The following is a 57,521-nucleotide window of genomic DNA, read 5'->3' as shown; positions in this document are numbered from 1 at the left end:
GCCTCCAGGGAGTGCGCAGCCTCCAGGGATGGCACCGCGTCCATCGGGCCCGCCAGCTGAGGCTGGACGTGTGGCCGGAGCGCCGGGCATGGGAGCTCGGCCCGCGGGCCCCCCGATGCCGCTCGAGGGTGTGCCGTCCGCCATGGCACCTCGTCCAGGTGGGCCTCCGGTGTCTCGGCCTGACAGCAGCCCTCTGAACGCTGGGCTGGGCGCATCCCCCCGCCCAGCGGGTGCCTCGATTCCGTCCCCGGACGCCCATGCATCCGGCCCTGGTTCCGCGCCGCGTGCAGGCGGTCCCCCGATGGCGTCGGCCGATGCCCCGGCGAGCGCTGCCGCACCTGGACTGTCATCGCGTCCTGCCGTGTCCGCGCTGCCTCTGACCGACGCCGCATCGGGGAACGCCCCTCGCCCGGCGAGTCCTCCGATGCCGCTGGCCGAGGCCACGCCCGCTACGCCACCGCGTCCAGGTGTGACAGCGCCGCCTCCGGGGGCGGGCGCACAGGTGCCGAGTGGCGTGCCTCGCGCTGTCGCGGGAACGCCGCCAGGAATGGCGCCTCGGCCGATGGGGCCACCGGAGGCGGGGCGTGCCCTGCCCATGCAGGGCACTCCCGTCGGCGCGAAGCCATCCACCACCTTGGTGCCTGGGCAACTGACGCCGCAAGGCATGCCAGCACCGCAGGGCGCTGGTGTGTTCGCGGGAGACGCAGGAGTGCGTCCCCCCACGGGTTCGCTTCCTCCGGGCGCGCTGCGTCCGGTCGCTCAGCCTGTCTCGGGGCAGGTTCCGCAGCAGCCGCCTCGGGCCATTCCATCTGCGCATGACCCCTCCAGCACGGCGGCACTGCCACCGCTTGAGTCCGGCCCACGCCCCCACGGGACGAGCACACAGCCCCCCAGCGCGTTTCCTCCTGGGGCGCTGACCACTGAGACGGATACAGGAGGCGCACCGCTCGCCCTCCCAACGCACGCCGCTCACGAGGCGGTCATTCCAACGCCTCCGCTGTTCGTGGCGGGCGCCGAGCTGTTGTCGGCCGATGTCATCGAGAGCGAACCGGTGGACCTGCTCGCGCTGGAGCCAATCGAGGACATCGAAGCCCTCGATTCCGATGTCCTCGACATCGACCTGGACAGCGCGCCGGAGGTCCTCGCGGATCCGCAGGACTCCGCGCACGAACCCGTCGCTGTGGCTGGCAAGGCGCGAGCGATTGAACTCGCGCTGCCTCTCGTCGATGGTCACGACGCGCAGTCGCTCGAAGGCGCATCGGCATCCGAAGAGCGCTCCACATGGGCCTCGGCGTTCGATGTTCTGCCGGAGTCTCCATCGCCAGAGTTGCCCGTCGAGTTGTCTGCGACGCTCGCCCCACTAGTTCTGGCTCTGCCGGCGGATGAGCCCGCGGACCTCGTCGGCTCGGAGCCCATTGAGTTCATCGACACGCTGGCAAGCGACTCCGTTGACGCGGATTCGGTCCCGGAGGCCTTCACCGAGCTGTCGTGGGGAGATGCCACTGATTCGGAGCTGAAGGGTATCGACGGTGCCCAGTCCGACGTGTCGAACTTGGAGCTGCCTGCGGACGTGACGGGTGCTGAAGCCGTCCGTGTCGATGAGCCACGGTCTTTTGCAGACGAGACCGGTGAACTGGCACAGCCGTCAACGCTCCCTGTCTCCGAACTCTCGGCGAGCACGGCACAGACGCCGCGAGCGCAGGAGGTCGCCGCGCAGGCTCTCGATGCATCGGTGCCGTCGCAGGAGAAGCCACAGCCCATTTCGGAACGCGACATCGCCAACGAAGCGAATGCCGCAACGCCGGGTGAATCGCTGCTGGCGGATTCAGCGGGTGCCTTCGAGTGGGTCGCTGAATCAGGCATTACGCCTGAGCCCTTCGGATCAACGGAGGACGCCAAGGCCAGCAGCCTTGCCTTCACGGCGGAGTCTGCCCTGCGCTCCGATTCCGGCGCGCCGCTCTCCGAGGAACAGTGGGCATCCGTCCCGCTTCCTGCCATTGCCGTCGAGCCCGACTCGAAACGGAGCAACGCGGTCGACGCTGCTTCGGCCGACGTGTCTCATCTCGTCGATGTCATCGAACCGCCAACTCCGGCTGAACTCTCCGAACTCGTTGGGGAGGGCGCACCGGCTGGAGCGCAATCGCAGGGCGAAGGGGTCGAGCATGTCGACGCCATCGCGCGCTCAGCGGGCAATTCTCACGGCGACGTACCAGGCCGGACGGAGTCCACCAGCCCCGAGCCTGCTGGCGTAGCGGCCATCAGCGCGGTGCCAGGAGTCGAAACGACGCTCGGAGCCACGACCGCCGAGGCTGTGGCCGTTTCGATTGCGCCTCAGGCAGCGCCTCCTGCGCCCCGCGCGGTAGCAGAGTCCACCGCGGAGCGAGACAACGCCGCAGGCAAGACCCAGGTCGAGGCTGTTGCTCACACGTCGGTGGGCGAGAGCACGGGCGTCAAGCACCGGGATGCCTCGACCGATGCACCGGGCCTCATGCCCACGGGCGAAGAGGAACCTGCAACCGCCGCGTCGCCCATCGGAGGAGGTGCACCAGAGCTCGAGCCCTCAGCGCAGCAGGGCTCCACTCCATCTCCCGGTGTCGTGGGGGCAGGAGACGCAAAGGCCACGGGGCACGCTGGAGACACGGCCGCGTCCATCGAGTTGTTCGAAGTGGAGCGCGTGTCTGGCGAGCAGACGGGGGTTGCGACCGCACCCCTCGGACAGCATGACGAAGATCCCGTTGCGCCAGGACCGGATGGAAACGCTGCATCGCCCAGCGGGTTGATCGAAGTCGTGGGACAGGGGGACGACAATGCATCGCCCTCCGAGTCCACACCGTCTGTGAGTGCGCAGGATGTCCAGGGCCTGGCGCACGTGGCGCCTGTCCGGCCAGAGGAGCCCTCGTCCGCAGGGACTTCCGCACAGGGCGCTGAACTCAGTCCCGCCACAGCGGCGACGGAGTCCGAGCCTCCCCACGACGCGCACGCCATGGAGTCCGCGCCCGGAGCGCCGTCGACACCGCACGCGCATCCGAAGTCGGCTCAAGAGACTGGCACCGCAAGTCCAACCGAGCCCCAGTCCCACCCTGCACGCGAGCACATCTCCACGCTCCCGGAAGAGTCGTTCGCGTCGGCGCCCATCGTGGCCATTCAAGACGAGGCCGCCGAGGGACCATCCGCTCACGCGTGGGGCCTGGAGTCCGCTCCGGCCGAGCCCGCTCCCGTCCCCGAGCGGCGCGTTCGCGTGCCCATCGAACTCGATGATCTCGGTCCGGCCTCGGATGAGCCGATGCAGCTCGCCTCGACCTGGGAGTTCGTCGGTTGGCAAGGGCAGGGGGCCGCGGCGCAGGAGCCATCGGAGCCCTCATGGAACGGGCGCGCGGTGGAGCTGGATGCGCCCGCCTCGGTCGCGCACGAGAGTGACGACGTGGCCCTGGCCTCGGCCTGGGACTTCATGCAGCCGTGGCAGCCGCCCGCTGATGGCAACGACGCCGCCATGGCGCTGCTCGCCGCCGCGAGTGCATCGCTGGAGACTCCGACGGAGGGGCCCGCCGTCAGCGCGGACCAACTGCTCTCGGTCCTGGACCGAGTGGGCACGCAGGCACTGGTGGGCAAGCTGCTCCTGGCCTACAGCGCGGGGCGTTTCCGCCGCGCCTTCCTGTTGGGAGAGAGCTTCGGCCTCGCGCGAGTCGGCCGCGCGTGGGGCGCTGGCAGTGAGAGCCCTCAGGTCGCTGCCCTGTCCGTCGACCTGGAGTCGCCGTCCCTGTTCGCCTCGGCGCTGTCGAGCGGGGCTCCTCGCGTGTTCAGCACGCCGGATTGCCCTCAGGACGAGACCATCTTCACGGCGCTGTGCGAGCCCGCGTCGCACCTGCTGGTCGCGCCCCTGCGCGTGCGCGGTCGTCCCGTCGCGTTCTTCGTGGCCGAGCACGGCCCTGCGCCCGTGGCTCCGGAGATGCTCGCGGAGGTCACCCGGGTCGCGGAGAAGGTCACCGCGACGTATGGGCGGCTCCAGCAGCACGAGCGGGCGGGCTGAGCCGCTGAAATGAACAGGGCCCCGGTGGAACACGCCACCGGAGCCCCATCCCTTCTCACCGAGCCGCGAGGACTCAGCTGCACCCGCTCGTGGTGCCGCAGTTCGCGCACTTGTAGCAGGCACCGCTGCGCACCATGATGGCGCCGCACGTGTGGCACGGAGGCGCGTCCGCCTGATTCCGCCACGTGCTGCGCGAGTGCTGCGCGGGGACCTGGACCGCAGCGGGCTCTGCGTGCGCGACCGGCACCGCCGAACCCTGCACGAGCACGGGCAGGACCTCGATCTCGTCCTGGCTCTGCTCCGCGGGCATGAACTTCAGCGCGAGCCACCGGAAGATGTAGTCGGTGATGGACTTCGCGATGGGGATGTCGCGGTTGCCCGTGAAGCCGCTCGGCTCGAAGCGCGTGTGGATGAACTTGTCCACGAGCACGCGCAGCGGAACGCCGTACTGGAGCGCCAGCGACACGCTGGTGGCGAAGCTGTCCATCAGCCCGCTCACCACCGAGCCCTCCTTGGCCATCACGACGAACAGCTCGCCGGCCGTGCCGTCCTCGTACATGCCGACCGTGAGGTAGCCCTCATGGCCGCCGATGGAGAACTTGTGCGTGATGGACTGGCGCTCGTCCGGCAGGCGACGCCGCTGCGCATGGGGTTCGGGCGTGACGGCGGGAGCCACCTCGGGGGCCGCCGGCTGCGGCGCCGCGGCCTGGGTCGAGGTGTTGAGCGGCTGGGTCCGCTTGCAGCCATCGCGATACACCGCGATGGCCTTGAGGCCGCGCTTCCACGCCTCCAGGTACGCCTTCTCGATGTCCTCCACCGTGGCGTCAGTGGGCATGTTCACCGTCTTCGAGATGGCGCCGGAGAGGAACGGCTGGCACGCCTCCATCATCTGGATGTGCCCCATCCACGCGATGCTGCGCTGGCCCTTGGCGGGCTTGAACGCGCAGTCGAACACCGGCAGGTGCTCGCTCTTGAGGAAGGGCGCGCCCTCGATGGTGTCCTGACGGTCGAGGTACGCGACGATGTCGTGCGCCTGCGTCTGCGAATAGCCGAGCTTCTCCAGCGCGAACGGCACCGTCTGGTTGACGATCTTCAGCATCCCGCCGCCCACGAGCTTCTTGTACTTGATGAGCGCGATGTCCGGCTCGATGCCGGTGGTGTCGCAGTCCATCATGAAGCCGATGGTCCCCGTGGGCGCGAGCACCGTCACCTGGCTGTTGCGGAAGCCGTTCTCGGTGCCGAGCGACATCGCCTCGTCCCACGCGTGACGCTGGGCCTCGAACAGCTCCGCGCCCACGCCCTCGGGCTGCACGGCGTAGGCGGCCTTGCGGTGCTTGCGGATGACCCCCAGCATGGGCTCGGCGTTCTTGGCGTAGCCGGCGAACGAGCCCTGCTTGCCCGCGATGCGCGCGCTCATCGCATAGGCCTCGCCACACATGAGCGAGGTGATGGCCGCCGCGTAGTTCCGGCCCGCGGTGGAGTCGTACGGCAGGCCGCTGGCCATCAGCAGCGCGCCCAGGTTGGCGTAGCCCAGCCCGAGGGGGCGGTAGTCGTGGCTGTTCCGCTCGATGCGGTCCGTGGGGTAGCGGCTGAAGCCGACGATGATCTCCTGAGCCAGCAGCACCACGTCCACCGCGTGCTTGAAGGCGGCGACATCGAAGCCACCGTCCAGCGTGCGGAAGTGCATCAGGTTGAGCGACGCCAGGTTGCAAGCCGAGTCATCCAGGAACATGTACTCGGAGCAGGGGTTGGACGCGTGGATGCGCGCCGTGCCCGCGCACGTGTGCCAGGCGTTCACCGTGGTGTCGAACTGGAGACCCGGGTCGCCGCACAGGTGCGCGGCCTCGGAGATCTCCCGGAACAGGTCGCGGGCCCGGTGGGTCTCCAGCGCGCGCCCATCGCGCACCGCGCGTGTCGTCCACGGCGCATCGTTGACCACGGCCTTCATGAAGTCGTCGGTGACGCGCACCGAGTTGTTCGAGTTCTGGAAGAACACCGACGCGTACGCCTCGCCGTTGAACGACGGGTCGTAGCCCGCCTCGATGAGCGCCCAGGCCTTCTTCTCCTCGGTCGCCTTGCAGCGGATGAACTCGAGGATGTCGGGGTGGTCCGCGTTGAGGATGACCATCTTCGCCGCGCGCCGCGTCTTTCCGCCGCTCTTGATGACACCGGCGAACGCGTCGAAACCCTTCATGAACGACACGGGGCCGGACGCGGTGCCACCCCCCGCGAGCAGCTCCTTGCTGCCGCGCAGCGAGGAGAGGTTGCTGCCCGTGCCGCTGCCGTACTTGAAGAGCATGCCCTCGGTCCGCGCCAGCCCGAGGATGGAGTCCATGGAGTCCTCCACGCTGTTGATGAAGCACGCGGAGCACTGCGGCTTCTCCTCCACGCCCACGTTGAACCAGACGGGCGAGTTGAACGCCGCCTTCTGGCGCAAGAGCAGGTGGGTCAGCTCGGCATGGAACGCGTCGCGGTCCGCGTCGCTCGCGAAGTAGCCGCCGTCCACGCCCCAGCGCGTGAGGGTGTCCACCACGCGCGCCACCAACTTGCGCACGCTCGACTCCCGCTCGGGAGTGCCCGGCGTCCCGCGGAAGTACTTCGACGCCACCACGTTCGTCGCCAGCATCGACCAGGGACGCGGAACCTCGAGGTCCCTCTGCTCGAAGACGACCTTGCCGTCCTCGCCGGTGATGCTCGCGCTGCGGTACTCCCACGCCAGCTCATCGGCCGGATCCACGCCGGGCGTCGTGAAGAACCGCTCCACGGTGAGCCCCGTCGCGCCCCCCTCCGCCTTGGCCCTCGTCCTACGCCGCTCCGACCCATTCACCGCGGGGTTCGCGCTCAGCTCCGTCTCCATGTCGCCGGCCTCCAGTGTCCACTCAGAGTGCTGATGCAAAATTTTGCAAAACGCTAATGTCGCGAGATTCCGAGGGTTGTCTCGGTGGTCCGCGAAAGGTTTCGGGGGGCCCGCGTGACGCGCGCGTCACGCGCCCGCGCCGATTGACTGGAGGGGTGCTCGCTCCAGTGAGAGGGGGCCACTCCGGGACCGCCCACGTGGCTTCGTCCGAGGTCCCCGACACCGCCGTCCAGCCCCATTCTTCCACAATATATAGTGCTGGGCATTTGCCTACCCACTGTTTGGAGGGGTGTTTGGACCGGCAAGGAACCGTGCCGGGGCGGCTGGCCGTGAGGCGTGCGGACGGGCAGGGGCGCCGATCTAGAGCGTGCCGGCCGCCGTGGCAATAGCCCCGTTCACCGTCGTGTTGACACGGTGGCGTTGCATGTAACGTCACGCTCGCGCAACTGGTCGTGATCACTCGCGGACGTTTGCTGGATGTCTGGGTGGGCCCAGAAAAGACGAAGGCGGAGCGCTGAAACGTGCCGGGTGGCACGCCAGCGCCCCGCCTGGGGGACCGCGTTGGGGGTGGAGACTTAGCGGCGCTTGCCGAACAGCCGGACCATCGCGAGGAACAGATTCACGAAGTCCAGGTAGAGAATCAGCGCACCGACGATGCTGAGGGTCGCGGCGCTGCTGAAGCCGCTGCTCGCGTGATACTGGCGCAGCTTCTGGTTGTCGTACGCCGTGAGGCCCGCGAAGACGAGGACCGTGGCGCAGGCGGTGACGAAGCCGAGCCCGTCACTGCTCAGGAACAGGTTGACCACGCCCGCGAGCACGATGCCGACGAGCCCGATGAACAGGAAGCTCTTCCACGCATCGAGGTCCTTCTTGGTGAAGGTGCCGTAGAGCGCCATCGCCGCGAAGACACCTCCGGCCAGGAAGAACGCCTGCCCGATGGAGCCCATGGTGTAGACGAGGAAGATGACGGACAGCGTCGTCCCCGTGAGCGCCGAATAGAGGACGAACAGGGCGCCCGCCACCGGGCCGGACAGCCGAGGCGCCAGCCCCGAGAGCGCCAGCACCAGCCCCAACTGCGCGATGATCAGCCCGAAGCGCCATTGCAGGACCGTGGAGAGCCACGCCTGGTTCGCCACCGTCGCGAACGCGGTGGCACCCGTGATCATCAAGCCCACGAACATCCACGCGTACACGCGGGTCATGAACGTGCGCTGCGACTGCTGCATCAACAGCTCGTTCGCCGTCGGTGACTCAGCGGTCTGCCAGCCAGAAGTTTCCCAGGCCATGTGTGTTCTCTCTCCTTCCGTACTCGAGACGCTTTAAAGCGCCTTCCACGCGGTCAAAAGCTTCGAAGCGACTTCCGTGGTGATGAGGGGAAGAACACCGCCACCGCCCACGATGTTGACGATTTCGGACATCGAGCCTCGGCAGACGCCTCCCCAGGCCGGCTGCTTGCCCAGCCCCACCGAGGCATAGGCCGAGTAGTCCACGAAGAACGATGTGGGCAGCACGCTGTTCTCGCCGCACAGGAGGTGATCCTCGGGCGTGGTGTCCACGATCTCCTGCACCACATACCCACCGCCCGCCGGATCCGTGGCGGCGCGCTCGCACAGCTCCGCCCACGTCAGCGAGGCCCCATACGCGGCCTTCACGCGCTCCTCGTAGGGCACCGTTCCCACCGAGCGCCCCAGGAACACGGCCTTGCCGCCATAGTCCCACGAGCGCTTCAGGACGAAGCGGCCGGGGTCCGCGATGACCGCGGCCACCACATCCGAGACGCGCGAGCCATCCGGCGCGGTGCCCGGCGCATGGCGGAAGGGCCGGGTCCAGGGCACGGACGAAGCAATCGCCTCCAGCTCCTCGGGCGTGAGCTTCGCGCGCTCAGCGAGCGCGGGCTCCGTCAGCGCCTGGGAGAGCAGGGCGAACGTCGTCTTGACCTCGACCTGTGAGGCGGGGGGATTCAAGAAGACCGCCTTCTTGCCCGGCACCACGCCCAGGAAGTCCTCGACCCAGGGCGACGGCGTCTCTTCCAACCGACGAACGAAGAGGTGGCGGTACACCAGGTCGTAGCGCTTGCCCTTCACGACGAACGCGTCGTCTCCAGACACCTCGTCCGGATGCACCACGTCCGCGTCGGCGCCGTACTCCCGGAAGCGCTCGCACAGCCACCGCAGCTCGGACACCTGCGCGTCGTTGCGCCGGCAGAGGAGGGCGACCGTCTCGGGCATCTTCCCCGCGCGCTCCGCCGCGTAGCCATCCAGCAGCGCCCGGTACAGCGCCAGGGGGTTGCTGCCGTTGAGCGCAAGCAACGCGCCCAGCCCCTTCTCAGGGTAGCGGAAATGCCGGCCCACGACCTCGATGAAGGTGCGGGCCGCGATGTCCGAGTAGCCCTGCATGGCCGGGATGGTGGCGTTGACCTCCAGCGCCCACGGGCGGCCGCCCGAGACGAAGTAGTCCACGCGGGTGGTGGCCAGGCGGGTGGCCTGCCTCCAGGTGCGCTCCGCGAGCGAGCGCTCCAAGGGCGACAGCGCGCCCAGCAACAGCTCGGCATCCGGCCCGTCGAGCACGGCCCGGGTCATCTTGACCGTGGCCGAGGCGAGGTGCGCCGAGAGTCCCGCGCGTCGACGGATCTCCGCCGCGTCGAGGATCACCGGCGTGGCGGTGACGGGGATGGGCCGGGTGCTGCCATCCGGCTTCGTCACCGCGAGCCCGCGCTGATAGGCCACGCGCGCCAGCTCGGGCCCGAAGTGCTGCGCCTGTCTCCGAAGTACGTCCAGTAGCTCTTGCACGGCGCGGACCCTACGTCCAAGGGGCAGGGGTGGTCCACCCACCAACGCACGGGCAGGGCCTCTCTTCCCGGTAGGGCAGTGGCTCCTGCCATCCGACACGTGCCCGCCCGCGAAGGGAGCGGGCGGGGGCAGGCGCCAGGTCGGGCCCGTGCGATGGCTCGCCATCGACCGGAGGCCTCATGTCTGGGGTGGGCTCGGGGCCCGAGCTTGCGCGCAAGCGTAGACTGGCTTACAAACGCAACTCATTTTCACTTGAAACCGAGTTGACGTGAGCATGCTCCGCCGCCCCCCCCATCCGAGACACCGTGCCTCGCGCCCAGCGCTGCTGGCGCTGGTGCTCATGTGTGCGGTGGCCTACGCGGGGAGCGTGCTGCACTTCGCGCTCGTCCAGCACGTCACGTGCTGGGAGCACGGCGAGGTGATCCACCTGGACGAGGTGGCACGTGACGGACGCCAGAAGGCGATGGAGTCGGCCTTCGATGACGTCCGCATCGCGCAGTCGAATCGGGCGATGCCCGTGAGGCACGGCGCGGAGGCGCACTGCCACCACGCCTTCTGCCGCCGGGAGGCACCTGCTCCGGCGTCGAGCCTCATGCAGTCGCCGGTGTTGTCCTCCCGAGCCAGCCCCGCGCTCGCCGTGTTCCGCTTCCACGCGGAGCCCGTGGAGCGGTTGCGGCTCGCCCCCAAATCCTCACCGCCTCGCGTCTGAGTCCACGTCCGGAGCGCGCGTTCGTGCGCGAGGGCACTCGTGTGCCCCGTCGCCAACGCGCGTCCTGCAGATGCGACCGCTGGGTTCGTGCACGCGAAGAGCGTGACCCGGCCCTGAAGCGTCGCGTCGTCGGATGAGTTGCTGAGCGGACCGTGCTCGGCAGGTGCCGACCTCGCGTGGGCTCTCTTCCGTCTCACCGCAGTCCTGCACGCGCGCTGTGACTCGTCTCTCTGGGGACGCGCCGCGGCGACGTGTGCGCCCCTTCACGTCGCATCCACACTGGAGTCACACCATGAAGAAGTCCCTGTCCGCAGTCCTGCTGTCCGCCGCGTTGCTCTCCGCGTGTGGCGATGATTCTTCCAAGCCTTCCTCTGTGGTGGATGAGGAGGGGTGTGAGCACTTGCAGAAAGGACCCGGCGTCAGCCTCTCCGCCGTGCGCGAGGGCACGGGGCCCGCGGTGAGCAATGACCACAAGCGCTACGACATCGCATTGCAGGAGGTGGCGGGCGGCAAGGGCGGCGCGGTCTCTTTCGCGGTGACCGCGGCCGAGGACTACGTCCTCTTCACGAACGTCGATGTGCCCGTGACGGTGACGACCTCGGGCGGACAGGTGGTCGAGGCAGAAGCGCACGCGACAAGCTCCGAATCATGCACGGATATCCGGGGCCGCCACGTGGTCCCGCTCGGCGTGGGCACGCACACGTTGACCTTCGGTCCGACGACGGTTGGTCAAGTGTCGCTCGTCATCGAGGAGTCGGGCGAGCATGAGCACGCGCACTGAGCCATGGCCACGACCTCGCGCATCCCCCTCGATGACCTGCGCCGTGACGGGGCACGACAAGTCCATGGCATCCCGGGCCGGGCTGGCCGCCGACACACGGTGGTCGTGGAGTTGCTGAGTCCGCGAGGCGATGGCGTGCCGCGCGGACGAACCGCACGTGGAACGTTCGCGCGGCTGCTCACGCGTACGCTGAGCGCGCTGCGCGCCGACCCACGAGGCCCCAGTCGCCGCGCCATGAGGTGAAGCAACGGACGCGGCGGAGCGCGGTCCGCGCGGCGTGCGGCAGGGGCGACCCGACCTGCTGCACGTCGCACGGACGCGGACAGGCACCTTCCGGAGCCAATCTGCGCGTGCGCACGGCGCGGACAGGCCCTGGGCGACGGATGGGCCTGGTGCGATCCGAGGACGACGCGTCCGTGCCAGTCCCTGAACGAGCTCCGCTGTCCTGCCGATGACGGAGAAGAGGGGGCTCCCGCGCGGCGCTTGACGTGCGCGAGGCATTCGCATTTCTAGGCGTCCGGTTCCCAGGAGACGCCATGCCTTCGTTTCGCCTGAAGCAGGACCAGACCGCGCTGCTCGTCGTGGACATCCAGGAGCGCCTGTGCGCGGTGATGGATCGGGACGAACTGGACCGGATGCTGGCCCGAACGAACGCGGCCATCGAGGGTGCGCGAGCGCTCGGCCTGCCGGTGCTCGTCACGGAGCAGTACCCCAAGGGCCTCGGGCCGACGCACTCGCTCTTGCGCATGCGGCTGGGGGACGCGAAGCCGATGGAGAAGCTGGAGTTCAGTGCGGCCGTGCCCGAAGTGCTCTCCGCATTGGGGACGCGCCGTCAGGTCCTGGTCGTCGGCATGGAGACGCACATCTGCATCTTCCAGACGATCCGCGACCTCTCGGAGCGCGGCTTCGAGCCCTATCTCCTCGCGGACGCCGTCCTGTCTCGCACGGCGGAGGATCGGCGCGTGGGGCTGGAGCTGGCCCGGGACGCGGGTGCGCGGGTCCTCACGGTGGAGGCCGCGCTCTTCGACTTGCTCGGGCGCGCGGGCACGCCCGAGTTCAAGAAGATCTCCGCCGCGGTCCGCTGAGTTCGCCGTTCAGCTCGGCTTGCTCACCGCGTTGCGCACCAGGCGCACCGCCATCGCGAGCCCCACCAGGACGGCCGAGACAACGGTCTGCGAGCCGCCCACCGGGAAGTCGTTGAAGTAGGCGAACAGGTAGCCACCCACGCCCGCGATTCCGCCGGCGAGGGTGGCCGCGAGGAACGTCCAGGGCAGGCGCAGGTCCAGCACCAACGCGGCGATGGCGGACACCGTGGAGAACGCGAACACGGGCAGCGACCCCAGTGCCCGCGTGGACACGCCCACCATGACGCCGATGGACACCATGAGCACGGTGTCCAGCACGCGCACGGGCAGGCCCTGCACACTGGCGCCCACTCGGTCGAAGCTCGCGAAGGTGAGCCCGCGGTACCACCACAGGTGGATGAACAGCACGAGCCCCCCGACGATGGCCACCGTGGCCAACTGCTCCGGCGTCACGAGCACGGCGGTTCCGAACAAGATGCCTTGGATGTCATGGGCCTCCTGCGAGATCCGATCGCCCACGAGGATGGCCGCGCCGCCCGTGAGCGCGTAGGCCATGCCCAGCAAGCTCTCCCGAGAGAGCCGCAGTCGAGCGGGCTCGACCATGAGCAGCAGCGTGGCGGCCACGGCCAGCAAGGTGGCGCCCAGCACGGGCTCTACATGCATGCCCAGGTGGATCTCCGAATAGAAGGCCAGCGCCACGCCCAGGCCCGCGGAGTTCGTCACGGCCGCGCTGACGAACACCATGCGCCGGAGCACCACATACACGCTGAGAAATCCCAGCACGCAGCCCGCGATGAGCGCGCACAGGATGGGATCGCGGAACAGCTCCCAGCCCGCGCGGAACTGCTCCCACTTGGAAGGGTCAACCAGCGTCTGTTCCACGGTGTGGTCCCGGAGGTGCGCGTTGGCAGTAATCGTCGCCGTACTGGCGTCGGAAGGCGGGGTGGCAGAAGACGGTGCGCGCATCGCCCATCACGATGGCGGACGTCTCTCGGTCGACGAAGAGAAGGACATCGGCGTGCTCGGCGGCCACGATGAGGTCGTGGCTCACCACGACGACGCCCAGCCCGCGCTCGCGAGACAGCGCGCACAGTCGCTGCATCGTCTCGCGCTCGGCCACCGCGTCCATGGCGGCCGTTGGCTCATCCAGCAACACAAGGTCGGCCTCGGTGGCGATGACGCGCGCGAGGAGGGCACGCTGCTTTTGGCCCTCGGACAGCTCGCGGTAGGGACGATGGGCGATGGCGCGTGCGCCCGCCGTGTCGATGGCGGTGTCCACCGCGTGGCGATCCGAACGCGCGGCGAAGGGCCGCAAGAAGTTCCACCCCGACAATCGGCCCCAGGCGGTCAGCTCGCGCGTGCGCACGGGCAACAGTGCGTCGATGGCGGACGTCTGCGGCACATAGGCACTGCGCACGTGCGGCCCCGCCCGAGAGACGGAGCCCGACACGGGCTCGATCAAGCCCAGCAGGGTCTTGAACCACGTGCTCTTGCCAGAACCGTTGCGGCCGATGACCGCCACGAACTGTCCGCGTCGCACCGTCAGGTCGATGGGCGGCAACATTGCCTTGCCGCCATAGCCGATGACGAGCTTCTCGCAGGAGAGGAGCGGCTCGCCCAGTGCCTTCTCGGCGGGGAGGTGCGAGGCCTCCTCGCTCGACGTGCCCGGTTCACCGGCCTTCACGTTTCACCTCCGCGGTCGGTCCCAGTCGGGCCACGTTCGCGAGCAGCGCGAGGCGCACGGCCTCGTTCGCGGGAGCATCGAGATCCAGCACGCCATCCGCCGCGGGCACGACCGCGGACCAGTCCACGCCATCAAACAGCGCGGGCGTCACCTCCAGTTGGAGTCCAAGCAGAACGCGCGGCTTGTTCTCTCGGTCCGAGGGGACATCCAGGGCGCTGTTCAACACGGCCACGGGCTCGCCCGCGTCTCCGTCCGGAGCGGTGAGCTGGGTGAGTCGGAAGACGCGCTCGCCTTGGAGTCGTGGCGTGGCCCGACTGTCGCGCACGGCGCCGGTCAGGCGCAGCGCGGTGACGGTCCACCGGCCCTTCGTCACCGTGGTCTGCGGAAGCTCGCAGCCGGGCTGGCACGTGAGCACACGGGGCTCGGGGGCGAGGAGGTCGAGGTCCGCTTCGACTGGCAGGCTCGCCACGGTGCGTGTGCTGACACCGCCACCGCTCAACTCGGCCGCGACCTCGTCATAGGGCACGAGGGCGCCGTCATCGCGGTGACAGTGTCCGCCGTGGCACAGCGTGTAGCCCTCGGGCGGGTTCGCGGGATCGAACGCGGTGGCGCCCGAGCTGCCGCCCGAACTCGCGAGCAAGTCGATGTCGCCCAACGTCACCGAGGCCTGGGTCAGCCTCACCTGAAAGTCCGAAGCGAGCTGGGCATAGCCCTGACCCGCGTCGCGGTCGGCGGGGGTGACGTAGCCGGCGCGGACGGTGGGCTCCAGGACGGCGAAGCCCTCGCCGTCACCGAGCGCGCATCCCGACAGGAGCAGCAGGGGAAGGAGTCGTGTGGCGCGCATGGCGTCAGTTGCCCTTCCCCGCGAGGCCCTGTTCGAGCTTCGTCACGAAGGCATCCATGTGCTGGATGTACGTCTGCCCCCCGCGGAAGTCGGTGCCGCCGGGCAGCACGACGAGCGGCGCGGGAATCTTGGACGCGACGAGGCGCGCGGTGCCGTCGGGGTAGTACTCCTCGCGCAGCACCAGGCGCGCCTTCTTGGCCTTGCCCACGGTGAGCACCTGGGCCACGTGCGACGGATTGGGCGGGATGCCGGGCTTGGGCTCGAGGAACTCGATGGTGTCGAACCCGAGCCAGTCCTGAAGGTACGCGGTCGTCTTGTGGTACGCGATGACGGGAGCGCCGCGCAGGCCCGCGAGCCGCTTCTCCCAACCCGCGCGGGCTGCTTCCAACTCGCGGCTGAACTTCTCCAGGTTGGCCTTGTAGGTCGCGGCGTTCGCGGCATCGAGCTGCTCCATGCGCGCCTCGATGCCCTTCGCCACCGCGAGCGCTGCGCGCGGGTCATAGGTGAAGTGCGGATTGCCACCGGGGTGCACGTCGCCCTGGCTGCGATCCACCTTCACGGTGGGCGCCTCCAGGACGTGGACGAACTGGGACGCGTCCAGATAGCCGGGGTTGCCCGTCTGGATCCGCTTGTTGCGCGCGCCGATCTGCAGCGTGGGCAACCAACCGATCTCCAGGTCCAGACCTTCGGCGATGAGCAGGTCCGCGCGATTGATGGCCAGCGCCAGGTTGGGCTTGGCGTCCACGAAGTGAGGATCCTGCGTGGGGAGGGCCAGGGCCTGGACCTCCACCTTGTCGCCGCCCACGGCCTTCGCCAACGCGGCGAGGTCGGGAAGGGTGGCGACGACCTTGAGGTCCGCCAGCGCGGGCGCGGCGAAGAGGGACACAACGGCGGCACACAGGGCCGCGAGATGAGAGATGAGTCGCATGTCAGGGGCTCCTGGATGGGTCAGAAGGCATGGGCGCCGTGGGCACCCGTCACGACTTCGAGCGCGAGAAAGGCCGAGTAGTCCGGCGTGTCGCGCCAGCCCACGCGGTCCGTGGCGGCCTGCAAGCGCAGGCGAGAGAACTCGGTGGGCCAGTACGTCACCTGCGCGGAGATGCGCTGGCGATTGGCGGTCCACTCGGGATCGAGCGGGTCGTCCGCGACGAGCCCCGCGCGGTTGTGCGCGGGCGTGCCGAACTCGTAGCGCACGCCCGTACCCCACCGCTTGGCGAACCGCCACACGGTCTGCGCGTAGCCGCCCCAGTCCGTGAGCAGGTCGTCCGGGACCTGGCGCCGGCGGTAGAGGACCTCCGCCTGGAACACGAGCTGCTGGGAGCTCTCGGCGCGGATGGGGCGGAACTTCAGGTACACATCCGTCCCGTAGATGCTGGTGTGGTTGCGGTACCCGGTGGGATTCGGTCCCGTGGCGGTGGACAGGCCCCAGAGCAGGGACAGGTCATCGCTCAGCGGGAAGAACTGCTTGATGGCTCCCGTGTACTGAAGATCCCAGGGCGAGAGCACCCGCTCGTTCGCCGCGCCGAAGAAGCTGCGCGCGGTGCCTTCGCCCTTCGCGTCGGTGCTGCTGCCAACGACCTCGACGTACCAGGGCAGCGGGGTGAGCCACGAGGCCTCCACGCCGAGCCCTCGGTTGCCCTCGCCTCCAAAGTCGCGGCTGATGACGAAGGGCTGGTCCACGAAGTCCCACGTGTGGGGATGCGTGGCGTTGATGCGGCCGAAGCGGGTGAGGAACTGTCCGGCGCGCAGCTGAAGGTTGGCCGGAAGGTCCAGGGTGGTGACGTACGCCTCTTCAATCTCCACGCCGAACTGGCTGAAGACGAGGTTGCTGTCGAAGCGGAAGTACGGATCCACCACCGAGCCGATGGACAGCTCCAGTTGCTGGAGGTTGAACCCATTGGAGGTGGGGTCGTGCCCGCCGCCTTGCAAGGGCTCCTTGGACGAAAAGCCCGCCGCGGCGATGTCGAGGATGAAGCTCAGGTCCAACAGGTTGTTGCCGCCGCTGAGCGCCGCTGGAAGCTTCAGGGGGGTGACCCCCGAGTCATCCGTCGCGGTGGGCGAGGCCGGTGACGCCCCCGAGCTTGCCGGCGGCTTGCTCGCGGACGTGTCCTTGCCCACGGCGGATTCGATCTCCGCCATGTCCTCGGGACTCAGGGGGGGGGACTCGGTGCTCGACCCGGGAGGCGGGGAGTTGTCGGAAGGCGGGGACGACTGCGATTGCTGGGCGCGCGCGGCCGAGCCACAAAGGCCCAGGGCGAGCGCAATGCCCAGGAGAACGCCAGGAACCTGGCGCGACGGAAATGACACGGAATGCTCCTCGAAACCGGACGCCCGCGAACTGGCGAGGGCGGACGTCGACGCGAAAGACCTGCAATGGCCAACGAAACGCTACGCGGACAGCGAGCGCACGGGCGGCGAGGCCTTCGGGGCGGTGTCGAGAACAGCGAGCGGGGTGAACGGAGTCGGCGGAGCAGTGGCCGGCGGGCTCACCGTCCAGCATGTCTGCGGGCGGACACCCGAGTCGGCGTGCAGGGCCTGCAACTGGGGGGCGCCGGTGAGAACGGGGCACGTCTCGTGGGTGGGACGTGTCGAGTCCGCCACCGCGGCGGGGATGCTCGAGAGCGCGGGCGCGTTCGCCGCGAGGCGCGCCATCCCCATGCTCGTGCCGCGGGCGCTCTCTTCAAACGCCTGATGCTCGGGGCAGAAGCGGTGTGCATGCTCCTGGACATGCAGCACCATGCCCAACGGCTGGACAGCCCAGAACGCGACGAGCAACGTCGCGACGATGCGAGCGAGGCTGTGGGAGCGCGTGGGCATCAGGGCAGGGGAAGGATCTTGCTTGCTCTACTGACGGGGTTCAAGGGTGTCAAGGCGCGGGGATTCCGCCAGAGGGCCGAATCCACAGCAGCGGCGTGGGGTTCTCCGAGCGCTGGAAATGGGGCGGGACGCGGTGCGTTGGGTGCGTGACTCCTCATGAACGGACAAGCGGGCGGGCAGTTCATTCCAGTGGCGCGGCTGTCGGACCTGGATGCGCGAGGCCGCGCGGTGGTGCGCGTGGGGGACACGAATATCGCGCTGGTGCGAGTGGGCGAGCAGGTGTTCGCGCTCGCGGACACCTGTCCTCACCGCGGCGGCCCGCTGTCTCAAGGCGACGTCGCCGGGCACCTGCTCCACTGCCCGCTGCACGCCTGGCCCTTCGACGTGCGCACGGGAACCTGCCCCGAGCGCCCAGGCGTTCGTGTTCGCATCTATGAGGTGGCGCTGCGAGGCGACGAGATCCTCGTGGACGCTTCGGGTAGCTTCCCCGCCGTCTGAACGCTGGCCAATGCCAGGGAGTCGCCACCCCGTGCCCTCGTCCCGAGTCCGTCGTCGTCCCGCCCCCTCGTCGCGCGCGCCCGCTGGAGCCGCGAGGCCTGATCCGACCGCCATGGCCGCGGCGGTGGGGCAGTTCCTGCGTGCCGCGGGGCTCCCGCTGGAAGACGCCAACCTGGTGGACACCCCGGGGCGCGTGGCCGAGGCCTGGGTGAACGAGTTCCTGGACGGCTATCTCCAGACCCCCGAGTCCGCCCTGGGCGAGACCTTCCCCGCGCCGCCGGACTCCTCCGGCGAGATGGTCGTGGTGACGGACCTGCGCTTCCATTCCATGTGCCCGCATCACCTGCTGCCCTTCACGGGTCGCGCGCATGTGGCCTATGTGCCGGGCTCTCGCGTGGTTGGCTTCGGTCGCCTCTCCGCGCTGGTGGACTGCTTCGCTCACCGGCTCATCCTCCAGGAGGACCTCGCTCGGCACGTGGCGGGCTCGCTGGCCAAGGTCCTGGGCAGTCCCGCCACGGCCTGCATCATCGAGGCGGAGCAGTCCTGCTTGCGCTTGCGGGGCGATCATCAGCGGGACGCCACCACACACGCGGAAGCCTATGAAGGACGCCTTCGGCGCGAGGGTCCGCTGCGGCGCGAGCTGTGGGCACGGCTGGGAGCGCGGCGATGACGGAGCAAGCGCACTTTACCCGCGTGGAGCCCGAGCGGGTGGCAAGGCTCCTCGCCGACCTCGCTCGGGTGCTCACGCCGGGGCAGGTGCGCCAGGACGCGGAGACGCTCGCGGCCTATGGCCGTGACGAGTCGGACAGCGGAGAGTTCCTCCCGGACGCCGTCGTCTTTCCGGACGACACCGCGCAGGTCTCCGCCGTGTTCAAGCGATGCCAGGTTCACGGTGTGCCCTTCACCCCGTGCGGCGCGCGCAGTGGCAAGAGCGGCGGTTCGCTGCCCCTGCGAGGCGGGCTCGTGGTCAGCCTGGAGCGGATGAATCGCATCCTCGCCATCTCCGTGGAGGACCTGACCGCGGTGGTCGAGCCGGGCGTCATCACCGGGGACCTGATGCGCGCGGTGGAGGAGCGAGGCCTCTTCTATCCACCCGATCCCAACTCGTGGGAGTTCTGCACGCTCGGGGGCAACGTCGCGGAGAACGCGGGCGGCCCGCGGGCGCTCAAGTACGGCGTCACGCGGGACTACGTCATCGGGCTCACCTGGGTCACGCCGGAGGGGGAGATCCTCCAGGTCGGGCGCCGCACCATCAAGGGCGTGGCGGGGTATGACCTCGTGGGCCTCTTCGTGGGGTCGGAGGGAACGCTCGGCGTCGCCACGGAGATCATCCTCCAGCTCATCCCGTTGCCTCGGCGGGTGATGACGGCGCTCATCGTCTTCCCCTCGGTGCTGAGCGCCGCGCGCGCCGTGTCCGCGGTGCTGGCCGCCGGCATCCTGCCTCGCTGCCTGGAACTCATCGACGACGTGGCCATCGCGGCCATCGTCCACCGTGGGAGCTTCGCGTTTCCTCCGGGCGCGGGCGCCGCGCTCATCGTCGAGGTGGACGGCAACGCGCAGGAGGGCGTCCTCGCCGAGTTGTCCCAATTGGGGGCAATCTGCGACCGCCAGGGCGCCACCCAGTCGCTCGTGGCCCAGGACGACTCGCAGCGAGAGAAGCTGTGGGCCGCGCGCCGGGTCATCTCTCCCGCCCTTCGGGCGCTCAAGCCCGCGAAAATCTCCGAGGACATCGTCGTCCCACGTTCGAGAATCCCTGAGATCATCGAGCGCCTGAAGGCCATGGGCGCCGAGCTGGGCCTCACTGTCGCCACGTACGGCCACGCGGGGGACGGCAACCTCCACGCCAACATCCTCTACGACGGACCCGCGCAGCGTCCGTTGGTGGAAGAAGCTTTGCGCCGCATGTTGTTGATGACGGTGGAGCTGGGTGGAACGATCACCGGCGAGCACGGTGTAGGCCACGCCAAGCGGGAATATCTGGCGCTGGAGCAGTCCGCGGCGTTGCTGGATCTCCAGCGACGGCTCAAGGCCTTCTTTGACCCATCAGGTCTGCTCAACCCGGAGAAAATGTTCCCCGCGCCCAAGCGTTCCTAGTCCGTGGGCCGAATCGCTCGAACCACGTGTGTGCGTCGCGCTTCTCACGTTCCAAGTCCTGAGAAGGCGATGCGCGTGATGGGCTTTTGACACGCTTAAGGGCGTGGAATGTCCCCGTGGCAGGAATGAGAAACCCTTTCCGTCGTTGCGCGTCCTAGATGCATGCGGACGCGTTTCGACGGGGGACGAGCGCTTCCGGCTGCATTTGAACGGAGGACGGGAAATCATGGCCAACTCGACGAAGTATGCGGCAGAGGGACTGTCGCAATACCTGCGTCACCTGGGGGGGCACCAGCAACTGACGCGCGAGCAGGAGTACGAGCTGGCGCGGCTGGCGCGAAAGGGTGACGAGAGCGCTCGGCAGACGCTCGCCAGTTCCAACCTGGCGTTCGTGGTCGCGGTCGCCAAGAAGTTCGCAAACCGCGGTGCACGCCTGGATGACCTCATCCAGGAAGGCAACGTGGGCCTGATGAAGGCGATCGAGCATTTCGATCCCAAAAAGAATGTGCGTTTTGCCACGTACGCGGTGTGGTGGATTCGGGCCTACATCACCCGCTACTTGAAGGACAACCGCAGCCAGGTGCGCGGTGGCGAGGCGGAGCGAGGCAGCATGGTGGACTTCTCGCTGGACGCCACCATCGACGAGGAAGGCGAGACGACCTTCCTAGATCGCATCGAGGACAACGGCCCCTCGCCCCAGGACACGTATCTGTCGCGCGAGCAGGACACGGAGATCCAGGAGGCCCTCGCCAAGGTCCGCAAGCGCATCGGCGACCTGGGCTGGGACATCCTCACGGAGCGGCTTACTCAGGACAAGCCGCTCACGCTGGAAGAGCTGGGACAGCGTTGGGGTGTGTCGCGCGAGCGCGTGCGCCAGGTCGAGCTGAAGACGAAGAACTTCCTGGAGCGCTACCTCTCCGCGTTCAACGAGAACGAGGAGCACACGGCGACGGCGGACGCCGCCTGAGGCCCCCAGGGCGTCGTGCGTCCCCCATCCGGGCGGGACTGGCAGGGGAGCTGGCCCTGCTGGTTCCGCCCGTGTCGTTGCGGGGAAGCAGGGGACGCTCTGGGTTGCTGGTGGGCGAGCGTGCGTGGTAACACGACGGTCCATGCGCCTGAAATTGCTTGCCCTTTTGCTGCTCGCGACGCTGCCGGCACAGGCCGCGGATTCCGAGCTCCTCGCGAACCTGGATGCGCTCTACGCCAAGCGCGGTGACGCCGCGACGGTGAAGGAGCTGGAGGACGCGCTCAAGAAGGCAATGGAGGCGGCCCCCAACGACTACGCGTTGGTGTGGCGCACGGCGCGCATCCGGCAGTGGGAGGCTGATGGCGCCATGGACTCGAAGCTCAAGCGCGTGCTGGGGCGCCAGACGTGGGACCTCGGAGAGCGGGCCCTGAAGCTCGCCCCGGACCGCGTGGAGGGGCACTACTACGCCGCCGCGGGCATTGGCGCGTACTCGCAGGCCGTCGGGGTCATGAAGGCCCTGGGCGAGGGTCTGGAGGGCAAGTTCAACGAGCGGCTGGATGCGGCGCTGCGCATCGACCCCACGTTCGCCCGGGGCTCGCCCTGGCTGGCGAAGGGCCGCTACCACTACGAGCTGCCGTGGCCCAAGCGAGACCTGGGGAAGTCCGCGGCGTTCTATGAGAAGGCGATCGCTAAGTTTCCGGAGATGCTCCGGGCGAATTACTACCTGGCCGAGACGTTGCTGAAGGACGGCAAGGCCAAGCAGGCGCGCGAGGCGATCCAGAAGGTGAAGCAGGGCAGTACCGCGTTCGACCCTCCCGAGGGCCAGCGCATCCAGGAATGGGCCAAGAAGGTCGAGGCCGACATCGAGGAGGAGCTCAAGTGAGGGCAGAGAGTCAGGTCGCAGCGGTGACTGCCGCTTCCGGGTCGCAGGAGCAGAACCTCGTTCAACTGCTCGTTCAGCGCGCCCAGAATGCCTCCAAGGCGGGGCTCACCCACAAGGTGGATGGGCGTTGGCAGGATGTGACGTTCGGGCAGGTGTTGGACGAAGTGAAGGTCGTGTCGGCGGGTCTCATCGCCCAGGGCATCAAGCCGGGCGATCGCGTGGCCATCTTCGCCAACACCAGTCTCAAGTGGATTGTCTGGGACCTGGCCATCAGCGCGGCGCAGGCCATCACCGTCCCCATCTATTCGTCCAACACGCCGGACGAGTGTCGCTACATCATCAACCACTCGGAGACGGTGCTTCTCTTCGTCGACTCGGACGAGAAGGACGCGAAGCAGGTCGGGCGCTTGACCCGCATCCGCCAGCGCCTGTCCGAGTGTCCCACGCTCCGCCGGATCGTCGTGCAGGACGGTCAGGTGGCGGCCGGCGGCGTGGAGGTGCCGCTCGCGGACCTGATGAAGCAGGGGCAGGCCGAGCACGAGGCCCATCCCGGCGCCTTCGATGAGCGCGTGGCCCAGGTCGGCGCGGACGATACCAACTGCATCATCTACACCTCGGGCACGACGGGAGACCCCAAGGGCGTCATCCTCACCCACGGCACCTGGGCGTACCAGGCGCAGGCCACCCAGTCGATGGGCCTGATGGTGCCGGGTGACTCGGTGATGCTCTTCCTCCCGCTGGCGCACGTGTTCGCGCAGGTGGCGAAGGCCGCGTGGTTGAGCATGGGCTACCGGCTCATCATCGCGGAGTCGGTGGACAAGCTGCTGTCCAACCTGGTGGAGACGCGGCCCACGGTGCTGCCGTCCGTGCCGCGCGTCTTCGAGAAGGTCTACAACAACGTGGTGGCCAACGCCGCTGCGGCGCCGGGCATGAAGGGCCGGCTGGCCCGCTGGGCCTTCAGCCTCTTCGATGAGTACGCCGACGCGCGCATGCAGGGGCGGGAGTACAACTCGCTGCGCTTCACGCTCGCCAAGCGGCTGGTGTTCTCCAAGGTGCGCGCCACCCTGGACGAGAAGCTGGGCGGCAACATGCGCGTGTTCATCTCCGGCGGCGCGCCGCTGTCGAACAAGATCGCCTACTTCTTCGATCTGCTCGGCTTCAAGGTGCTGGAGGGCTACGGCCTGACGGAGACGGCCGCGCCGTGCAACGCGAACCGCGCGGAGAAGGTGAAGATCGGCACGGTCGGTCCTCCCATCCCGGGGACCGAGGTGAAGATCGCTCCGGACGGCGAGATCCTGGTGCGCGGCCCCTGCGTCATGAAGGGCTACTACAAGAACCCGCAGGCCACCGCCGAGGCGCTGGAGCCGGACGGCTGGTACCACACGGGCGACATCGGTGAGCTGGACGCGGACAACTACCTGCGCATCACCGACCGCAAGAAGGACATCATCGTCACGGCGGGCGGCAAGAACGTGGCGCCGCAGAACATCGAGAACACCCTCAAGACGTTCCCGCTCATCAGCCAGGCCATGGTGTACGGCGACAAGCGGCCGTTCCTCGTGTCCCTCATCACCGTGGCCGAGGAGCCGGCGCGCAAGTTGCTCCAGGACAAGGGCCTGCCTGTGGGCTCCTACGCAGAGAACGCGCGGCGCCCGGAGATCAAGGTCGCGGTCGAGGAGATCATCAAGAAGGTGAACGCGGACTCGCCTCCGTACGCCACCATCAAGAAGATCGCCGTCATGGAGGCGGACTTCACGCAGGAGTCCGGTGAGCTGACGCCGACGCTGAAGGTGAAGCGCAAGGTGTGCAGCCAGAAGTACAAGACGACCATCGACGCCCTGTACGAGGGCGGCAAGTCCAACGACTAGCGTCGGGGACGCGGGGGGCCCGGCTGAGTCCGGGCCTCCCCCACTCGCATGGCCGCACGGTCGCTCGCCTGAAAAGGCAACGCCCGCTCACTCCGACAGCATGGGCCGGAGGGGAGCGGGCGGCGACTTCAGGGGGACGGGCCAGCGGCTCGCTGGCGGACCGCTCAACCCTGGTGGCTGTGAGACTTGGCCGCGACGTCCTTCTCGACGGACGAGGTGCTGGCCAGCGCTCCGGTCTTCTTCTCCTCGGGCGCGTCGGCGTGGTCATCCCCGCTGAACCCGCGCTTGAAGTTGCGGATGGCGCTTCCCAGCGAAGCGCCGAGCTGAGGCAGCCGCGAGCCCCCGAACAGCAGCAGCAGCGCCGCGAAAATCAGAATCAACTCAGGCAGCTTCAGTCCCATCGTACCGCTCCTCGCAGTTAAAACGGGCGGAGCATAGCCATGGGACGGTCCGTCCGCCAGCAACTCCCGTGGGGGTGTCACGCCTGGATGGTCGCTGGTGGACTAGGCTGAAGTGGCGCCTCTACAGGCAGCGTGAAGAAGAGCGTGCTGCCGTGCGCATCCGTCTCCACTCCGACGGTGCCACCGTGCGCTTCAATCTCCTGTCGGGCGAGGTGGACGCGGAGGGGATCCTCCAGCTTGCGCTCGCGGAACGCGCGCTCCTCGCGCAGGAAGATGGCTGCGGCGTCCTGCTCGGGAAGCGAGGCGCCGTCGCGCCGGACCGCGACGCGCACCCGAGGGCCTGCGGGCAGGGCGCTCACGCGGATCCGCTCTCCGGGTCGGGCGTGCAGCAGGTGGTGGTGCACATACGCCTCCACCGCGTGTTGGATCCGGCCCGCGTCCATCTCGACCTCGGGCAGCGGCAGGGGGGCCTCCAGCTCCAGTGAGACTTGGGCCCCTTCGGTCGCGGGGCGGGCGCGGGCCACGGCGGCCTCCAACACGGGCACGAGCGATTGGTGTTCGCGCTCACAGGCGAGCGAGCCGAGGTCCGCTCGACTCGCGTCGAAGAAGTCCTGGGAGAAGGCGAGCGCCCGGTCCGCGTTGCGCAGGATGGTCTCCAAGCCGCGCTTCGCCTTCGGCTCCAGGGGCACGCGACCATTGAGCAGCAGCGCCGCATACGAACGGATGTTCGCCAGCGAGCCGCGCAAGTCATGCGACGCCATGCCCAGGTAGCGGACCTGGCGGTCCACCTGGTCCTCGCTCCACGGGGGCCTCACGGTCCATACGAGCCGAGCCGCGTCGTCCTCCAGCCACTCCTCGCCCGCGAGCACCACGCGGCCATCGCGCTCCCACAGGCGCGTGTTTCCGGGGCGCGGGTGGAAGCCGGCCGCTTCCAGCAACTGCGAGAGCGAGCCCACGTCGGGCGGGAGCATCTCCAGGCCCAGGTGATCCAACAGGGCGCGACCGAGCAGTCGGGGGGCTCCCCGTCGAGGCAGCAGCGCGAGCCCCGGGGCGACCGAGCCGCCCTCTGTCGTCATGTCCTCGGACCCCCTCACGCGAGCGACCTCCCGGGCAGCGAGACACCGGAAGGGTGGGCAGCGACTGTCGGTTTTGCAACGTGCGCTCGCTCGGGCATGGGCGCGCGCGATTTCTTGCGGCGGCCAGCGCGAGGATGATGGAAGCTTGGCACTGGCAGCGCATCGAGGAGACGGCTCTGACCTCGCTCAATGGACAGCAACCTGGCTCGCCTGTGGTCCTCGTCGTGGACGACGACCCCGATATCCTGGAGGCCCTCTCGGAGATTCTGGAGGCCGAGGGCTTTGAGATCCGCCGCGCTCGCAACGGCAAGGAGGCCCTGGAGAGGCTGGTGCCGGATCCGCCCCGTCTCATCCTGCTCGACCTGATGATGCCGGTGATGGATGGTTGGGAGTTCGCCCATCGCATGCGGCAGAACCCGGACGTCGCCTCCATCCCCCTCATCGTGCTCAGCGCGGATCGCAACGTGGGCAGCAAGGCCGCGGACATTGGCGCCGTGGGCCACCTCGCCAAGCCCTTCGAACTGAATGACCTGTTGGAAATGGTTCGCAACTCCCTGACGCCCGCTGTCGCGAACACGGGGGCGTGATCCGCGCTGTCGAGCGGCTTGACCTCCTCGGGGTGCGCCATTACGGTCTGCGCGGTCTTGATTCACCAATCAACACCCAGTCCAAGGAGCGCGCCGTGACCTCGAAGGACATTCTCGAGAGCGATATCCCCAACGTCCTCAAGCAGAAGCCGGAGCTTGCGAAGGACATCAACGCGGTCATCCACTTCGTCATCTCCGGCGACGGCGGTGGCACCTGGACGGTGGACCTGACGAAGGCGGAGGGCTGGGTCTCGCCGGGCGCCGAGGGCACCCCGAAGATGACCGTCAGCTGCAGCAACGACGACTTCGTGAAGATCCGCAGCAAGCAGCTCAACCCCCAGATGGCGGCCATGCAGGGCAAGCTGAAGTTCAAGCCCATGGACATGGGCCTCGCCATGAAGCTGGGCAAGCTGCTGGCCTGAGCACGTTTCGCTTCAGCATCAGCCCGCGTGGGGGTCCGCCCTTCGGAGCGTGACTCCCCGCTCGCGCGGCGCGCCTGTCTCCGCAGGGAGGGGCGCGCCGTCGCTGTTTCAAGTCTCAGGAGACTCCCCCGCATGTCGTCGTTGCCGCTCGCTGGTCTGCGTGTGCTGGACCTGTCGCGCCTGTTGCCCGGGCCGTATGCCACCTTGGTGCTCGCGGACCTGGGCGCGCTCGTGGACAAGGTGGAGGATCCCGAAGGCGGCGATGGCACGCGGCACATGCCGCCACAGCGAGACGGCGAGGGCGCGCTCTTCTACGGCCTGCATCGCAACAAGCGCTCGCTCACGCTCAACCTGAAGACGCCCGAGGGGCGCGACGCGCTCCTGCGGTTGGTGGAGCACTACGACGTCCTGGTGGAGAGCTTCCGGCCTGGGGTCATGGACAAGCTCGGGCTGGGCGAGGCCACGCTGCGCGCGCGCAACCCGCGGCTCATCGTGTGCTCCATCTCGGGGTATGGGCAGACGGGACCGGATCGCCTCAAGGCTGGCCACGACCTGAACTACGTGGCGCGCGCGGGCCTGCTGGGCTACGGCGGCGCCGCGGACGGCGCGCCCGCGTTCCCCGGCGTGCAGATGGCGGACATCGGGGGCGGCAGCCTCTTCGCGCTGGTGGGAATCCTCGCGGCGCTGCATGAGCGCGCGCGCACGGGCGCAGGGCGCTTCGTCGACGTGTCCATGGCGGATGGGGCGCTGGCCTTCCTGCACCTGCATCTGGCCTCGCGCCTGTTCCTCGGGCCTGAGGGCGCGCCGCTCGCGCGTGGCCGCGAGCCGCTCAACGGTGGCTACCCCTGCTATGGCCTGTACCGCACCGCGGATGACCGCTGGCTCGCGGTGGGCGCGCTCGAGCCCAAGTTCTTCGCCGCGTTGCTCGCGCGCCTGGGGCGCCCTGAGTTGCTGGAGGACGCCTATGTGCCGGGTGAGGCCTCCGCGCGCGTGCGGGCCGAACTGGAGCGCCTCTTCTCCAGCCAACCGCTCGCGACCTGGCAGGAGCGACTGGCGGGCTCGGACCTCTGCGTGGAGCCGGTCGCCGAGGGCGATGACGTTCTCTCGGACGCTCAGTTGCGCTCACGCGGACTATTCGTGGAAGGCGAGGACTTTCGTCTCGGGCGCAAGGTGACGCACTTGCTGACGCCCCTGCGGATGGGAGATACGCCGCTGCGTCAGCCGCCTGCGTTGGGTGAGCACACGCGCGCGATTTTGAGTGAGGCGGGTTTCACCGCCGAGGAAATCTCCCGCCTGGGTGCGTGACGCGCTGGGGTCGGTGCCAACTCCCCACCGCGGAACGTTGGAAGCACTGTTGACACTCGCGCTTCCGCATCTTCAACTTTCATTTTGTCTCTGTTGGGACACTTCTATCGGCCTGGGGAAGGAGAGCACCCTGCATGCCCGACATCCACGAGATGGAGACCTACATCCGCAGGAAGTTCGCGGAGCACGTGGGCCTGCCGGAGTCGGACCTCTTTGGTGAGGACCTGACACTGGCGGCCCTGATCACGAGATCGGAGCGGATGACGAACAGTGTGGATTTGATGGAGGCCTTCGCGCGCACGTCGAACGGGTTGCGCAAGGACTTCGGTCTTCGAGTGCGCCTGCCGGCGCTGTCGCTGGACACGCCCATCTCCCGCGTCCTCGAGGTCTTCCTCCAGGAAGCACAATCCCAGCAGGGGAGGGCGGCATGACGACGGTTTCCCCTCGCGTGGCGCGTGAGTCCTCCGCGGAGGCGATCCTCGAGCAAGGTGGCTCGAGTCACGTGGAGCACGAGGCGGGGGCCGGCGCGGCGAATCGCCCCGTCATCGTCGCGGACCTGTATCAAGCCATCACGCGCGAGAGCCGCTCGTTGGTGGACCTGACGTGGGAGCAGCAGCGCCTGCACGAGTCGCGGCGCTGGAGCGCGATGGAGCTGGTGGGCGCGGTCGACATCCAGCGGTTGAGCGAGTCGGATCGCAACCTCGTGTGGAACGCGGGGCGCGCGGAGCTGACCACCAAGCCGGGCGCGGATCGCCTGGAGCGCCTGGCGGACGCGGAGTGCCGCAAGTGGCAAGGCCGCAACGACGTGGTGGCTTCCATCCTCCAGGCCTGCGGCACGTGGAGCCGCTACTGGAACGAGGAAGAGGCGCACCACGAGACGAGCTTCAACCGGCTCTCGCAGCTGCTGGGACTGGAGCCCATCAGCGACGCCACGTTCATCGAGTACCGGAAGGTGTTCCCGGACGATGACATGCTGCGCACGCTCACGCTGTTGTCGATCTCCGAGATCGTCGCGGCGGTGAACTACGGGCACTGCGCGCGCGTCATCCAGGATCCGGGTCTCAAGGCGCTCTTCAAGCAGGTGGGCGCGGATGAGATCCAACACATGAATTACTTCATCGCGTTCGCCAAGGCGCTCGTCGACAGCGGCGAGTACAAGGCCAAGGAGGCCTTCGCGGTGGCGCACCTGTTCCTGCGCGAGGGCGGCGAGGTGCACGGCAGCAAGCGCGGGCACGTGGAGTCGCGCGGCACGCACGTCAATTGGTGGGATCAGGTGGAGCACCGCGAGGGGCTGTACAGCCCGGATGCGATCGAGAAGAAGGAATCGCTCATCTTCAACGCGCTCAAGCGCATCACCGGCATGACTGTGTCCTCCGCGCAGGAGGTGGAGGACACGTGGATGGATCTGGTCGGGTGCTGATCGGCCTGGGGCACGACCTGCAAGCCGTCCACGAGCTGGAGTCCGTGGAGGGGCTACGCGAGCCGGGCGTCTTCTTCACGCAGGCGGAGCTGGCGCACTTCGCGCGCGCCAGTTCCCCGCACGAGAGCCTGGCCGCGGGCTTCTCCGCGAAGGAAGCGCTCTTCAAGGCGCTTCCGCCCGTGGACGGGTGGTTCTGGACGGATGCGGAGCTGCATCACGATGCGCGCCATGCCCCGCGCTTCGAGTTTCACGGCGCGTTGCGCGAGCACGCGGAACGCGAGGGTTGGCACACCCTGTTGTCGCTGTCTCACAGCGGCGGCTTCGTCTCGACGGTGGTCGTCGTGACGTTGACGCCGCGACCCTGAACGCCGCTTCTCCCACCGGCCGAGGGCCTTCGTGCGTTTCGACGAATCCATCCTGACTCTGCGCGTCCGCCCCAACGATCTCGACAGCCTGGGCCACGTCAACAACGCCACCGTCCTGGAGTACCTGGAAGCGGGGCGCTGGGCGTGGATGGAGCAGCACGGCGTCCGCCACCGCACGCACATCCTCCCCGTGGTGTCTCGGGTGGAGATCGACTACCGCCGCGAGATTCATCCGCAAGAGGTCGGGGTCCGCACCGTGATTGATGCGCCTGCGCCCGAGGAACTCGAGGACAGCGTCACCTACCGCGTGTGCTTCCGCCAGCGGGTCTTCACGGAAGGGGGCCGCCAGATGGCCGTGGAAGCCGCGGTACACGTGGCCTTCATCGACGAGGAGTCTCGAACCCTGTGCTCGCTCCAGGACTTCCTGGCCGCCGCGCGAGAGCCTCAGCGGGCAGGAGGCGGAGCCCGGTCATGAGCGCCACCGCCACGGCGACCGGACGTGCTCCCTTGCCCGCGCCCGCCGAGGACTCATGGGTACCCACGCGAGGGGGCCATGCGCTCCATGTTCGACACGCCTCGCCGGGGGCGCGAGCGCCCGCTGTCCTCTTCATCCCGGGGTTGTTCTCCGACGGGCGCTTCTTCTTGAGCGCGAGCGGAGAGGGCCCCGCGCGCACGTTCCTGGACACGGGCTTCGCGGTGGACGTGGCCTCGCTTCGCGGCCATGGCCAGAGCCGCTGGCCCGAGCGTCGTGCCTGGGACTGGTCCTTCGACACCTACGTGCGCGACGACATCCCGGACCTGCTTCGCGCGATGCGCGCGCGCCACGAGGGCCCGCTGTTCATCCTGGCGCACAGCATGGCGGGCTACGCGGTGCTCGCGGCGCTCGCGGTGGCGCCCGAGCTCCAGGCGATGCTCGCGGGCGTGTGCACGCTGTCCGCGGCGGTGAATGACTTTGGCGAGGGCGGCTGGAACAAGCGGCTCCAGTTCGGGGTCGCGGGCGTCGTGTCCCGGGTGCTGGGGCGCTTCCCCGCGCGCGCGCTGAAGCAGGGGCCCTCGGATGAACCCGCGGGGGTGATGCGGCAGTTCTCAGACTGGGCTCCCACCGGAGCCTTTCGCAGTGTGGACGGCGCCACCGACTACTGGGCGGCGCTGCAACGGGTGGAGCTGCCCGTGTTCGCGGGGGTGGGGGCCGCGGACGTCTTCCATGCCTCGCCTCGGCGGGCGCGCAAGCTGGTGGACAGCTTGGGCTCGTCGCGCAAGGAGTTGCTCACGTTCGGCCGCGCCCACGGCCACTCGAAGGACTTCGGGCACTTCGACCTCGTCCGCGGCGAGCGCGCTCGCGAGGAGGTCCTGCCACGCGTGATGGAGTGGATGCGGCGCGTGGCCATTCCCACCCCCGGTGAGTCGTCGGGAGGAGGCGCACCATGCTCGAACTGATTCAGCGTCTGGAGACGCAGGACGCCCACAAGGGCCTGTTCCTGTACGAAGACTTCGCCCACGCGCCCCTGTTCATCCCCTACCGGGAGTTCCCCGCGCGCGTGGCAGCGGCCGCCGAGCACTTTCAGGCGCGCGGTGTTCGCCAGGGCGAGCAGGTCATCCTGCCGTTCGAGACCTCGCCCGAGGTCATCTTCTCCTTCTTCGGGCTGCTCGAACTGGGCGCGCTGCCCTTGTCGGTGAAGCCGTACATCCTCAGCACGCCCCGCGTGACGTACAGCGAGTTCCTCGATCGCATCGCCCAGCGGTACGGCGTGCGCCGGGTGCTCGATGCGCCGAGCCTGTCCTCCGTGACGCTGTCTCTGGAGCGCCTGGCGCTGCCTCCGGCCAACGCACGCAAGCCCGGGGCTCGCCTGCGCGAGGTGGCCCCGGAGGAGCTGGCGTTCGTGCAGTTCTCCTCGGGCTCGACGTCGTTCCCGAAGGGCGTGCCCATCACCCAGGCCCACCTGCGCGAGAACCTGCGGCTCATCGCGCGGCATGACGGGCGGCGCATTGATGACCGCTGCTGCAGCTGGCTGCCCCTGTACCACGACATGGGGCTCATCGGCTCGTTCCTGTCCACCCTCACGGGCGGCAATGATCTGCACCAGTCGCAGCCCGCCGCGTTCCTGTTGGATCCGATGGGCTGGCTGGAGCAACTGAGCACGCAGCGCGCCTCGCACGCGGTCATCCCCAATTTCGCCATCGACTACGCGTTGAAGACGTTGCGCGAGGCGGACCGTCAGGACCTGGCCAAGCTGGACCTGTCCGCGCTGCGGACGGTCTATCTGGGCAGCGAGCCCATCAACATCCCCAACATGCACGCGTTCCTCGACATGCTGGCGCCGTATGGCCTGCGGCGGGACGTGTTCATGCCGTGCTACGGCATGGCCGAGGTGGTGCTGATGGTGGCGGCCGCGGCGCCGAGCAAGGAGTCCCGCCTGGTGATGGCGCCCAACGGCCAGTCCGCCATCTCCGTGGGACGCCCACTGCCCGAGTTCGAGGTGCGCCTGCGCGCCGACGATGGGCACCTGTGTGGCGAGCGCGAGCTGGGGGAAGTGGAGCTGCGCGGCGGCACGCTCGCGGCGACCTACTACCAGGACGAGCGCCCGTTGCTGGGAGACACCGGCTTCTATTCGACGGGCGACCTGGGCTTCGTCCAGGACGGCGAGCTGTACATCACCGGCCGTGTGAATGATCGCATCAAGGTGAATGGGCAGAGCTTCTTCTCGCCGGACTTCGAGCAGGCGGTGGAGCGGCTGCCCTTCATCCGCGCGGGCCGCACCGTGGTCATCCAGGTGAAGGGGAAGATCGTGGTGCTCGCGGAGGTGAATCACCCGTCCGCGCTGGAGCGCGAGCAGGAGAGCCGCCGCCGCGTGTGCGAGTCCGTCCTGTCCGGCGTGGGCGTGACGGTCTCTCCCGAAGATGTCCTCTTCATTCGCTACGGGCAGATTCAGAAGACGAGCAGCGGCAAGCTCCAGCGTCGCGCCATCAGCGAGGCCTACGAGGCCGGGCGCATCCGGTTCGTGACACCCGGTGAGCTGCGCGCGGACCTCTTGCGCATGCGCGCGGAGCGGCTCGTGTTGGGCGCGGTGTTCGTCGCGCGTCAGCGCGGCCGTCGTCTGGTGACGTCGGGCCGCGCGGTGCTCGAGGCGGGGCTGGGGCGCTTCATGCCCAAGGGCGCGCGACGGGACTCCTGACGCGCGTCATTTCGGGGCGCGCGGCTGCCACAAGTCCCAGCCGCGCGCGGCGTGACACGCGTCGCCCACGAGGTCCCACGCGAGCTGGGGGTCGCTCGCGGCCAGCGAGTCGGTGTCGCGGTAGGCGCCCGTGGCCTCCAGGCGACTGGTGGCGCGCTCCAGGTACGTGAGCGCACGCTGCACGGCCTGGGTTTGCGCGGCGGTGGGGCGCCAGCCTGCTTCGTCGCGGTAGCGCCCGAGTGACTCCAGCAGGTGGCCGTAGAACTTCACCATCTGGGACAGGAGCCGCACGCGGTACGCGGGCTCGGCGGAGAGCGCGGTCTCGTACTGCCGCGCTTCGGAGTCCAGCCGGTAGAGGAGCACCTCCACCTGCGTGTCCAGCCGCCGGCCCCAGGCTCGGCGCACCGACGCGAAGCGCGCCCAGCTCGCCACGGCTTGGAACCAGTGCAGCCCACCGCATGGGTGCGCGTAGATGCCTTGGCCTCGCTTGGGGACCTCGCGCGCTCCGGCCTTCATGCCCGCGGCGAGGTCGGCTTGCGCGGCCTCGAGTGTGGCGAGCGCGCTGTCCATGACGGCGTCGATGTGCACCGCGTCTCCCGCGCCATCGCGGAATGTGTCGCCCGGGGCGAGCACATGCGACAGCGCATCGAGCGTCCACGCTCCATCCGGAGACTGGGCGAGCGCCGGGCGGAAGTCGCGCTTCAGGTCCTCGACCAGCGCACGCAAGGTCACGCTGCCATCCCGCATGGGGAAGCGGCGCGACAAGGGAACGCCTGCCACGAGCAGTGTCTTCACCTGAAGCGCGGGGTGGGGCTCCACGGGCACGCCCGCGGCGGTGCGCGCATCGAAGAAGAGATCCGCGGAGGCGGCGTCACCGGGGGCGCGGTGCAGGAAGTCCCCCACGATGACGTCCGCCGCGAGGCGCCCGTCGCGCGCGCGGAACGCCTTGCCATCCAGGTCCATGCCATGGGCGAGCGCCCACGGGTTGCCAGGGTCCGCCGCCCGCGCGCGGCACTGCGCATGGAGCGCCTGGGCGGGCGAGGCAGGGGGCGAAGCGAGCAACAGGCCCAGGAGCATCGAGGCGGCGAGGGACATGGACGAGGCAGTGTGTCAGCCCTCGTCCATTCCCGCACCTCGGCTCACTCGGCCTGGCGAGCCCGCAAGCGTGCGAGGATCCGTTCGAGCATCCCGAAGAGGGCGTCGCGGTCCTCGGCCGCCATCAGTGACAGGAGCTGCCGCACGCCCGCGTCCATCGTGCGGGCGATGCGTTCGGAGAGCTGCGTGCCGCTGGGGGTGAGGCGCGCGACGACAGCGCGTCGGTCCTCGGTGTCTCGCGTGCGCTCCACCGTGCCCATCTCGGCGAGGCGATCGACCACGCCGGTGATGGTCTTCTTGGTGATGCCGATGCGCTGCGCGAGCACGCCCACGTGCATGGGCCCGTCGTGGCCCAACCAGACGAGCGCATGGACTTGCGTCGGCGTGAGGTTCAGGTCCTCGCAGATGCTGGCCAAGGGGTCGCGCAGGGAGCGGAAGCGCCCCAGGTCCATGAACAGCGTCAGCATGCGCTGAGAGTCAGGCGTGGGGGACTGGCTCGACAGCGCCGCGAACTCTTCGTTCGCGGCGTTGTCGTCCGTCGCCTCGGGGCCTCCCGCTCCGTCGGGGCGCTCGTCGCGCTCCTCGGAAGCGGGGGGAGTGGAGGCCGGCCGGCGCATCAGGCCGTCTCCACGCGGGCCACTGCGGGCTCAGCCTCCTGTCCACCGGGCGCGGGATGCGCGCCGCCCGGCGCCACGTCCGTGCCCTTGCGCCGCTTGAACTTCCCGGCGAGCTGGTCGAGCAGCGAGTACACCACCGGCACCACGCCCAGCGTGAGGAAGGTGGAGGTGATGAGGCCGCCGATGATGGTGATGGCCATGGGCGCGCGCGTCTCGGCGCCGTCGCCCCGGGCCACCGCCACCGGCACCATGCCGGCGATCATCGCGATGGTCGTCATGAGGATGGGGCGCAGACGGACCGGCGCGGCCTCCAGGAGTGCCTCGTGGGCCGTCTTCCCCTTCTCACGAACCTGCAGCGTGAAGTCCACCAGGAGGATGCCGTTCTTCACCACCAGACCCATGAGCATGATGATGCCGATGAGGGCGAACATGGACATGTACTGGCCGGTGATGAGCAGCGCGCCAATCGCTCCGATGAACGCGAAGGGCAGCGACAGCATGATGGTGAACGGGTGCACCAGGCTTTCGAACTGCGCCGCGAGAATCATGTAGATGAGGATGATGCCCAACAGCAGCGCCGTGCCGAACGCGGCCACCGACTTCCCGAGCTCCTTCGCGTTGCCTTCGAAGTCGTGGATGATCGTCTTGGGCAACTCCTTGCTCGCGTAGGTGTTCATGAAGTTGATGGCTTCGCTGAGCGAGTAGTTGCTGGCGAGGTTGGCGAGCAGGGTGATCTGCCGCTTCTGCTGCTGGCGGTCGATCTGCACCGGACCATCCGCGGGGATGATGCGCGCCAGATTGCGCAGCTCCACGAGCTGTCCCGAGGGCGCGCGCACGGTGAGCTGACCGAGCGCGTCCGCGGACGCGAGCGTCTCCGGGGGCAGGCGCAGCTTCACCTCGTAGGTCTCGCCGCCCTCGCGGTAGTCGAGGAACTTGTCACGGCCGAGGAAGGCACGGAGCGTGCTGCCCAACGCCGCGGCGGGCACGCCGAGCGTGGCGGCGCGGTCGCGGTCCACCTGCACGTCGTACTGCGGCTTTCCGGAGCGGTACGTGATGTCCACGTCCGTGAGGCCCGGGTTCTTGAGCATGGCCTGGCGCACCTTCTCCGAGGCCGCCGTCAGCTCCTTCCAGTTATCGCCGCGCAGGTTGAACTGAACCTGCTGGGTGCGCGCGCCGCCGCCGGACACCGGGGAGATGTCCTGCACGGTGACGTTCACGCCCGGGCGCGGCTTGACGACCTTGCGCAGGTACGACTTCAGCTCGCTCTGCTTGTACGCACGCTCCTTCACGTCCACGAGGTTGACGAGCACCTCGCCCTTGTGGACCTCCTCCTGCACGCCGCCGCCCACCGTGGAGAACGTGGAGGCGATGCCGGGCAGCGCCTTCACTTGCTTGGAGATCTGATCCAACTCGACCTGCGTCTCCTGCAGGGTGGAGCCGATGGGCAGCTCCACCGCGAGCTTGATGTTGCCGTTGTCCTGCTCGGGGATGAAGGTGAACTTCAGGAAGCGCGCGAGCGCGAAGGTGGAGAAGAGCACCGCCACCGCGACGACCATCGTCAGCGCGCGACGCTTCAGGATGCCCGCGAGGATGTTGCGGTAGCCGTTCTCCGTGGCGACCAGCACCTTCTCCACCGCCGCGCTCAGGCCGGTGGGGTGCGCGTGCGCCTTCAGCATGCGCGACGACAGCATTGGCGTCAGCGTCATGGAGACGGCGTAGGAGATGAGCACCGCCACCGCCACCGTCACGCCGAACTGGTAGAAGAACTTGCCGATCATGCCTTCCATGAAGGCCACCGGGATGAACACCGCCACGATGGCCAGCGTCACCGCGAGCACCGCGAGCGCAATCTGACCGGCGCCCTCCTGTGCGGCCTCCATCGGCCTGGCACCTTCTTCGATGTGCCGGACGATGTTCTCGATGACCACGATGGCGTCATCGATGAGCAGACCGATGGAGAGGGTCAGCGCCAACATGGTGATCATGTTGAAGGTGAATCCGAGCGCGGCCATGACCGCGAACGTGCCGACCACCGACACCGGCAGCGCGATGGCGGCCACCAGCGTGGAGCGCCAGTTGCGCAAGAACGCGAGCACGATGAGCACGGCGAGCACGCCGCCGAGCACCAGGTCCTCCTGCACCGCGTGGATGGACGAGCGGATGAACCGCGAGTTGTCCGTCACCATCTCCACCCGGACGCCCGCGGGGAGCAGGGTGTTGAGGTCGGCGAGGGACTCCTTGACGGCCTCGGCCACCTGCACCGTGTTGGAGCCGGACTGCTTGCGGACCACCATGGCCACGGCGGTACGGCCGTCGCTCTTGGCGCCGGAGCGCGCCTCGGCGGGGCCATCCACCACCTCGGCCACGTCACGCACGCGCACGGGCGCGCCGTTGGGGCTGGCGATGATGAGGTCGCGCAGCTCATCCACGTTCTTCACTTCGGACGTGAGGCGCACCACGCGCTCGCGGCCACTCTCCATCGTGCGGCCACCCGGGACGTCCAGGCTCTGCGCCTTGACGGCCTGGCTCACGTCGCTGATGGCCAGCCCGTAGCCGCGCAGGCGGTTCGGATCCACCACGAGCTGAATCTCGCGGTCCCGGCCACCGACGATGTCGATGCTGCCGACGCCGCCGTTTCGCTGGAGGGCGGGCTTCACCACGTCATCGGCGACGCGCGTCAGCTCCTCGATGGGCAGCGGACCCGCGAGCGCCAGCGTCATGATGGGCGCCGCGCCGATGTCGAACTTCTCGACCACCGGCGTCTCGACCTCGTTCGGCAGCTTGCTCAGGGTGGCCTGCACGCGGTCGCGCACATCCTGCGCGGCGACGTCCACCTTGGTGTCCAGTTTGAACTGGACGATGATCTGCGAAACGCTCTCCAGGTTGATGGACCGCAGCTGGTCCACGCCGTTGAGCGTGTTGAGCGCCTCCTCGAGCGGATCGGAGACGTTCTTCTCCATCGACTCAGGGTCGGCGCCGGGGAGCACCGTCGTCACGGTGACGACGGGGAAATCGACGTCGGGGAACTGATCCACGCCGATGCGCGGATAGGCATAGAGACCGAACACCACCACCGCCGCCATGAGCATGGCGGTGAAGATGGGCCGGGCAATGAATGTCTTGAGCGGGCTCATACCCAGGACTCCAGAAAGGAAGTGAGGCGCGGGGCCGCCACGCGTGACGGCCGGACCGCGTCCAGAAGGAAGAAGGACGTCACTGCACCACGCGAACGGCGGAGCCGTCCTTGACGTCCAGCGACGAGTCGGCGAGCACGCGGTCATCCGCGCTCAGGCCCTGAAGCACGCGCACGTAGCCGGGCAGCACGCGCTCCACGCGCACGTCGCGCTTGTGCACGGTGCCGTCCTCCACCACCCAGACGAAGCCCTCCTGGCCTCGGGCGGTGACGGCCTGCGCGGGCAGGAAGAGGCCCGCCGTATTGCTGCCCTTGGAGAAGTCCATCTCCACGAGCGCGCCGGGGCGCAGCGGGTTGGGCGTGGTGCCCGTCACGTCCGCCAGGACCTCGACCGTGCGGCTGGTGGTGTCCACCACCGCGCCCACGTTGCTGACCTTCGCGTCGAAGCGCATGCCGCTGGGGTTGACGGTGCCGGGGGTGAGCTGGCCCAGCTGCACCTTGTCGATGACGGACTCGGGCACCTGCAGCCGGACCTCCAGGCCCTTGTCGTCCACGATGGAGAAGACGGGCGTGGGCGGCACCATCGCCACCGTGTCACCCACGTTCTTCATCCGCGCGGTGATGACGCCGTCGAAGGGCGCCAGGATGGACATGTCGCGCAGGTTCTCCTCCGCCATCTTCAGCGCGGCGGCGGCCTGGGCCGCCTGGGCGGCCGCCTGCTTCTGGCCAATCTCCGCCTGGTCCATGCTGCTGGCGGAGACGCCGCCGGACTCGGCCACCTTGCGGGTGCGCGCCAGGCTGCTCGTGGCGAGCTGCAGCGCCGCGTCCGCCATGTCCTTGGCCGCCCGGGCCTGCTCCACCCCGATGCGCACGTTGGACGTGTCCAGCACCGCCAGGGTGTCGTTCTTCTTCACCCGGTCTCCCACCTTCACGTTCACCTTGAAGAGGGTGCCGGTGGCCTGGGCGCTCAGCGTGGCCTCCTGCTTGGAGCGGACCTGCCCCGTCACCCGCGTCACGTTCTCGTCGAGCTCCGTGGAGGGGGTGATGGCCTTCACGCCCAGCGCGGTGGAACCCTGCGCCTCAGGCAGCTTCGCCTTCTCCGCGTCCGCCTTCGCACACCCCGTCGACAACGCCACGGCCACCACGGCGGCCACCCAGATTCGCTGATTCACGCTTCCGTGCTCCTGCCGGGCCCTGACCTTCCTCGGGGAAGGTGGCTGCCGGCTGCCAATTCTCTTGGCGCGTATAACTACGGAGCCTCGACTGTCTGTCAAGAAGATACTCCGGAGTGCGGACTATTTCAGACCTCATGCATTTCCGCGCCGCGCCGGGTTGCCTGCCCTCGGACCGAACACCTCCCGGGGAGGCGGGTGTCACCCGCTCACTGGGGGTCCTATGGGCCGTGCTTGTGGGTCCCCCAAGCGCCTGTTATTGATTCAAGAATCAATCTCGATTGGGGAGCCGCATGCTGAACCCGTTCACCGAGGAGCACGAGGCGTTTCGCAAGACGGTGCGCGCCTTCGTGGAGAAGGAACTGACGCCCCATGGTCTGGAGTGGGACCGGGCCGGAATCTTCCCTCGCGAGCTGTTCAAGACGTGCGGCGACCTGGGCTTCCTGGGCATCAACCACGATCCCAAGTACGGCGGCAGCGGGCTGGACTACTGGTACGTGACGGCGTTCGCGGAGGAGTTGAGCCGCAGCCGCAACGCGGGCGTGAACATGGCGCTCCTGGTGCAGAGCCAGATGGCCACGCCCATCATCAACGACATCGGGACGGACGAGCAGAAGCGCGAGTTCCTCGAGCCGGCGCTCAAGGGCGAGAAGATCGCCGCGCTGGGCGTGAGTGAGCCGGGGTGCGGCTCGGACGTGGCGAACATCCAGACGACCGCGCGGCGCGATGGTGACGACTACGTCATCAACGGCTCGAAGATGTGGATCACCAACGGCACCCGGGCGGACTTCATCACGCTCGCGGTGCGCACGGGCGAGGCCGGCTATGGCGGCATCTCGCTGGTGACGTTCCCCACGGACGTGAAGGGGTTTGGCGTCTCCAAGAAGCTCGACAAGGTGGGCAACCTGTCCTCGGACACGGCCATCCTCTACTTCGAGGACTGCCGCATCCCCGCGCGCTACGTGCTGGGCACGGAGAACGAGGGCTTCTACTCCATCATGACCAACTTCCAGGGCGAGCGACTGGTGGGGGCCATCACCACCGTGGCCGCGATGGAGCGGATGCTCGAGGACGCGTTGGGCTACGGAACCGAGCGCGAGGCGTTTGGCCGGCCGCTCATCAAGTTCCAGGTGTGGCGCCACAAGTTCGTGGAGCACCTGACCGCCATCGAGGCCGCGCGGCGGCTCACGTACCACGCGGTGGACCTGTTCAATGAGAAGAAGGACCCCGTGAAGGAGATCTCCATGGCGAAGCTGTTCGCCGGAGATCTGGCCCAGCGCGTGGCCTATGACGCCCAGCAGTTCTTCGGCGGCATGGGTTACATCGAGGAGACGCCCATCGCCCGCATGTGGCGCGACGTCCGCCTCATCACCATCGGTGGTGGAACCTCCGAGGTGATGAAGGAGATCATCTCCAAGCTGTACGGCTTCTGAGCCTCGGGTGCCGGAGCGGACTCCGGGCACCCGCTGGGTCACAGGGCGGGCTGGACCGGTGTGCTCGCGGGCGCAGAGACTTCCTCCCGAGGGTGCTTCCAGCGCATCAGCGCGGCACACGTCAGGGCGAGCACGCCGAAGGTGATGACCGAGCCCTCCAAGCCATAACTTCCGCCCGTCAGCCACCCGGGCGCGCCGTGGAGGACGGTCGTCCACAGCCCCGTCGGCGCATGGCCGCTCACGCCAAAGCCGAGGCACTCCAGGGTCCAGTTCCAGCCCATGTGGCTGCCCACCGACACGGCCAGGTTGCGGGTGCGCAGGTAGCACGCGCCGAAGATGAGGCTCGCGAGGAAGGTGTTGATCATCGCGATGACGACGATGCTTCGCGGATTGTCTCCGGAGAACGGGTGGGCGAGCACGAAGAGCGCGGCGATGAGGAGCTGTGCCCAGCGCGGCCCGATGCCCCGGATGGCGCGCTGGAACGCATAGCCGTGGAAGAACGCCTCCTCGAAGAGTCCGACCGCGAGCATGCCCCCCGCGCTCATCAAGACGGTGCGCGCGGAGGCGTTTGGCGACCACGCCCAGTGGAAGCCTCCCAGCAGCCATCCGCACAGGGTCACGATGCCCACGGCGACCATTCCGCCCACGATGCCCAGCCCCAGCTCGCGCGCCGTGCGGGCGCTCAGCGCGAAGCCTCGGGCGGACAGCGTGTCGTGTTCCCACCGCAGGAAGAGCCACGTCGTGGCGAGCACGCCGATGAAGCCGAGCGCGGACTCCGACGCGAAGGCGCGCGTGGCGTCCGACAGCAGCGTGCGCAGGGCGTAGAGGCCCATGAGGGTGAGGCTGGTGATGGCCAGCCATCCCGCCATTCGCCATCCGTTGCGCACGCCGTCGCTTCCGACAAACAGGCTTCTCATCGCGAGGCACTCCAGGTGGAGGGGCACTTCGGGCATGGTGCGCCCAACTCCCGCCTCCAAGGAAGCGGGCCCTGTCCTCCGTTCGATGATGCGCTCGGGCGAGGCGGGGGCCTTCAGGCCCGCCTGGACTTGCGCGTGGCGGTGGGCTCGGGTGCTCCCGTCGCGGGCTTGTCCTTCGTGACCGAGGGCCCGATTCGCTGCCGGGCCTCCGCGATCCGCTGCCCGAAGGGCTTCGCCTCCAGGGCGGCGATGGCGTGCTCCAGGACGCGGGACAGGGCCATGGGCAGCTCCGCGTCCAGCTCCTCCGCCGCGCCCGAGGTCGCGCGCCAGCATGCTTGGAGCCGAGGCAGCATCGTGCGCCCCTTGGGCGTGAGGTGGATCATCCGCTGACGCCGGTCATCGGCCTCGGACTTCACGGCCACCAGGCCCGCCTTGACCATGAGCGCGACGGTCTGGGTCACGGCCGGCTGGGTGATGCCCGCGGTCATGGCGATCTGCCCGACCGTGGAGGGCTCCCGCTCGATGAGCGCGCGCATGATGGGGGTGAAGCGTGGGCGATAGTCGATCCCCTCTTGCGAGTAGGCCTCTTCGACCGCGCCGTCGAGCAGCTCCAGGAGGTGTCGCAATTGCGTGCCAAGTCCCGCCTTCATGCGGGAACAGTATAAGCGATTATGCATGTTGCCAAGGGGCACGGACAGCCGGCGCCTGGAGTTCTGCTTGGACGTCCAGAGGGTCCCGCGCTTTGCTGGTGCGAGGCAGGCGGGGCGTCGTGTGCCGTTGCTCCCGCGTGGGGATGAGACGGGCAGAGCGCCGCGTTGAGGCTGCGATGAATGCGAGAGGCTCACGTTGATGGACGCGTTCGACCTGGTGCGAGAGCTGGCGGCCGTGCTGCCCGCCGACGGGTGGGTCACTGATTCCGACGTGCTCGAGGCGCATCGGCGCGATCAAGCCGAGTGGGCTCCGTCGGGACAGCCGCGCGTCCTCGTGCGGCCCAGGACGACGGAAGAGGTTCAGGCGGTGCTGCGCGTGGCGGCGGCCGGGCGGGTGCCGGTGGTGGCTCGAGGGGCGGGCTCGGGGCTGTCGGGTGGGGCGAACGCCATCGACGGTTGCATCGTGCTGTCGCTGGCGCGGATGAACCGCGTGCTGGAGGTGGACCCCGGGGGCATGGTGGCCGTCGTACAGCCCGGCGTGCTCAACGGTGCGGTCAAGGCGGCGGCGGCCGAGCATGGGCTCTGGTATGCGCCGGATCCCGCGAGCTGGGAGTTCTCGTCGATTGGCGGCAACCTGGCCACCAACGCGGGTGGGTTGTGCTGCGTGAAGTACGGCGTGACGGGAGACTCGGTGCTCGGGCTGGAGGTGGTGCTCGCGGATGGCTCCGTAGTGCGCACCGGGGGCCGCACGGTGAAGAACGTGGCGGGCTATGACCTCACGCGCCTGTTCATCGGCTCCGAGGGCACGCTTGGCGTCATCACCGAGGCCACGCTGCGGCTGCGTCCTCGTCCGCCGCGAGCCACCACGCTCGTGGCGTCATTCCCCACCTTGGTCTCCGCGGGGACGGCGGTGGCGGACATCATGCGCGCGACGCGGCCCTCGCTGCTCGAACTCATGGATCGCGCCACCGTGCGCGCCGTCGAGGCTTGGAAGCCCATGGGGCTGGATGTCGAGGCCGCGGCGCTGCTGCTCGCGCGCTCGGACGCGGGCGGTGAGCAGGGAGTGGCGGAAATTGAACAGATGCGCGCGAGCTGTGAGCGGGCGGGCGCGACCTTCGTGATGAGCACCGCGGACGAGGCCGAGGGCGAGCTGCTCATAGGCGCGCGTCGCTTCGCGTTCCCCGCGTTGGAGCATCAGGGGGCCACGCTGCTCGACGACGTGGCCGTGCCGCTGTCTCGCATCGCGGACCTCTTCGCGGCGGTGGAGCGGATCGCCGCGGAGCGACAGGTGCTCATCGGGACCTTTGGCCACGCGGGCGATGGGAACATGCATCCCACGGTCGTCTTCGATCGCGAGGACCCGGTGGCACTGACGCGCGCGAAGCAGGCCTTCGACGATATCCTCCAAGCGGCGCTGGCCTTGGGGGGAACCATCACCGGCGAGCATGGCGTGGGGTCGCTCAAGCGGGCGTTCCTGGGCGTGCAGCTGGGGCCCACGTCGATGCGCTTGCATGAGACGATCAAACGCGCGGTGGATCCGCACGGCCTGCTCAACCCCGGCAAGATGCTCTAGAGGAACCATGAACCGGAGTTCGCTCTCGTTGTCCCGTTTTGTCTCGTGCCTCGCGGTGCTGGCGCTCTGCTCGCTGTCGTGTGAGCAGAAGTCCGCGCGCGGCTCGGAGCCTGCGCCCGCGCCCGCCACCGAGCGGACGCCCGCGGAGCAAGGCCCCATCCTCATTGGTACCATCGGAAGTCTCACGGGCTCCGAGGCCGCGTTCGGCACGGTGGTGCTGGATGGCATCCGGTTCGCGGTGGAGGAGGCGAACGCGGCGGGCGGAATTCGCGGCCGCCCCGTGGCGCTCCGCTCCTATGACAGCCAGGGTCGCATCGAGGAGTCCGTGGCCGCGGCCAAGCGGTTGCTGACGCAGGACGCTGTCCCGGTCATCCTCGGGGATGTGACGTCCTCGGGCTCACTGGCCATCGCGGACGCGGCGCAGGCGGCGCATGTGCCCATGGTGACGCCGTCCTCCACGCACCCCGACGTGACGAAGAAGGGGGACTACATCTTCCGCACCTGCTTCATCGATCCGTTCCAGGGCGGTGCGATGGCGCGCTTCGCCCGGGAGCAGCTGGGCCTGGAGCGCGTGGCGGTGCTCCATGACGCGAAGAACGCCTCGTCGCTCGGGTTGAGCGAGGCCTTCATCGAGGCCTTCCGCAAGCGCGGCGGCACGGTGGTCTCGGTGGAGAGCTACGCGAAGGGCGACACGGACTACCGCGCGCCGCTGCTCGCGGTGAAAAAGACGAAGCCGCAGGCCATCTACCTGCCGGGCTTCTACAGTGAGGTGGGCGTCATCGCCCGACAGGCGCGCGAGCTGGGCCTCACGGTTCCGCTCTTGGGGGGCGATGGATGGGAGTCCGATCGCCTCTTCGAGCTGGCGGGGAGCGCGGTGGAGGGGGCGTACTATTCCTCGCACTACGCCGAGGACAACCCGGCGCCCGAGCTGCAACGCTTCATCACCGCGTTCCGCGCGCGCTATGGCCGCTTCCCCGAGGCCGCGTCCGCGCTGGGCTATGACGCGGCGAAGGTGGTGCTCGCCGCCATGGCGCGCGCACCCACGCTCTCCGGGCCCGCGCTTCGAGACGCCATCGCGGCCACCAAGGACTTCCCGGGGGCGACGGGGACCCTCACGCTGGATGCGAGCCGCAACCCCGTGAAGCCCGCCGTCATCCTGACCCTCAAGGAGGGGAAGCGGAGGTTCGCGGCGGCCGTGACGCCCTGACTCACTCGTCCACGTTCACCACGATGGTGTCGGCCATGAGGTCGTGCAGGCACCGGCGGTCGTTGCCGAAGATGAACATCGGGTCAACGATGCTGAGCACGCTGCAGAACGAGCCCACCAAGGTTGGAATCACGTTGCGCAGGACGATGATGCGCGCCGTGTCCGCGCGGCTTCCGTCCAGGCGCACCACTTTGATTCTCATCATGCGCTTGCCGATGCTCTGCCCGGATTGATGGACGCGCACGCACTGGAACACCAGGGCGCCCAGGGTCCCGAGGATGCCCAAGAGAATCAGGGGGACGGCGGCGCTGTCCTCGTCCTCGAACATGCCCCCCAGGATTCCCAGCACGAGGATCGGGGCATAGACGACGATCTGGTCGATGAGGTTCGCGGCGAAGCGGGTGCCGCGCTCCGCCAACTGGTGCGTCGGCGCACAGCCCACGCAGTAGACGCTGGCGTCATAGCCGGGGCGCTTGCACTCGGCGCAGGCGTAGCTGCCGCAACGGGAGCAGATGGCGATGGCGAGGACGTCCTCGTGGAGCGCACAGCGGGCGCCCTCGGGTGAGGCGTCATTCAAGGGGTCGAGCGACATGGCCCCATCGCATACCGGGGGCGGAGCTTCGAGTTCAACTCCCCCCTCTCGGGTGCTTGTCCTCACTTCTTCTTGAAGAGGGACTCCGCCGCGTTCAGCAAGGCGTCCCGGCTCTCCTTGGCGTGAAGTCCCCCCTGGCCCAACTGGAACAGCTCGCAGAAGTTGGCCTCGTCCTTGTCCTTGGGCACTTCCGCGAAGGGCTCCTTGCAGGCCTTGGCGACCGTTGGGTCGAAGTGCCGGCAGTTGCGACACGAGCGCAGGTCCTCCCCGCAGCCCGGGCAGGTATCTCGCCGGCCCACCTGATTGGCGATGATGTCGAGCGAGCGTCCACAGTGCGCGCAGCCGGGCATGGTCCCTCCTGGACGAGTGGGGACGCATCCTGCCAGAGCCACGGCGCGACGCGGACAGACTCAGCGCTGCGGGCTGGGCGTGAGCGCCCGGGCGGCCGCTCGCGGGTCCACGGGCTCGGGTGCCAACGGGGCGGCGGCGTCCTGGAGCTGCTCGTCCAGTCGCTTGAGGAGGAACAGGACATAGGCCCCGAGCGCCGAGAGCACCGCGGTCAGGATGCCCAGCAGCATGCCTCGCTGCCAGAGCGCCGCCCGCTCCAGGACGACGCGTCGGGCCGTGAAGGTCTTGAGCTGCGCGTCCGCCACGGTGCCATCCAGCAGTTGCGCGTACTCCGTGGCCTGGGCGCTGCCTCGGGCCATCAGCCAGCGGCCTTCGGACTGGAGCGCCTCGGCACGCACGTAGCAGAAGGCCGCACCCCCGCCCGCGAGAAGCGAGATGCACAGCGCCGCCGTCACGCTCCGGGTGCCCATGAAATCACCCCTCCGGAAGTCCGTCCGTTGCGCGGGTGCGGACACCCACGGCTGCTCCGGCTTTCCGAAGACAGTAGCGGATGGTAGGGACCGCTCCTGCCATGGGCAAGCCCTACCGTCCTAAAGACCACTATTTCCAGAAAGCCAAGCAAGAAGGGTTGAGGGCGCGTTCCGCCTTCAAGGTGGATGAAATCCTCAAGCGCCTGCCCGTGGTGAAGAAGGGCGGCGCGGTGTTGGACCTGGGGGCCGCGCCCGGCGGCTTCTTGCAGATCCTCGTGGACGTGGTGGGCCCCACGGGGCGGATCATCGGCGTGGACATCGTCGCCATCCGTCCGTTCTCGCAGAAGTTCGTGCAGACGGCGGTGCTGGACGTGCTAGCGGATGACTTCGACGCGAAGCTGGCGGCGATGTACGACGGGCCCTTCGACGCGGTCATCTCGGACATGGCGCCCAAGACGAGCGGCATCAAGGCCACGGACGAGGCGCGCAGCCTGCGGCTCGCGGGCAAGGCGCTGGAAGTCGCGGCGACGCGAGGGCGGCCCGGCTCGTCATTCGTGGCGAAGGTGTTCATGGGGGGCGACTTCGAGCAGTTCCGCAATGATGTCCGCACGCACTTCGAAGACGTGAAGATCATTCGTCCGGAGGCCACGCGCGGCGCGAGCATGGAGGTCTACGTGGTGGGTCTGCGCCGACGCGCTGCCTCGCCCGCGCCCGCGCCGTAACGCGCGCGAGGGAACGCGCGGGGGCCCGGCAGCGTCTAGAGTGCCGGCCATGTTCGACATCCCGCGCCTGGGGGCGCTCGTCTCGACGCTGTCTCTACTCTCGCTCGTGTTGTGCTCGGCGCCCGCCGCGGCGCAGGGGGGCTCGCTCCCGACGTGGGCGACCATCGAACAACAGGTGAGGGAGCAAAAGCTGGAGGCCGCCGCGCAAGGCGCCGAGGCCCGCCTCACCCAGGCGAAGGCCCGCGCCGACGAGGCGGAGTGGACGCGCGCGCTCGTGCGCACGGTGCAGCTGCGCACGGCGCTGCATGGCTACGAGACGGCGGTGCGGTTCCTGCGCGAGCAGCCCTGGCCCAAGGGCGCGCTGTCCCGCGCGACGCTGAACCTCGTCTATGCGAACTCGCTCGTCACCTACGCGAGCGCCTACAGCTGGGAGGTTCGCCAGCGAGAGCAGGTGACCTCCAGCGGCCCCGTGGACCTCAAGGCCTGGACGCACGCGCAAATCCTCACCGAGGCGAACCGCGCCTACGCGGACGTGTGGAAGGACCGCGACGCGCTGGGCGCCGAGCCCGTGAAGGCGCTGGCCGAGTACATCCAGCCGAACACCTATCCCGCGGGCATCCGCTCCACGCTGCGCGATGCCGTGACGTACCTGTGGGTGGGCCTGCTGGCGGACAGCAGCAACTGGCGCCCCGAGGATGCCAACGAGGTATTCCGGTTGGATCCGCGGACCCTGTTGGAGCAGTCGCCCACGGTGGCCCTGTTGGGCCCCTCGGTCCATCCGCTGGTGAAGGTGACGTCGCTGCTGGGGGACCTGGAGGCGTGGCACCGCGCGGCGGGGCGGCGCGAGGCGACGCTGGAGGCCCGGCTAAAGCGCTACGAGATTCTCCACTCGAACTTCAGCGAGGCGGAGGACCAGGCGCGCGTGCGTCAGCACCTCGCCGCGTACCTGCCTCCCTTCCGCGACACCGCGTGGTGGGCCATGGGCCAGGCGCAGCTCGCGGACTTCGAGAACGCGGCGGACCATGGCGTTCGTGCGCATGCGCTCGCGGCCGAGTGCGCCGCGGCCTATCCGGAGTCGGTGGGCGGCGAGCGGTGCTTGATGGTGCAGAAGTCCATGGAGGCGCCCAACTACGCGATCGACGCCATGCGCTCGGATGGCGCGGGAAAGCGCTCGCTGGAGGTGACGCATCGCAACCTCCCCACGCTGTACTTCCGCGCGTTCTTGCTCGACGTCGACAAGCAGCTCTCCAAGGTGGATGACTACAACCTGCTGCCGTATGGGGATTCGCTGCGGCATCTCATCGACACGCAGCGGCCGGTGGCCACGTGGAGCACCGCGCTGCCCGCGACGACGGACTTTCGCGACCACCGCACGTTCGTGGTGCCGCCCCTGACGAAGTCGGGGACCTATGTCATCGCGGCCTCCGCGCGCGAGGACTTCAAGGAGAAGGGCAACCGGGTGTTGAGCGTCGCCTTCACGGTGACGCCGTGGGTGCTGCTCTCGCGCATGGAGGACGGGAGACACTTGAGCGCGCGCGTCGTGGACGGCGCGACGGGGAAGCCAGTCCCCGAGGTGGAGCTGCGGCTGGTGCTCGCGGACTATCGCCAGGGCTTCCGCGAGGTGGCGGTGCGGCGCACGGATGCTCGGGGCGAGGCCACCTTCGAGTCGCCGGACGGGCTCATGTATCGAGGCTTCTTCCTCGTCGCCGGGCGCGGGCCCGACGCGCTGCTGAATCTCGGCAGCATCTCGTTCCAACAGGAGCGGCCGCCCGAGTCCGATGAGTTGCGCACGCTGGTGTTCACCGACCGGAGCATCTACCGCCCGACCCAGAAGGTGTTGTGGAAGGTCGTGTCGTTCAAGGGCCGGGGAGACCAGGCGCGCTATCAGACGCAGCCGGATGCGCCGGTCACGGTGTCCTTGGTGGATCCGAACTACCAGGTCGTGGAGACGCGGGAGGTCCGCACCAACGCGTTCGGCTCGGTGGCAGGGGAGTTCACCATTCCCACGGGACGCGTGCTGGGGGCATGGCAGGTGACAACGCAGCCCAACGGGGCCGCGATGATCCGCGTGGAGGAGTACAAGCGGCCCACGTTCGAGGTGACGCTGAAGGATCCGGATGGTTCGCTGCGCCTCAACCGGCCCGCGACCTTCGTGGGGGAGGCTCGCTATTACTTCGGCCTGCCGGTGGCGAGCGGCACGGTGCGCTGGCGCGTGTCGCGCGAGCCGGTGCTTCCCTGGTGGTGGTTCTGGAGCGGCTTCGGTCGGGTGAACACCCAGCAGCAGGTGGTGGCCTCGGGAACGTCCTCGCTGGGCGAGGATGGCACCTTCAAGGTCACCTTCACTCCCGAGGCGGATGAGCGCTCGGCGCGCTCCCCGGAGGTGACATGGCGTTACCGCGTGGAGGCGGATGCGACGGACGAGGGCGGTGAGACGCGCTCGGCCAGTCGTGGCTTCCGGTTGGGCTTCGTGGCGGTGGAAGGGCGGGTGGATACGGACGAGGGCTTCATCCGCGAGGGGGCCACTCCCGAAGTGCGCCTGATGCGCTCCACGCTCGACGGCACGCCGCTCGCGGGCGCGGGACGTTGGCGGCTGGTGGCGCTCAAGCAGCCCGCGACGCCGGTGCTGCCCGCGGAGGCGCCGATGGTTCCCCCGACGCCCATCGACACGAAGGACCCTGACGTGGTGCTGACGCCGACGCCGGGAGACGCCCTGCGTCCGCGTTGGGCCGAGCCCGGCGCGACCGAGGCCAGCCTGCGTGCGTGGGCGGATGGCGCGGAGCAGGCGCAAGGCAACGTGCAGCACGGCGCGGATGGCGTGGCCCGGGTGAAGCTGCCCTCGCTGCGACCGGGCGCCTATCGCCTGCACTACGAGACGCAGGATGCCTTCGGTCAGAAGTTCACCACAGCGAAGGAGCTGCTCGTGGCGGGCGCGCGCGCGCCCATCGCGCTCCCGTCGTTCCTGGCGCTGGAGCACCCCTCGGTTCGCGTGGGAGAGGTCGCGCGGTTGCTGGCCTTCTCCGGCTTCGAGGGGCAGCCGATGGTGCTGGAGCTGTTCCAGGGAGATCGCCGAATCGAGCGGCGCGAGCTGACAGGAGGCAAGTCGCCCGCCGTGGTGGAGGTGCCCGTGACGGAGGCGCTCCGTGGCGGCTTCACGGCGGTGCTCTCCATGGTGAGGGATTGGCAGTTCCTGCACACCTCGCAGACGGTGCTCGTGCCCTATGACGACAAGGAGCTGAGCATCGAGTTCGCCACGTTCCGGGACACGCTGCGCCCCGGCGCGAAGGAGACCTTCCGCGTGAGCGTGAAGGGCCCGAAGGGCGCGAAGGTGGAGGCGGGCGCCGCGGAGCTGCTCGCCTATATGTACGATCAGTCGTTGGACTTGTTCGGACCGCACCAGCCGCCCGCCGTCGCGGACCTGTATCCACAGCGCGCGGGGTGGGTGAGCTTCGGCTCCACGCTCGGGATGATGCCGGCTTCCTGGGTCTTCGACTCGGGGCTGGCGATCATTCCTTCCTGGTCCGCGCCCGAGCCGGATCGTCTGCGCTTCGAGGAGGGGTATGGCATTGGCGGTCCGGGCGAGCGGTACAGCGGGCTCGTCAGCGGCACCCTGGGGGGCGTGCGCAAGAAGGCGATGCGCGCGGTGGATGCCGAGTTCGGGTCCGCTCCGGGAGCGCCGCCGCCTCCTCCCGCGCCAGTTGGGGCCTTGCGTGAGGAGTCGCGTGCCGCCGCGCTGGCGGGGGAGCGTGAGGCACCCGCGACCAGCGCCAAGTCGGCGGGGGGTGTGTCTGGCCAAGCCGCGCCGGCGGTGGCGATGCGCTCGCGCTTCGAGGAGACGGCCTTCTGGATTCCGCAGGTGCTCACGGGGCCGGATGGCTCGGCGTCGCTGGAGTTCACCGTGCCGGACTCGGTGACGGCCTGGAGTGTTTGGGTGCACGCGCTCACGCGGGACCTGAAGGGCGGCTCGGTGCAGCGCACCACGCGAAGCGTGAAGGAGCTCATGGTGCGCCCGTACCTGCCTCGCTTCCTGCGCGAGGGCGACAGCGCGGTGCTGGAGGTCGTGGTGAACAATGCCTCCACGCAGACTCAGCAGGGCACGCTCACGCTCGACATCACGGACCCGGAGACGCAGAAGGGCTTGCTCGCGGACTTTGGCGTGTCAACGCCGAGTCAGGCGTTCACCGTGGCGCCAGGGAAGGGGACGCACCTGCGCTTCGCGCTCACCACGCCCACGCGCGTGGGGCCGGTGGCCTTCCGGGTCGTGGCCCGCACGGCGGGCTTCAGCGACGGCGAGCTGCGTCCGCTGCCCGTGCTGCCCGGTCGCATGCACCTGGCGCAGTCGCGCTTCGTCACGCTGCACGGCAAGGACAAGAAGGTGATGACCTTCGATGACCTGCGAAAGGGCGGTGACCCCTCGCGCGTGAACGAGCAGCTCGTCGTCACGGTGGACACGCAGCTCTTCTATTCCGCGCTCCAGGCGCTGCCGTACCTGGTGAACTATCCCTACGAGTGCACCGAGCAGACGCTCAATCGCTTCGTGTCGTCGGGCATCCTCTCCAGCCTGTACAGCCGCTACCCTGCGGTCGCGACCATGGCGAAGAAGTTGAGCCAGCGTCCGACCCGCTTCGAGACGTGGGACGCGGTGGACCCCAACCGGAAGATGGCCCTGGAAGAGACGCCCTGGCTGCAGATGGCCCGGGGCGGCGAAGAGTCCGAGGGCGAGCTGGTGCGCGTGTTGGATCCCCGCGTGGCGAACGCGGAGCGCGCGGCGGCCATGGACCGGTTGAGCAAGTCGCAGACTTCCAGCGGCGGCTTCCCGTGGTGGCCGGGCGGACCGCCGTCGCCGTACATGACGCTGTACATCGTGCATGGCCTGTCGCGCGCGATGGAGTACGGCGTGGAGGTTCCACAGGACATGACCCAGCGCGCCTGGGGCTACCTGGCCCGGCACTTCCGCGAGGAGTACGCCGGCAAGCTCATGAAGAAGGACACGGGCTGGGAGTTCCTCACGTTCCTCAACTACACGGCGTCGGCGTACCCGGACTCGAACTACACGGGCCAGGCGCTCACGCCCGCCGAGCGCCAGCGCATCCTCGACTTCAGCTTCAAGCACTGGAAGGAGCACTCGCCGTACCTCAAGGGCTTCCTCGCGCTGACGCTGCACCGCTCGCGGCGGGAGAAGGACGCGCAGCGCGTCTGGGACAGCGTGATGGACTCGGCGAAGACGAGCGAGGAGCTGGGGACGTATTGGGCTCCGGAGGACCGTGGCTGGCTCTGGTACAACGACACCACCGAGTCCCACGCGTTCGCGCTGCGCACGTTGATGGAGCTGCGCCCGAAGGACTCTCGCCGCGACGGGCTGGTGCAGTGGCTGCTGCTCGACAAGAAGCTGAACCACTGGAAGTCCACGCGCGCGACCGCGGAGGCGCTCTACGCGCTCGTGAAGTACCTGGAGTCGGAAGGCGCGCTGGGCGTGCGCGAGGATGCCCGCGTGACGGTGGGCCCCAAGGTGGTGGAGATGTCCTTCGCTCCGGAGGAGTACACGGGGAAGAAGAACCAGGTCGTGCTCCAGGGCAGCGAGGTCTCCCCCGCGACGGCGACGACGGTGGTGGAGAAGACGACGCCGGGCTTCGCGTTCGCCTCGACGACGTGGAGCTTCTCCACGGAGAAGCTGCCCGAGGAAGAGCGCGGAGACTTCTTCCACGTGTCCCGTCGGTACTTCCGCCGGGGGCATGAGGGGCGCGAGGCCACGTTGCAGCCGCTGGAGGAAGGCGCGGTGCTCCAGCCCGGTGATGAGGTGGAGGTGCAGCTCTCGCTGCGCACCAAGCACGCTGCGGAGTACGTGCACCTGAGGGACCCGCGCGCCGCGGGCCTGGAGCCCGAGAACGCACAGTCCCGCCACAAGTGGGACCTGGGCATCGTCTGGTACGAGGAGACGCGCGACTCGGGGACGAACTTCTTCTTCGAGTGGCTGCCGGCCGGTGAGTACACGTTCAAGTACCGGCTGCGCGCGAACATGGCCGGCACGTTCCGGGTGAGCCCCGCCACGGTTCAGTCCATGTACGCGCCGGAGTTCACGGCGTACTCCACCGGCTCGCGCCTCACGGTCGCGCCGAGCAAGTAGTCCTCCAACGGGCGCGCGCCGGTCCCTCGCGAGGGGGCGCGGCGCGCGCCTGACCTACTCCGAGCAGGTCGTGGCTTCGTCGGTGGGGTAGAGCGACGCGATGCCGTAGGTGCCGTTGCGCGTGCCGCACCAGATGCGCCACGCCGAGCCCCCGAGGTCCGGTGCGCTGTACACGCCGCCCTCCTTCTTCGCGCCACCGCGCGCGCAGCACCGGACGAAGGCGCGCGTGCCGATGGCCGCGATGCTCACCGCGTCCTGCGTGCGCTGGAAGCCACCCATCCGCTTCTCACCACAGGACCACGGCGCCACGCCGCGGAATGTGATGCGGTACTGCTCTCCCTGGAGGGCATTGCCACCGCGCGCCGGGCCGCCGTAGCAAATCTTCCCTTCGGCCTCGAGCTGCGCGTAGCGGGGCAGGAAGTGCAGTCCACCAATGGGGCCGCGCTCCCAGTCGTCTCCGCAGAACACGTGCGTGAAGGCATTGCGCGGGCCGGTGCTCACCCAGAGGCGGGTGAGCCACTCGATGTTGGCTTGCTTCGAGCCCGCGCGCCCCGCCGCGGAGAGCGCGCGTTGGATGCGCGCGTCGTCATGGTGCCGGGCGAAGAAGCGCTGCACGTCGCCCGCGCTCACGCTGACGTCCGGGCGCGCGGGGCACATGTCGAGCACCTCTCGGTCCAGCGGGGAGAGGGCAGGGGGGGGCGCGAAGAGGGGCGCGTGGTCGCACGTGGTGGCGCAGCCCGTGGCGCCCTTCCAAGTCACCGGCGCGGCGGGCTCCTGTCGCGGCTCTTCGGCCGCGGGAGGGCGCCGTCCGGACTCCTGCATCGCGGAGTTCGCATGGTCCGCGGCCACCAGCGCCTGAGCTCCCACCGGGGGCGTCACGGCTGGCGCTGGTGCGCCGTCGCAGCGCACCCAACCCTCGGCGGTGGGGCCCTTCAGCTTGCACCACGCGCGATTGGGCCCACCCTTCTTGATGAGGGGATAGGAGACCCCGGGCTCCACGATGAAGACGACGGTCTTCGACTCGGGCTGCTCCACCGCGTCCTCGGGGACTTCCGACACGAAGGCCCCGGAGGCCCAAGCGGGGAGCGCGAGGAGGACGAGGACCGGGACACAGGCGGACAGCGGCAGGGACACGCGCATGGCGCGTCCCAGCCTATCGCAACTCCACGCGGGCACTCGGCGCGGGGCTCAGGCCAGCTTGACGCGCGCGGCCTTCAGCTTGCCCACCTGCACCGTGTACTCGCCGGCGCCCAGCTCCGCCTTGGGGTCCGTGACCTTCTCGCCGTTGACCCGGACACCGCCCTGGGCCATCAGCTTGCGCGCCTCGGTGGCCGAGGCCACCAGCTTCGTCTCGGGCAGCACCTTGATGACGGGCAGCTTCTCGGCACCCGCGAGTGACAGCTCGACGAGCGGCAGGTCCTCCGCGGTCAGCTCCTTCTTGGCGAAGCGCTTCTCGAAGTCCTCCGCGGCCTTGCGTCCGGCCTCGGGGCCCTGGAAGCGCGCGGCCATCTCCTCCGCGAAGCCCGTCTTGGCCACCTTGGGGTGCACCTCGCCGCGCTGCACCTTGGCGCGCAGCTCGTGCACCTCTCTCAGCGGCATCGACGACAACAGCTCGTAGTACCGCCACATCAGGTCGTCGGTGATGCTCATCAACTTGCCGAAGATCTGCTCGGCCGGCTCATTGATGCCCACGTAGTTGTCCAGGCTCTTGGACATCTTGTCGCCGACAATCTTTCCGTCGACGAGCTTCGCGCTGAGCCCCTCGAGGATGGGGCCGGTCATGATGACCTGCGGCTCCATGCCTTCCTCCTTCATGAGCTGCCGGCCCACGAGCAGGTTGAAGAGCTGATCCGTCGCGCCCAGCTCCACGTCCGCCTTGAGCGCCACCGAGTCCCAACCCTGCAAGAGCGGGTAGAGGAACTCGTGGATGGCGATGGAGAGGTTGTCGCGGAAGCGCTTCTTGAAGTCGTCGCGCTCCAGCATGCGCTGCACCGAGTAGCGCGAGGCGAGCTTGATCATCCCCTCGGTGCCGAGCTGATCGAGCCACTCGGAGTTGAAGCGGACCACCGTCTTGTCGGGGTCCAACACCTTGAAGACCTGCTGCTTGTACGTCTCCGCGTTCGTCTTCACCTCGTCGCGGGTGAGGGCCGGGCGCGTGGTGTTCTTCCCCGTGGGGTCGCCGATGAGCGCGGTGAAGTCTCCGATGAGGAACACCACCGTGTGGCCGAACTCCTGGAAGCGCCGCATGCGCGTGAGCAGCAGCGAGTGGCCCAGGTGGAGGTCCGGACGGCTCGGGTCGAAGCCCGCCTTGATGATGAGCGGCTTGCCCTTCTCATACGAGCGCTGGAGCTTCTTCTTCAGGTCCTCGGGCACCTGGAGATCCACGGTGCCTCGGGTGACTTCTTCGAACTGCTCCTCGGGAGTGGCCTTGCGCAGCGCGTCCGGATTCATGGCGCGGCGGACGTTACCTGAAAGCCCTCCCGAAGCGGCGGACTTCCCGCGCGCTCCCGGGGCTCAGGTTCCGGGCAGACGCTCACGTACGCGCTCGATGCCCCGCGCGAGTCCGGTGGCCTCGTCGATGTCCACCACCACACCTTGCAGGTACACGAGCCCCGTGGCCACCTCATGGGGCATGCGGCGCTCGGTGACGAAGCGCTCCACGGACTGCTCCTTGCGGACCCCGATGACCGAGTCCAGCGGGCCACACATGCCCACGTCCGTGATGAACGCCGTCCCTCCGGGGAGCACGCGCTCGTCCGCGGTCTGCACATGCGTGTGCGTGCCCACCACGGCGGAGACGCGGCCGTCCAGGAACACGCCCATGGCGTTCTTCTCGCTGGTGGCCTCGCAGTGCATGTCCACCAGGATGCAGGGCGTCTGCTGGCGGAGCCCCTCCACCAGTCCCTGCGCGACGAGGAAGGGGTTGTCGAGCGGCTTCATGAAGACGCGCCCCTCCAGGTTGATGACGCCCAACGCACGACCATCCGGCAGGCGCACTAGGCCGTGGCCCAGTCCCGGTGTCCCCTTGGGGTAGTTGGCCGGACGCAGCAGCAGGTCCGGGTGCTCCTGGATCCACGGGAGGATCTGCTTCTTGCTCCAGAAGTGATTGCCGCTGGTCAAGAGCCGCACGCCACTGGCGAGCAGCGCCTCGGCGGTGTCAGGGGTGATGCCGGCGCCCAGGTCGCTGTTCTCCGCGTTGGCGATGGCGATGTCCACGCCATGCCGCGAGAGCAGCCCCGGAAGGAGCGTCTGGATCGCCTCGACGCCCGGGCGGCCCATCACATCGCCCATGAAGAGGACCTTCACGTGTCGACGAACTCCCAGTCTCGGTGCAGGCCGCGCAGGGATTCGGCCTCCGTCACCACCAGGTCCATGTCGACGTCGTCGCTGGTGGTGGGGAGCACCTCGATGATCTGGTCGCTGAATGCCAGACCGATGCGGCGGCTGCGGGCGCTCGCGGCGCGCAAGGTGGCGTCGTAGTAGCCGCCCCCGCGACCCAGTCGCTTGCCGTCCCGGCTGAAGCCCAGGCCCGGAACGACGAACAGATCAATCTGGTCCACGGGGATCAGGTCCGAGGAGTTCGACGGCTCGCGAACGCCCAGTCGTCCCGGCTCCAGCTCCGCCTCGGACTTGATGGCCCGGAAGGAGAGGATGCGCCCGTGAACATGTGAGAGGGGATAGCAGACGACCTTGTCGTCCTGGAGGGCCGCGATGAGGATGTCCCGCGTGGGGACCTCGCCCCGGATGGGGGCATAGAGCGCCACCGTCCGAGCCCGCTGGTAGTAGGGCGTCGCCAGAAATCGAGACTGGACCTTGAGCCCCCGCACGTCGATGAGGTCCGGGGTCATCGCCTTGCGGCGCGCCGTCAGTTCCTCACGCAGCGTCTGCTTCCTCGCCGCCGCCTCTTCCACCGCCGTCTCGCTCACCGCCGCCGCTCCCCCGAAAAAAAGTCCCCCGCCGTATGGCCGTGTGCCCAGCGTCCATTGAACCCTAAAAGCCAGGTGGGGACCGAAGTCATGCCGCCGCAGGCTTCCCTCATCCCCGTGAGGGGGAGGGCTTGCACATGGCGACCGAAACGGACCCCGGAATGGACGTATCGGTTCGAATTTCTGCTGGGCATCACGCGCCCCGCAGGGGACAACCCTTCCTGCAACTTTTATCTCTAAGCTCTCGAAACTGCTGGGAAAACCCAGAGAAGTCTTCCGAAATGATAAGGACGTGGGAGCGTGCGGTCAAGGCGTCCTCGCGCGTTTACAACCCAGGCGAGGGCCCCCTATGATAGCGCCGCCCCTGCATGGCGCCCCCGTTTCCAACATTGGGTCTCGCGGCGATTCTCAGCGTCGCTCCCTGCCTTGCTTGGGCGGGCGCGACGATTGACGGCCTCTACCAAGGGGATGCGTTCGGCGCCGTGAATTTTCACACTGAGGGTGACCACCTGGTGGGCATGCCTGCTCCCAATGGGCCCTGCGGTTTCGACACGCGGCAGACGCTGCTTACCGGGGAGTTCCAGGGAAACATCGTCATGGCTTCGCTGACGGTGTGCCAGACCGGGCCGCGGTGTTCCTCGGCGCAGACGTATCCGGTGCTCTTCGTGGTGAATCCGGAGGATGGCGCGCTGTCGGGGACGGTGCGGCTGCAGAAGGGCTGCACGTCCCCCGCGCTCCCCCCGGTGTCGTCGGCGCTGCCGCAGACCTCGCTGCTCGTGCTCAAGGCCGCGCCCCGAGGGGCCGCCCCGCCACCGGCCGAGGCGCCGCCCGCGGGTGCGCCCGCCGCCGCGCCGGCCGCTCCGAGCGGTGGTGACACAAAACCCACATCCTCC

At 68.7% G+C, this 57,521-nt stretch carries 48 protein-coding genes, 1 other RNA gene and 1 pseudogene; 25 read left to right on the top strand and 25 right to left on the bottom strand.

Going from position 1 to position 57,521, the window contains the following annotated elements; genetic code table 11:
* The first annotated feature begins 1,003 nt into the window (after positions 1-1,003).
* A complete protein-coding gene (locus KRR26_RS36825; RefSeq protein WP_236068628.1) occupies positions 1,004-4,027 on the top strand; it encodes a hypothetical protein in 3,024 nt (1,007 codons plus the stop codon).
* Between the two features lie 73 nt (positions 4,028-4,100).
* On the opposite strand, the gene KRR26_RS14840 is transcribed toward KRR26_RS36825, so the two are convergent.
* The 3 genes from KRR26_RS14840 to KRR26_RS14830 form a co-directional block, all read right to left on the bottom strand.
* On the bottom strand, positions 4,101-6,884 hold the full coding sequence (locus KRR26_RS14840) for a vitamin B12-dependent ribonucleotide reductase (RefSeq protein ID WP_217080134.1): 2,784 nt from the start codon (positions 6,882-6,884) through the stop codon (positions 4,101-4,103).
* 575 nt (positions 6,885-7,459) lie between these two features.
* Entirely contained in the window at positions 7,460-8,170 is a 711-nt protein-coding gene (locus KRR26_RS14835) for a Bax inhibitor-1/YccA family protein (protein WP_217080133.1), read from the bottom strand.
* 33 nt (positions 8,171-8,203) lie between these two features.
* Positions 8,204-9,673 (bottom strand): hypothetical protein, encoded by a 1,470-nt coding sequence (locus KRR26_RS14830; RefSeq protein ID WP_217080132.1) that lies wholly within the window; start codon positions 9,671-9,673, stop codon positions 8,204-8,206.
* A 274-nt stretch (positions 9,674-9,947) separates the two neighbouring features.
* Here KRR26_RS14830 and KRR26_RS14825 point away from each other — a divergent pair, with 274 nt between their 5' ends.
* From KRR26_RS14825 to KRR26_RS14815, 3 genes are all read left to right on the top strand, one after another.
* Complete coding sequence (locus tag KRR26_RS14825) at positions 9,948-10,382, top strand: hypothetical protein (RefSeq protein WP_217080131.1); 435 nt, start codon at positions 9,948-9,950, stop codon at positions 10,380-10,382.
* 292 nt (positions 10,383-10,674) lie between these two features.
* A complete protein-coding gene (locus tag KRR26_RS14820) occupies positions 10,675-11,163 on the top strand; it encodes a hypothetical protein (protein WP_217080130.1) in 489 nt (162 codons plus the stop codon).
* A gap of 536 nt (positions 11,164-11,699) precedes the next feature.
* Positions 11,700-12,248, top strand: a complete 549-nt coding sequence (locus KRR26_RS14815) for an isochorismatase family protein (protein ID WP_217080129.1) — start codon at positions 11,700-11,702, stop codon at positions 12,246-12,248.
* 9 nt (positions 12,249-12,257) lie between these two features.
* Here KRR26_RS14815 and KRR26_RS14810 read toward each other — a convergent pair whose 3' ends face one another.
* The 6 genes from KRR26_RS14810 to KRR26_RS14785 all read right to left on the bottom strand — a co-directional run bounded on the left by KRR26_RS14810 (position 12,258) and on the right by KRR26_RS14785 (position 17,593).
* Positions 12,258-13,130, bottom strand: a complete 873-nt coding sequence (locus tag KRR26_RS14810; RefSeq protein WP_120206909.1) for a metal ABC transporter permease — start codon at positions 13,128-13,130, stop codon at positions 12,258-12,260.
* The gene (locus KRR26_RS14805; RefSeq protein ID WP_233577106.1) at positions 13,111-13,869 is read right to left on the bottom strand and encodes a metal ABC transporter ATP-binding protein; all 759 of its coding nucleotides are present in this window, start codon (positions 13,867-13,869) and stop codon (positions 13,111-13,113) included. The genes KRR26_RS14810 and KRR26_RS14805 overlap by 20 nt, the downstream gene beginning before the upstream one ends.
* A 49-nt stretch (positions 13,870-13,918) precedes the next feature.
* Positions 13,919-14,776: a hypothetical protein gene (locus KRR26_RS14800; protein ID WP_217080128.1), complete on the bottom strand. Its 858-nt coding sequence runs from the start codon at positions 14,774-14,776 to the stop codon at positions 13,919-13,921.
* Between the two features lie 4 nt (positions 14,777-14,780).
* Positions 14,781-15,704, bottom strand: a complete 924-nt coding sequence (locus KRR26_RS14795) for a metal ABC transporter substrate-binding protein (RefSeq protein WP_217080127.1) — start codon at positions 15,702-15,704, stop codon at positions 14,781-14,783.
* A 20-nt stretch (positions 15,705-15,724) separates the two neighbouring features.
* Positions 15,725-17,083, bottom strand: coding sequence for a zinc-regulated TonB-dependent outer membrane receptor (locus KRR26_RS14790; protein ID WP_217080126.1), 1,359 nt, complete (start codon positions 17,081-17,083; stop codon positions 15,725-15,727).
* An 81-nt stretch (positions 17,084-17,164) separates the two neighbouring features.
* Positions 17,165-17,593, bottom strand: a complete 429-nt coding sequence (locus KRR26_RS14785) for a hypothetical protein (protein ID WP_120206898.1) — start codon at positions 17,591-17,593, stop codon at positions 17,165-17,167.
* A 156-nt stretch (positions 17,594-17,749) separates the two neighbouring features.
* Between KRR26_RS14785 and KRR26_RS14780 the strand changes: the two genes are divergently transcribed.
* The 6 genes from KRR26_RS14780 (at position 17,750) to KRR26_RS14755 (ending at position 23,903) form a co-directional block, all read left to right on the top strand.
* Complete coding sequence (locus KRR26_RS14780) at positions 17,750-18,091, top strand: Rieske (2Fe-2S) protein (RefSeq protein WP_217080125.1); 342 nt, start codon at positions 17,750-17,752, stop codon at positions 18,089-18,091.
* Between the two features lie 112 nt (positions 18,092-18,203).
* On the top strand, positions 18,204-18,761 hold the full coding sequence (folE, locus tag KRR26_RS14775; RefSeq protein WP_217080124.1) for a GTP cyclohydrolase I: 558 nt from the start codon (positions 18,204-18,206) through the stop codon (positions 18,759-18,761).
* Entirely contained in the window at positions 18,758-20,185 is a 1,428-nt protein-coding gene (locus KRR26_RS14770) for an FAD-binding oxidoreductase (protein WP_217080123.1), read from the top strand. The genes folE and KRR26_RS14770 overlap by 4 nt, the downstream gene beginning before the upstream one ends.
* Positions 20,186-20,411: 226 nt before the next feature.
* Positions 20,412-21,152: a sigma-70 family RNA polymerase sigma factor gene (locus KRR26_RS14765; RefSeq protein ID WP_120206890.1), complete on the top strand. Its 741-nt coding sequence runs from the start codon at positions 20,412-20,414 to the stop codon at positions 21,150-21,152.
* Positions 21,153-21,294: 142 nt separating this feature from the next.
* Complete coding sequence (locus KRR26_RS14760) at positions 21,295-22,035, top strand: tetratricopeptide repeat protein (RefSeq protein WP_217080122.1); 741 nt, start codon at positions 21,295-21,297, stop codon at positions 22,033-22,035.
* Positions 22,032-23,903: an AMP-dependent synthetase/ligase gene (locus KRR26_RS14755; protein ID WP_120206886.1), complete on the top strand. Its 1,872-nt coding sequence runs from the start codon at positions 22,032-22,034 to the stop codon at positions 23,901-23,903. The genes KRR26_RS14760 and KRR26_RS14755 overlap by 4 nt, the downstream gene beginning before the upstream one ends.
* Before the next feature lie 164 nt (positions 23,904-24,067).
* On the opposite strand, the gene KRR26_RS14750 is transcribed toward KRR26_RS14755, so the two are convergent.
* On the bottom strand, positions 24,068-24,304 hold the full coding sequence (locus tag KRR26_RS14750) for a twin-arginine translocase TatA/TatE family subunit (protein ID WP_120206883.1): 237 nt from the start codon (positions 24,302-24,304) through the stop codon (positions 24,068-24,070).
* A 77-nt stretch (positions 24,305-24,381) separates the two neighbouring features.
* Complete coding sequence (locus tag KRR26_RS14745) at positions 24,382-25,380, bottom strand: sensor histidine kinase (RefSeq protein WP_217080121.1); 999 nt, start codon at positions 25,378-25,380, stop codon at positions 24,382-24,384.
* A 212-nt stretch (positions 25,381-25,592) separates the two neighbouring features.
* Here KRR26_RS14745 and KRR26_RS14740 point away from each other — a divergent pair, with 212 nt between their 5' ends.
* The 9 genes from KRR26_RS14740 (at position 25,593) to KRR26_RS14700 (ending at position 32,652) form a co-directional block, all read left to right on the top strand.
* On the top strand, positions 25,593-25,967 hold the full coding sequence (locus KRR26_RS14740) for a response regulator (RefSeq protein ID WP_120207118.1): 375 nt from the start codon (positions 25,593-25,595) through the stop codon (positions 25,965-25,967).
* 95 nt (positions 25,968-26,062) lie between these two features.
* The gene (locus KRR26_RS14735) at positions 26,063-26,389 is read left to right on the top strand and encodes an SCP2 sterol-binding domain-containing protein (protein WP_120206879.1); all 327 of its coding nucleotides are present in this window, start codon (positions 26,063-26,065) and stop codon (positions 26,387-26,389) included.
* 132 nt (positions 26,390-26,521) lie between these two features.
* Positions 26,522-27,694, top strand: coding sequence for a CaiB/BaiF CoA transferase family protein (locus KRR26_RS14730; protein WP_120206872.1), 1,173 nt, complete (start codon positions 26,522-26,524; stop codon positions 27,692-27,694).
* Between the two features lie 134 nt (positions 27,695-27,828).
* Positions 27,829-28,125 carry a hypothetical protein gene (locus tag KRR26_RS14725; RefSeq protein ID WP_120206871.1) on the top strand — a complete coding sequence of 99 codons (297 nt, stop codon included), beginning with the start codon at positions 27,829-27,831 and terminating at the stop codon, positions 28,123-28,125.
* Complete coding sequence (locus KRR26_RS14720) at positions 28,122-29,114, top strand: ferritin-like domain-containing protein (RefSeq protein ID WP_199723806.1); 993 nt, start codon at positions 28,122-28,124, stop codon at positions 29,112-29,114. Before KRR26_RS14725 ends, KRR26_RS14720 begins: the two co-directional genes overlap by 4 nt.
* The gene (locus KRR26_RS14715; RefSeq protein WP_158611500.1) at positions 29,090-29,479 is read left to right on the top strand and encodes a holo-ACP synthase; all 390 of its coding nucleotides are present in this window, start codon (positions 29,090-29,092) and stop codon (positions 29,477-29,479) included. Before KRR26_RS14720 ends, KRR26_RS14715 begins: the two co-directional genes overlap by 25 nt.
* A gap of 31 nt (positions 29,480-29,510) precedes the next feature.
* The gene (locus KRR26_RS14710) at positions 29,511-29,954 is read left to right on the top strand and encodes an acyl-CoA thioesterase (protein ID WP_120206869.1); all 444 of its coding nucleotides are present in this window, start codon (positions 29,511-29,513) and stop codon (positions 29,952-29,954) included.
* Positions 29,951-30,916 carry an alpha/beta fold hydrolase gene (locus tag KRR26_RS14705; RefSeq protein ID WP_217080120.1) on the top strand — a complete coding sequence of 322 codons (966 nt, stop codon included), beginning with the start codon at positions 29,951-29,953 and terminating at the stop codon, positions 30,914-30,916. The genes KRR26_RS14710 and KRR26_RS14705 overlap by 4 nt, the downstream gene beginning before the upstream one ends.
* Positions 30,904-32,652 (top strand): AMP-binding protein, encoded by a 1,749-nt coding sequence (locus KRR26_RS14700; RefSeq protein ID WP_120206867.1) that lies wholly within the window; start codon positions 30,904-30,906, stop codon positions 32,650-32,652. The genes KRR26_RS14705 and KRR26_RS14700 overlap by 13 nt, the downstream gene beginning before the upstream one ends.
* Before the next feature lie 6 nt (positions 32,653-32,658).
* Here the strand turns inward: KRR26_RS14700 and KRR26_RS14695 are convergent, their stop codons facing one another.
* From KRR26_RS14695 to KRR26_RS14680, 4 genes are all read right to left on the bottom strand, one after another.
* Positions 32,659-33,747 (bottom strand): hypothetical protein, encoded by a 1,089-nt coding sequence (locus KRR26_RS14695; protein ID WP_217080119.1) that lies wholly within the window; start codon positions 33,745-33,747, stop codon positions 32,659-32,661.
* Between the two features lie 44 nt (positions 33,748-33,791).
* Complete coding sequence (locus tag KRR26_RS14690) at positions 33,792-34,364, bottom strand: MarR family winged helix-turn-helix transcriptional regulator (RefSeq protein ID WP_217080118.1); 573 nt, start codon at positions 34,362-34,364, stop codon at positions 33,792-33,794.
* Positions 34,364-37,498: an efflux RND transporter permease subunit gene (locus KRR26_RS14685; RefSeq protein ID WP_120206864.1), complete on the bottom strand. Its 3,135-nt coding sequence runs from the start codon at positions 37,496-37,498 to the stop codon at positions 34,364-34,366. The genes KRR26_RS14690 and KRR26_RS14685 overlap by 1 nt, the downstream gene beginning before the upstream one ends.
* Before the next feature lie 79 nt (positions 37,499-37,577).
* Positions 37,578-38,669, bottom strand: a complete 1,092-nt coding sequence (locus KRR26_RS14680) for an efflux RND transporter periplasmic adaptor subunit (RefSeq protein WP_217080117.1) — start codon at positions 38,667-38,669, stop codon at positions 37,578-37,580.
* A 293-nt stretch (positions 38,670-38,962) separates the two neighbouring features.
* Between KRR26_RS14680 and KRR26_RS14675 the strand changes: the two genes are divergently transcribed.
* Positions 38,963-40,102 (top strand): acyl-CoA dehydrogenase family protein, encoded by a 1,140-nt coding sequence (locus KRR26_RS14675; protein WP_120206862.1) that lies wholly within the window; start codon positions 38,963-38,965, stop codon positions 40,100-40,102.
* A gap of 38 nt (positions 40,103-40,140) precedes the next feature.
* Here the strand turns inward: KRR26_RS14675 and KRR26_RS14670 are convergent, their stop codons facing one another.
* Complete coding sequence (locus KRR26_RS14670; RefSeq protein ID WP_217080116.1) at positions 40,141-41,019, bottom strand: CPBP family intramembrane glutamic endopeptidase; 879 nt, start codon at positions 41,017-41,019, stop codon at positions 40,141-40,143.
* A gap of 113 nt (positions 41,020-41,132) precedes the next feature.
* Complete coding sequence (locus KRR26_RS14665; RefSeq protein WP_217080115.1) at positions 41,133-41,669, bottom strand: MarR family winged helix-turn-helix transcriptional regulator; 537 nt, start codon at positions 41,667-41,669, stop codon at positions 41,133-41,135.
* A 199-nt stretch (positions 41,670-41,868) separates the two neighbouring features.
* Here KRR26_RS14665 and KRR26_RS14660 point away from each other — a divergent pair, with 199 nt between their 5' ends.
* Positions 41,869-43,242, top strand: a complete 1,374-nt coding sequence (locus tag KRR26_RS14660; protein WP_217080114.1) for an FAD-binding oxidoreductase — start codon at positions 41,869-41,871, stop codon at positions 43,240-43,242.
* A 7-nt stretch (positions 43,243-43,249) separates the two neighbouring features.
* Entirely contained in the window at positions 43,250-44,449 is a 1,200-nt protein-coding gene (locus KRR26_RS14655) for an ABC transporter substrate-binding protein (RefSeq protein WP_217080113.1), read from the top strand.
* Between the two features lies 1 nt (position 44,450).
* Here the strand turns inward: KRR26_RS14655 and KRR26_RS14650 are convergent, their stop codons facing one another.
* The 3 genes from KRR26_RS14650 to KRR26_RS14640 all read right to left on the bottom strand — a co-directional run bounded on the left by KRR26_RS14650 (position 44,451) and on the right by KRR26_RS14640 (position 45,859).
* A complete protein-coding gene (locus tag KRR26_RS14650; protein WP_217080112.1) occupies positions 44,451-45,041 on the bottom strand; it encodes an RDD family protein in 591 nt (196 codons plus the stop codon).
* Positions 45,042-45,103: 62 nt separating this feature from the next.
* The gene (locus KRR26_RS14645) at positions 45,104-45,391 is read right to left on the bottom strand and encodes a hypothetical protein (protein ID WP_120206856.1); all 288 of its coding nucleotides are present in this window, start codon (positions 45,389-45,391) and stop codon (positions 45,104-45,106) included.
* 60 nt (positions 45,392-45,451) lie between these two features.
* A complete protein-coding gene (locus KRR26_RS14640) occupies positions 45,452-45,859 on the bottom strand; it encodes a hypothetical protein (protein ID WP_120206855.1) in 408 nt (135 codons plus the stop codon).
* Positions 45,860-45,939: 80 nt separating this feature from the next.
* Between KRR26_RS14640 and KRR26_RS14635 the strand changes: the two genes are divergently transcribed.
* Together KRR26_RS14635 and KRR26_RS14630 are read left to right on the top strand one after the other, a co-directional pair.
* On the top strand, positions 45,940-46,581 hold the full coding sequence (locus KRR26_RS14635; RefSeq protein ID WP_120206854.1) for an SAM-dependent methyltransferase: 642 nt from the start codon (positions 45,940-45,942) through the stop codon (positions 46,579-46,581).
* Between the two features lie 49 nt (positions 46,582-46,630).
* Entirely contained in the window at positions 46,631-52,702 is a 6,072-nt protein-coding gene (locus KRR26_RS14630) for an alpha-2-macroglobulin family protein (RefSeq protein WP_217080111.1), read from the top strand.
* A gap of 54 nt (positions 52,703-52,756) precedes the next feature.
* On the opposite strand, the gene KRR26_RS14625 is transcribed toward KRR26_RS14630, so the two are convergent.
* The 5 genes from KRR26_RS14625 to ssrS all read right to left on the bottom strand — a co-directional run bounded on the left by KRR26_RS14625 (position 52,757) and on the right by ssrS (position 56,842).
* Entirely contained in the window at positions 52,757-53,842 is a 1,086-nt protein-coding gene (locus KRR26_RS14625) for an EndoU domain-containing protein (protein WP_120206852.1), read from the bottom strand.
* A gap of 48 nt (positions 53,843-53,890) precedes the next feature.
* Entirely contained in the window at positions 53,891-55,153 is a 1,263-nt protein-coding gene (tyrS, locus tag KRR26_RS14620; RefSeq protein WP_217080110.1) for a tyrosine--tRNA ligase, read from the bottom strand.
* A 63-nt stretch (positions 55,154-55,216) separates the two neighbouring features.
* A complete protein-coding gene (locus KRR26_RS14615; protein WP_120206850.1) occupies positions 55,217-56,008 on the bottom strand; it encodes a TIGR00282 family metallophosphoesterase in 792 nt (263 codons plus the stop codon).
* Entirely contained in the window at positions 56,005-56,628 is a 624-nt protein-coding gene (locus tag KRR26_RS14610; RefSeq protein WP_120206849.1) for a 5-formyltetrahydrofolate cyclo-ligase, read from the bottom strand. The genes KRR26_RS14615 and KRR26_RS14610 overlap by 4 nt, the downstream gene beginning before the upstream one ends.
* A 21-nt stretch (positions 56,629-56,649) precedes the next feature.
* A non-coding RNA gene (gene ssrS / locus KRR26_RS14605) (6S RNA) lies at positions 56,650-56,842 on the bottom strand.
* A gap of 268 nt (positions 56,843-57,110) precedes the next feature.
* Between ssrS and KRR26_RS14600 the strand changes: the two are divergent.
* Positions 57,111-57,521, top strand: a pseudogene (locus tag KRR26_RS14600) (hypothetical protein); the annotation flags it as partial.

Origin of the sequence: Citreicoccus inhibens (assembly GCF_019039035.1) — a bacterium.
GTDB classification, from domain to species: domain Bacteria; phylum Myxococcota; class Myxococcia; order Myxococcales; family Myxococcaceae; genus Citreicoccus; species Citreicoccus inhibens.
The sequence above is the reverse complement of the archived record's forward strand: the minus strand, read 5'-3'. Positions and strand labels throughout refer to the sequence as shown.

Bases quoted from the DNA above. Each gene is read 5' to 3' on its own strand.
- KRR26_RS14725 (WP_120206871.1), top strand. From the start codon at position 27,829: ATGCCCGACATCCACGAGATGGAGACCTACATCCGCAGGAAGTTCGCG.
- KRR26_RS14825 (WP_217080131.1), top strand. From the start codon at position 9,948: ATGCTCCGCCGCCCCCCCCATCCGAGACACCGTGCCTCGCGCCCAGCG.
- KRR26_RS14760 (WP_217080122.1), top strand. From the start codon at position 21,295: ATGCGCCTGAAATTGCTTGCCCTTTTGCTGCTCGCGACGCTGCCGGCA.
- KRR26_RS14670 (WP_217080116.1), bottom strand. From the start codon at position 41,019: ATGAGAAGCCTGTTTGTCGGAAGCGACGGCGTGCGCAACGGATGGCGA.
- folE (WP_217080124.1), top strand. From the start codon at position 18,204: ATGGCCGCGGCGGTGGGGCAGTTCCTGCGTGCCGCGGGGCTCCCGCTG.
- KRR26_RS14780 (WP_217080125.1), top strand. From the start codon at position 17,750: ATGAACGGACAAGCGGGCGGGCAGTTCATTCCAGTGGCGCGGCTGTCG.
- KRR26_RS14820 (WP_217080130.1), top strand. From the start codon at position 10,675: ATGAAGAAGTCCCTGTCCGCAGTCCTGCTGTCCGCCGCGTTGCTCTCC.
- KRR26_RS14785 (WP_120206898.1), bottom strand. From the start codon at position 17,593: ATGCCCACGCGCTCCCACAGCCTCGCTCGCATCGTCGCGACGTTGCTC.
- KRR26_RS14835 (WP_217080133.1), bottom strand. From the start codon at position 8,170: ATGGCCTGGGAAACTTCTGGCTGGCAGACCGCTGAGTCACCGACGGCG.
- KRR26_RS14765 (WP_120206890.1), top strand. From the start codon at position 20,412: ATGGCCAACTCGACGAAGTATGCGGCAGAGGGACTGTCGCAATACCTG.
- KRR26_RS14655 (WP_217080113.1), top strand. From the start codon at position 43,250: ATGAACCGGAGTTCGCTCTCGTTGTCCCGTTTTGTCTCGTGCCTCGCG.
- KRR26_RS14640 (WP_120206855.1), bottom strand. From the start codon at position 45,859: ATGGGCACCCGGAGCGTGACGGCGGCGCTGTGCATCTCGCTTCTCGCG.
- KRR26_RS14815 (WP_217080129.1), top strand. From the start codon at position 11,700: ATGCCTTCGTTTCGCCTGAAGCAGGACCAGACCGCGCTGCTCGTCGTG.
- KRR26_RS14745 (WP_217080121.1), bottom strand. From the start codon at position 25,380: ATGACGACAGAGGGCGGCTCGGTCGCCCCGGGGCTCGCGCTGCTGCCT.
- KRR26_RS14625 (WP_120206852.1), bottom strand. From the start codon at position 53,842: ATGCGCGTGTCCCTGCCGCTGTCCGCCTGTGTCCCGGTCCTCGTCCTC.
- KRR26_RS14630 (WP_217080111.1), top strand. From the start codon at position 46,631: ATGTTCGACATCCCGCGCCTGGGGGCGCTCGTCTCGACGCTGTCTCTA.
- KRR26_RS14675 (WP_120206862.1), top strand. From the start codon at position 38,963: ATGCTGAACCCGTTCACCGAGGAGCACGAGGCGTTTCGCAAGACGGTG.
- KRR26_RS14720 (WP_199723806.1), top strand. From the start codon at position 28,122: ATGACGACGGTTTCCCCTCGCGTGGCGCGTGAGTCCTCCGCGGAGGCG.
- KRR26_RS14665 (WP_217080115.1), bottom strand. From the start codon at position 41,669: ATGAAGGCGGGACTTGGCACGCAATTGCGACACCTCCTGGAGCTGCTC.
- KRR26_RS14750 (WP_120206883.1), bottom strand. From the start codon at position 24,304: ATGGGACTGAAGCTGCCTGAGTTGATTCTGATTTTCGCGGCGCTGCTG.
- KRR26_RS14795 (WP_217080127.1), bottom strand. From the start codon at position 15,704: ATGCGACTCATCTCTCATCTCGCGGCCCTGTGTGCCGCCGTTGTGTCC.
- KRR26_RS14705 (WP_217080120.1), top strand. From the start codon at position 29,951: ATGAGCGCCACCGCCACGGCGACCGGACGTGCTCCCTTGCCCGCGCCC.
- KRR26_RS14690 (WP_217080118.1), bottom strand. From the start codon at position 34,364: ATGCGCCGGCCGGCCTCCACTCCCCCCGCTTCCGAGGAGCGCGACGAG.
- KRR26_RS14645 (WP_120206856.1), bottom strand. From the start codon at position 45,391: ATGCCCGGCTGCGCGCACTGTGGACGCTCGCTCGACATCATCGCCAAT.
- KRR26_RS14685 (WP_120206864.1), bottom strand. From the start codon at position 37,498: ATGAGCCCGCTCAAGACATTCATTGCCCGGCCCATCTTCACCGCCATG.
- KRR26_RS14635 (WP_120206854.1), top strand. From the start codon at position 45,940: ATGGTAGGGACCGCTCCTGCCATGGGCAAGCCCTACCGTCCTAAAGAC.
- tyrS (WP_217080110.1), bottom strand. From the start codon at position 55,153: ATGAATCCGGACGCGCTGCGCAAGGCCACTCCCGAGGAGCAGTTCGAA.
- KRR26_RS14660 (WP_217080114.1), top strand. From the start codon at position 41,869: ATGGACGCGTTCGACCTGGTGCGAGAGCTGGCGGCCGTGCTGCCCGCC.
- KRR26_RS14700 (WP_120206867.1), top strand. From the start codon at position 30,904: ATGCTCGAACTGATTCAGCGTCTGGAGACGCAGGACGCCCACAAGGGC.
- KRR26_RS14800 (WP_217080128.1), bottom strand. From the start codon at position 14,776: ATGCGCGCCACACGACTCCTTCCCCTGCTGCTCCTGTCGGGATGCGCG.
- KRR26_RS14730 (WP_120206872.1), top strand. From the start codon at position 26,522: ATGTCGTCGTTGCCGCTCGCTGGTCTGCGTGTGCTGGACCTGTCGCGC.
- KRR26_RS14770 (WP_217080123.1), top strand. From the start codon at position 18,758: ATGACGGAGCAAGCGCACTTTACCCGCGTGGAGCCCGAGCGGGTGGCA.
- KRR26_RS14840 (WP_217080134.1), bottom strand. From the start codon at position 6,884: ATGGAGACGGAGCTGAGCGCGAACCCCGCGGTGAATGGGTCGGAGCGG.
- KRR26_RS14695 (WP_217080119.1), bottom strand. From the start codon at position 33,747: ATGTCCCTCGCCGCCTCGATGCTCCTGGGCCTGTTGCTCGCTTCGCCC.
- KRR26_RS14650 (WP_217080112.1), bottom strand. From the start codon at position 45,041: ATGTCGCTCGACCCCTTGAATGACGCCTCACCCGAGGGCGCCCGCTGT.